A 56,548-nucleotide genomic window follows, 5' to 3' on the forward strand; every position below is an offset into this window, starting at 1 on the left:
CAACGTCGACACCGGCCGCGGTTTCGAGGGCAAGGAGTGGGAGCGCGACCTGGACGTCGGCTACGTGGTGCAGAGCGGTTCGCTCAAGGGCCTGGGGGTGAAGGTGCGCAACGTCACCGCGCGTTCCAACTACCGCAGCGATGTCGACGAGAACCGCCTGATTTTCAATTACACCTGGAGCCTGCTCTGACAGTGAGTGGGCAGCGAGCGGTCGGCTTCGGTGCCGGCGGCTCGACAGAAAATGCCAATCGAACAACCTTTGCCTTGCACGCTGCGCCGCAGAGCGCAGCCGGAGATAACCATGCACAACAATAACAAGATGCCTTGCCCAACCCGTTTCAGCGCTAGCGCCCTGGCGTTGGCCCTCAGCGTTTCGATGAGCAGCCTGGCCCTGGCGGCCGAGCCGGTGAAGATTGGTTTGCTGCTGCCCTACACCGGCACCTACGCCGCCCTCGGCGAGGCCATCACCAATGGCATGAAGCTGGCCATCGAGCAGCGCGGTGGCCTGCTCGGCGGCCGTGCGGTGGAATATGTCAGCGTCGACAGCGAAGCCAACCCCGGCAAGGCCGTGCCGAACATGCAGAAGCTGATCGCCGGCTCCCAGGTTGACGTGGTGGTCGGGCCGGTGCACTCCGGGGTCGGCATGGGCGCGGTCAAGGTCGCCCGCGAGACCGGCGTGCCGCTGATCATCCCCAATGCCGGCTTCAACGCGGCGACCGGACCGCTGTGCGCCGAGAACATCTTCCGCACCTCCTTCACTTCCTGGCAGACCGCCTACCCGATGGGCCAGGTGGCGGCGGACAAGGGTTACAAGAACATCGTCACCGTGGCCTGGCGCTACGGCTTCGGCATCGAATCGGTGGAGGGCTTCAAGGAAGGCTTCGAGAAGGCTGGCGGCACCGTCAGCAAGGAAATCTACGTGCCGTTCCCGGACGTGGAGTTCCAGTCGCAACTGACCGAGATCGCCGCGCTCAAGCCCGATGCGGTGTTCGTCTTTTTCGCCGGCGGCGGCGCGGCCAAGTTCGTCCAGGATTACGCCGCGGCCGGCCTGCAGGGCAAGATCCCGCTGCTCGGCTCGGGCTTTCTCAGCGAAGGCACCCTGGCCGCGCAAGGCTCGGCCGCGACCGGCCTGCTGACCACCCTGCACTATGCCGACAGCCTGGAGACTCCGCAGAACAGCAAGTTCCGCGCGGACTACCGGGCGAAATTCGGCAAGGAGGCCGACATCTATGCGGTGCAGGGCTACGACAGCGGCCTGCTGCTGGCCCAGTCGCTGGCCACGGTCAATGGCAATACCCAGGACCGCGCCGCCTGGAATGCGGCCATGGCCGACGCCAGGATCGACAGCCCACGCGGCGCATGGAGTTTCTCCAAGGCGCATAACCCGGTGCAGAACATCTACCTGCGCGAGGTGCGTGACGGCGCCAATGTGGTGGTCAGCACGGCTGCCGCCGCCCTGGGCGATCCCGCGCCAGGCTGCAAGCTCTAGCTCGCACTGTTATCCCCGCGCCCTGGCCGTCAGCGGCTGGCCGGTGGGGCGGGTTGGCTGCATCGAGTTCGCCTGCCGAAGTCTGGATCCCGCGTTGTTGCACTTGGTCATAGCCGGCTATGACCCGTCGCAACGCCTTGTCCAGTACCTCGCTTGCGTCGCCCGAGGCCGTTGACCCGCCCGACCGTCCAGTCGTGGCCAGGGGGCGGGCCTGCCTGATTTCTGACCTTGGTATGCCCGATGGAACTTTCCACCATTCTCATCCAGACCCTCAATGGTCTGCAGTACGGGTTGCTGCTGTTTCTGATCGCCAGCGGCCTGACCCTGATCTTCGGCATCATGCACATCATCAACCTGGCCCACGGCGCGCTCTATATGGTCGGCGCCTACCTGATGTACTGGGTGAGCGGGCTGGTCGACAACTTCTTCCTCGCCATCCTGCTGGCGGTGCCCTTGGCGGCGCTGCTGGGGGTGCTGATCGAGCGCTTCCTGATCCAGGCGCTGTACCGGCGCGAGCACCTCGACCAGGTGCTGATGACCTTCGGCCTGATCATGGTGATCGACTCGCTGCGCAGCATCGTCTGGGGCAACGACGTGCACAGCGTGGCCATCCCCGAACTGCTCAGCGGCTCGATCCAGCTGACCGAGACCCTCGACTACCCGGTGTACCGCCTGTTCATCTCCGCGGTGTGCGCGGCGATCGCCCTGGCCATGTACCTGATCCTGCAACGCAGCCGCCTGGGCATGATCATTCGCGGCGGCTCGAGCAACCGCGAGATGGTCCAGGGCCTGGGCATCGATATCCGGGTGATCTACACCCTGGTGTTCGCCGCCGGTGCGGCGCTGACCGCCTTCGCCGGGATGATCGCCGCGCCGGTGTCCTCGGTGTATCCGGGCATGGGCAATCAGATTCTGATCATCGCCTTCGTGGTGGTGGTCATCGGCGGCCTGGGCTCGATTCGCGGGGCCTTTCTCGGCGCCTTGCTGGTGGGCCTGACCGCCACCTGGGGCGCGGTGCTGGTGCCGCAATACGCCGGCATGGCCGTGTATGTGCTGATGGCCGTGGTGCTGTTGTTCAAGCCGCGCGGGCTGTTCGCCTAATTACTATTTCGGGGACTTTCTTATGCATGCATTACCTCGCCCGATCCAGCTGCTGCTCGCGCTGCTGTTGCTGCTGATGGCCGCTTACCCCTTGTTCGGCGCAACGCTCGCCGGTGAAAAGCACGACTTCTTCCTCCAGCAACTGACCAGCATCATGATCCTGGCCATTGTCGCCTTGGGCCTCGACCTGCTGGTCGGCGTCAGCGGCATGGTCAGCCTGGCCTCGGCGGCTTTCTTCGGCATGGCCGGTTATGCCCTGGTGCTGTTCGCCCCCGAATACGCGGCGCTGAGCATCTGGGTCGCCTTGCCGTTGTGCCTGGGCGTCAGCGCCCTGGCCGCGCTATTGATGGGGGTACTGATCATCCGCACCTCGGGGATCTTCTTCATCATGGTGACCATCGCCTTTTCGCAGATGCTCTATTACCTGTTCCACGATGCCTCCTTCGCCGGCGGTTCGGACGGCGCCTACCTGTTCATGAAGCCCGAGGTGGCCATCGCCGGGGTGCAACTGCTCGATCTGGACAACCGCACCACCCTGTTCTATGTGGTGCTGGCTTCGCTGGCGCTGTTGTTCGTCCTGCTGCGCACCTTCCTGCGCGCGCCCTTTGGCCGGGTGTTGCTGGGCATCAAGGAGAACGAACAACGGGTCCGCGCCATGGGCTACAACCCGCTGTTCTACAAGCTGGCGGCCTTCGTCATCGCCGGCACCATCGCCGGTTACGCCGGCATGCTCTCGGCTACCCAGTACGGCTTCGTCAGCCCCGGCCAACTGAGCTGGCAGATGTCGGCGCATATCCTGGTGATGGTGATTCTCGGCGGCATGGGCACCCTGTTCGGGCCGATTCTCGGCGCCTTCGCCTTCGAGGGCCTGCATCACTGGTTCGCCAGCCTGACCCCGCACTGGGAGCTGCCGATGGGCGTGGTGGTGATCGCCATGGTGCTGTTGCTGCCGCGCGGGATCGCCGGCCTGTTGCTGCAACTGGCGCAGCGCAAATCGAGCAAGACCACGAAAGCGCCGCTGGCCGGCACGATCAAACAGGAGGCCGAACAATGAGCGCCTTGATTCTGGAAACCCGCGGCCTGAGCAAGCACTTCGGCGGGCTGCGCGCCGTCAGCGATATCAGCCTGCAGGTCGCGCCCCGTGAGATCCACGCCATCATCGGCCCCAACGGCGCGGGCAAGAGCACCATGGTCAATCTGCTCTCCGGCCATCTGCGCCCCAGCAGCGGCCAGGTGATCTTCAATGGTCAGGACATCACCGGCCTGGCGCCGAACAAGGTCTCGCACCTGGGGGTGGGGCGCAGCTTTCAGCGCACCAATATCTTCCCCAGCTTCAGTTGCCTGGAAAACTGCATGCTCGCCGCGCAGTCGCGGATGAAGAACTCCTTCCGCTTCTTCCGTCGCAGCGACAGCTACCCGCTGGTGCGTGAGCGCGCCGAGCAAGCCCTGCAGGCCTGCGGCCTGAGCAGCAAGGGCCACAGCACCGCCAGTTCCATGAGCTATGGCGAGCAGCGCCAACTGGAGATCGGCATGGTGCTGGCCACCGAGCCGAGCTTTCTGTTGCTGGATGAACCCATGGCTGGCATGGGCAAGGAAGAGTCGAGCCGGGTCGTCGAGTTGCTCGCCGAGTTGTCGCGCGACTACTCGCTGGTGCTGGTCGAGCACGACATGGACGCGGTGTTCAGCATCGCCAAGACCCTGACCGTGATGGTCAACGGGCAGATGCTGGCCAGCGGTCCGCTGGAGCAGGTGCGTAACGACCCTGCGGTGCAGGAAGCCTATCTGGGCGACGGCGAGGAGCAATTCTGATGAGCACGACAACGACGGCAACCCCGCTGGTCGAGGTGCGCGGCCTGCACACCTTCTACGGCAACAGCCATGTGCTGCATGGCGTCGACCTGCACATTGCGCCGGGGGAAACCCTGGCCCTGCTCGGGCGCAACGGCGTGGGCAAGAGCACCACCATCCGCTCGCTGCTCGGCCTGACCCCGCCGCGCAGTGGCGAGGTGCGGATCCGGGGCGAGAACCTCACCGGCAGCGCCGCGCACCAGGTGATCCGCCGCGGCATCGGCTATGTACCGGAAGGCCGCGGCATGTTCCCCAACCTGACGGTGCGCGAAAGCCTGGTGATGGCCGCGCGCCCGGGGGTGGATGGTCGCCGCGACTGGGATCTTGAGCGAGTGCTGGCGACCTTCCCGCGCCTGGCCGAGCGCTTCGGCCACCTCACCGGCAACCTTTCCGGCGGCGAGCAGCAGATGGTCGCCATCGGCCGCGCGCTGCTGACCAACCCCGAGCTGATGATCCTCGACGAAGCCACCGAAGGCCTGGCGCCGCTGATCCGCAAGGAAATCTGGGACGTGATCCGCCTGATCAAGGCCAGCGGCATCGCCACCCTGGTGGTCGACAAGAACGTCAATGTGCTGCTCGACCTCACCGACCGCAGCATGATCATGGTCAAGGGCCGGGTGCTGTATGACGGTCCCAGCCAGGAGCTGAAGGGCCAGCCGCAGATCCTGCAGACCCATATCGGTCTGTAGTTTCCGGCCCAGGCGCCCGGCTCGGGCTATGCCGGGCATCACAAGAGTGTCGACGCCTCGTAGGAGCGGCCCATGGCCGCGAAATTGTCATCGCGGGCAGGGCACTAGGCGTTCTCCCGCTCCTGCAGCGCGGCGTCGTAGGCGAGGCAGTATTTCCTGCAAAAGTGCCTTCCCAATGCAACGCATAACGGGGGAGTGGGCTTATTTGGGTTGACGAAAGAAGGGAGCATCCATGAAGCGCGATCAAACAATGGGCCGCAGCACCTGGCAAAACAACCTGGCCAGCGTGCTGCTGGCCGGCAACCTGCTGGGGGCTGTGGCCCTGGTCTTTTGGGCCAGTGGCAGCTGGGAGTCCGGCGTGGCAGCAGGCATGGTCATCACCGGGCTGTTGGCCGGCTTCTTCTACCTGAACCAGCCGCCGCAGATCATCGAACGGCTGGTGCAGGATTGCGACTGGTCGCAGCCACCGGCACGCCTGGAGGCGCCGGTGCAGGCCCCCGTCAGCCTGCCGCCCGAGGCGGTGTTCGATCCTGCGCTGCGCCAGCATCAGGGCGAGCTGCTGCGCGCCATCGAGCAGAGCCAGACCGATATGCACTTCGCCACTCAGCTGGCCCAGCAGTCTGGCGAGAAGGTGTCGTCGAGCGCCGAGAGCATCCAGGCCACCCGTCAGTCGATCAGCGAGCTGGCCGATTACCTGCGCCGTACCGGCGAGGTGTTCAACACCCTGGGCGAGCAGTCGCGGCGCATCGGCGCGATTGTCGGCAGCATTCAGGACATCGCCCGGCAGACCAACCTGCTGGCATTGAACGCGGCCATCGAAGCGGCGCGGGCCGGCGAGCACGGCCGCGGCTTTGCCGTGGTGGCCGACGAGGTGCGCAGCCTGGCGGTGCGTGCCAACGACTCCAGCGAGCAGATCATGCAGATCGCCAAGGGCCTGAAAAGCGCCGCCGATGAAGCCACAAGCGGCCTGAGTCAGGTCGATCAGTCGGCCCACAGCGGTCTGAAGACGTCGGCCGCCGCCCACGAGGCCATGGATGCGCTGCGCGTCGGGGCGCGCGAGCGTATGGAGATCGTCGGCCGGGTCATGCAGGGCCTGCAGCGTCAGCGTGAACTGGCCGAAGGGCTGGGGTGTCTGCTCGACCGAGTCGAATAAAGCTCTGTTCGATTATCGAACAGTAAGTCGATTATCGGATTGTTTGCTCATGCCACTGGGCCTACTGTTGACTCACCCGCCACCCTGACCCGGTGGCACTGTCCAACCAGTGAGAGCAGCACCGATGGCCGAACTCATTTCCCTTGCCGAAGCCGTACAGCGCTTCGTCAACGACGGCGACAGCGTCGCCCTCGAAGGCTTCACCCACCTGATCCCGACCGCGGCGTCCCACGAGATCATCCGCCAGAACAAGCGCGAGCTGACCCTGGTGCGCATGACCCCGGACCTGGTCTATGACCTGCTGATCGGCGCCGGTTGCGCGAAGAAACTGGTGTTCTCCTGGGGCGGCAACCCCGGCGTCGGTTCTCTGCATCGCCTGCGCGATGCGGTGGAGAAGGGCTGGCCCAGGCCGCTGGAGATCGAGGAACACAGCCACGCCGACATGGCCAACGCCTACGTCGCCGGCGCCTCGGGCCTGCCGTTCGCGGTGCTGCGCGCCTACGCCGGTTCCGACCTGCCCAAGGTCAACCCGCTGATCAAGACCGTGACCTGCCCGTTCACCGGCGAAGTGCTGGCGGCGGTGCCGTCGGTGCGTCCGGACGTCACCGTGATCCACGCGCAGAAGGCCGACCGCAAGGGCAACGTGCTGCTCTGGGGCATCCTCGGCGTGCAGAAGGAAGCGGCCCTGGCGGCCAAGCGCTGCATCGTCACCGTGGAAGAGATCGTCGACGACCTGCAGGCGCCGATGAACGCCTGCGTACTGCCGAGCTGGGCCCTGACCGCCGTCTGCCACGTGCCCGGCGGCGCCCATCCGTCCTATGCCCTCGGCTACTCCGAGCGGGATAACCGTTTCTACCAGGCCTGGGACCCGATCGCCCGCGACCGCGAGGCCTTCAGCGCCTGGATCGACACATACATTCGCGGCACCGCCGATTTCGCCGCTTTCCAGGAAAAACTGCGCCAGGACAAACTGGCCGCGCAGCAGGAGGCCAACTGATGAGCGCCTACAGCACCAATGAAATGATGACCGTGGCCGCCGCCCGCCGCCTGCGCAATGGCGCGGTGTGCTTCGTCGGTATCGGCCTGCCGTCCAAGGCCGCCAACCTGGCGCGCCTGACCTCCTCGCCGGACGTGGTGCTGATTTACGAATCCGGCCCGATCGGCGCCAAGCCCAGCGTGCTGCCGCTGTCCATCGGTGACGGCGAACTGGCCGAGACCGCCGACACCGTGGTGCCGACCGGGGAGATCTTCCGCTACTGGCTGCAGGGCGGGCGCATCGACGTCGGCTTCCTCGGCGCCGCCCAGGTCGACAAGTTCGGCAACATCAACACCACCGTGATCGGCGACTACCACCAGCCGAAGGTGCGCCTGCCCGGCGCCGGTGGCGCGCCGGAAATCGCCGGCAGCGCCAAGTCGGTGCTGATCATCCTCAAGCAGTCGCACCGCACCTTCGTCGACAAACTGGCCTTTATCACCTCGGTCGGCTTTGGCGAGGGCGGCGATCACCGCAAGCGCCTGGGCCTGCCGGGTGCCGGTCCGGTCGGCATCATCACCGACCTGTGCATCATGGAGCCGGAAGCCGGCAGCAACGAATTCATCGTCACCACCCTGCATCCGGGCGTGACCCGCGAGCAGGTAATCGAGGCCACCGGCTGGCAGATCCGCTTTGCCGATAACCTCAGCGTCAACGCCGCGCCGACCGAGCGGGAACTGACCGCCCTGCGTGCCCTGGAAGCCCGCACCGCCGCGGCCCATGGCCAGACCGGGGGTGAGGAATGAGCCGCGAAGTCTTTATCTGCGACGCCGTGCGCACCCCGATCGGCCGCTTCGGCGGCGGCCTAGCCCCGGTGCGTGCCGACGACCTGGCCGCCGTGCCGCTCAAGGCGCTGATCGAGCGCAACCCGCAACTCGACCTGAGCCAGGTCGACGAAGTGTTTATGGGCTGCGCCAACCAGGCCGGCGAAGACAACCGCAACGTCGCGCGCATGGCTCTGCTGCTGGCGGGCCTGCCGGACAGCGTGCCGGGGGTGACCCTGAATCGCCTCTGCGCCTCGGGTATGGACGCGGTCGGCAGCGCCTTTCGCGCCATCGCCAGCGGCGAGATGGAGCTGGCCATCGCCGGCGGCGTCGAGTCGATGTCGCGCGCGCCCTATGTGATGGGCAAGGCCGACAGCGCCTACGGGCGCAACCAGAAAATCGAGGACACCACCATCGGCTGGCGCTTTATCAACCCGTTGATGAAGGCCGAATATGGCGTGGATGCCATGCCGCAGACCGCCGACAACGTCGCCGATGATTTCAATATCAGTCGCGCCGATCAGGACGCCTTCGCCCTGCGTAGCCAGCAGCGCGCGGCCGCCGCCCAGCAGGCCGGCTTCTTTGCCGAAGAGATCGTCCCGGTAGTGATCAAGGGCAAGAAGGGCGACAGCGTCATCGACCAGGACGAGCACCTGCGCCCGGACACCACCCTGGAAACCCTGGGCAAACTCAAGCCGGTCAATGGCTACGGCAAGACCGTCACCGCCGGCAACGCCTCGGGGGTCAATGACGGCGCCGCGGCGTTGATCCTGGCCTCCGCCGAGGCGGTGCGCAAACACGGTCTGACGCCACGCGCGCGGGTGCTGGGCATGGCCAGCGCCGGCGTGGCCCCACGGATCATGGGCTATGGCCCGGTGCCGGCGGTGCGCAAGCTGCTGCAGCGTCTGGATCTGCAGATCAGCGACTTCGAGGTGATCGAACTCAACGAAGCCTTCGCCGCGCAGGGCCTGGCGGTGACCCGCGACCTCGGCCTGGCCGACGACGCAGCCCAGGTCAACCCCAACGGCGGCGCCATCGCTCTCGGTCATCCGCTGGGCATGAGCGGCGCGCGCCTGGTCCTGACCGCCTTGCACCAGCTGGAGAAATCCGCCGGCAAGCGCGGCCTGGCGACCATGTGCGTCGGCGTCGGCCAGGGGCTGGCGCTGGCGATCGAGCGGGTCTGAGTCCTGCGGCGCGCCCTGATCCGTAGGGTGCGCCGTGCGCACCGCAGGCTAACCTCGTTGTATCGACCCTAGCTGGCCTTCACTATTGCATGTAGGTGCCCATGGCAGCGGGCTTTGCCGCTGGGGCGCAGGCGTCCTGGCCGCACATCGAGTCCCATTTTTTAAAGGAGTTTTCCGTGCCCGTTGTCCACCTCGCCGCTGGCGACCTGAATTACCAACTCGAAGGCCCGGCCGATGCGCCGGTGCTGCTGCTGAGCAACTCCCTGGGCACCGACCTGGGCATGTGGGACGCGCAGATGCCGGCCTCTACCGAGCATTTCCGGGTGCTGCGCTACGACACCCGCGGCCACGGCCAGTCGCAGGTCAGTGCGGGCTTCTACAGCATCGAGCAACTGGGCCGCGACGTGCTGGCCCTGCTCGATCACCTGGATATTGCCAAGGCGAATTTCTGTGGTCTGTCCATGGGCGGCCTGATCGGCCAGTGGTTGGGCATCAATGCCGGCGAGCGCCTGGACAAGCTGGTGCTGTGCAACACCGCGGCCAAGATTGCCAACGACGAGGTGTGGAACAGCCGCATCGACATGGTGTTGCAAGGCGGCCAGCAGGCCATGAGCGACCTGCGCGATGCGTCCATTGCGCGCTGGTTCACCCCCGCGTTCGCTGCGACCCAGCCTGCGCAGGCCAGTCGCATCACCGCGATGCTGGCGGCCACCTCGGCCCAGGGCTACGCCGGCAATTGCGCAGCCGTGCGCGATGCCGATTTCCGCGAGCAACTGGCTGCCATCGAGCTGCCGACGCTGATCGTCTGCGGCGCTGCCGACCCGGTCACCACCCCGGCCGATGGCCGCTTCCTGCAGCAGCACATCGCTGGCGCGCAGCTGCTCGAGCTGCCTGCCGCGCACCTGTCCAATGTCGAAGCCGGCGCGGCATTCACCCGGGCGGTAGTGGATTTCCTTCGGCAGTGACTGCCTGGGCGCATCCTGCGCTTCGCCTGCGGCCTGCGCTGGGTGTTCGCTGCACATAGCCGGGCAACGCCTGTGGGCGTATTTGCAAAGTCTTTTAAGATCAAACTATTATGAAAATCCTGCGGCTCTAGAGGCCGCAGGATTTTCTTTGTTGCAGCGCGCTTTTCTCCCCGTATACCTGTCCAATCTGCTCTCGCGTAGTCAATCTGGCGGGTATACTCGAACCCCCGTTGATCGACCTGTACAGGGCCTGATGACATGACGCAGATTTCCGAACGCCTCCTGGTCCAGGCTCATCTGGACGCCAAGCAGCCCAAGCCGCTGACGCCCGAGCAGGAGGCCTTCTACCGCGCCGAGATTGCCGCCGAGCTGAAAAAGCAGAACGCGGTGCTGGTTGCCCACTATTACTGCGACCCGGTCTTGCAGGCGCTGGCCGAAGAGACCGGCGGTTGCGTGTCCGACTCACTGGAAATGGCCCGCTTCGGCAATCAGCACTCGGCGCAGACCGTGCTGGTCGCCGGGGTCAAGTTCATGGGCGAGACGGCGAAGATTCTCAATCCGGAAAAACGCGTGCTGATGCCGACCCTGGAAGCGACCTGTTCGCTGGATCTGGGCTGCCCGGTGGAGGAGTTCGCCGCGTTCTGCGACCAGCACCCGCAGCGCACCGTGGTGGTCTATGCCAATACCTCGGCGGCGGTGAAGGCGCGCGCCGACTGGGTGGTGACCTCCAGTTGCGCGGTGGAGATCGTCGAGCACCTGATGGACAACGGCGAAAGCATCATCTGGGCGCCGGACCAGCACCTGGGGCGTTACATCCAGAACAAGACCGGTGCCGACATGCTGCTGTGGGACGGTGCCTGCATCGTCCACGAGGAATTCAAGGCCAAGCAGCTCGAGGACATGAAGGCCCTGTATCCGGACGCCGCGGTGCTGGTGCATCCGGAGTCGCCGACGGCGGTGATCGACCTGGCCGATGCGGTCGGCTCGACCAGCCAGCTGATCGCGGCGGCCCAGCGCCTGCCGAACAAGACCTTTATCGTCGCCACTGACCGCGGCATCTTCTACAAGATGCAGCAGCTGTGCCCGGACAAGGAATTCATCGAGGCGCCGACCGCCGGTAACGGCGCCGCCTGCCGCAGCTGCGCGCACTGCCCGTGGATGGCGATGAACACCCTGCAGCGCACCCTGCAGAGCCTGCGTGAAGGCAGCAACGAGATTTTCGTCGACCCCGCGCTGATCCCCAAGGCAATCAAGCCGCTCAAGCGCATGCTGGATTTCACCCAGGCGGCGCGGCTCAAACTGTCGGGCAACGCCTAAACGGCACCGGCTAAAGCCGCAGGGCAGGGGCCGGCCGCAATGGGGGCGGCTTCAGGCCCCGAGCGGTCGCCCGAACCCGCCATGGAACGCCGGGTGTTCCCTGATGGTGCTGGCGCATATCAGGGCTACGGAAATCGAACATCCTGCAAACTTAGCGCAGCATCTGCTCGATGATGCGCTGGTCTTCCAGCAGCTCGCGCTGCCGCGCGTCGATACGTGAGGCGAGTTGGAAGTTGTTGGTCGAGCGGCGTTTGGCGAAGTCGAGTTGCTCGATGGCCTGATCGTAGTCGCCGACCAGGGCGAAGAACTCCGCGCGCGCCTGGTGCAGGCCGATGGTGTTGCCGTTGAGGCCACGCACTTCGGCGATCTGGTACCAGATATCCGGATCTTTGCTGCGCCTCTTCAGCAACTCCTCGAGGGCGCTCTCGGCATCCTGGGGGCGGCCCTGCTTCATCAGCAGGTTGATGCGGGCCTGGTTCAGCGGGTAATTGTTCGGAAAATTGTGCATGAGCCGTTCGATGCGGCTCTGCGCTTGCGCCAGGCGACTGGCGGCGATGTCCAGTTCGACCTGGGCCAGGTTGTAGGTGATGTCCTCGGGTGCCGCCTGCAGCAGCGGTTGCAGGCTCTCGCGGGCCTGCTGGTGCTGGCCGCGCTTGATCTGCGCCAGGGCCAGGCCGTAGCGGGCGGCTTCCAGCTTGGGCTGCTCGTCGAGCATGGCGCGAAAACGCTTGGCTGCCAGGCCTGGGGTGTCCTCGTAGATCAGTTGCACGCGGGCGCGCATCAGCTGATAGCGCACGCTGTCGGTCACGCCGCCGGCCTTGGCTTGTTCGGCGCGGTTGCGGGTGTCGGCGATGCGCGATTCGGAAACCGGGTGGGTCAGGAGAAATTCCGGCGGCTTGCGGTCGTAGCGATATTGGCGCATCAGGCGCTCGAACATGCTCGGCATGGCGCGGGGGTCGTAGCCGGCTTTCTCCAGATTGATCAGGCCGATGCGATCCGCCTCCTGCTCGTTCTGCCGGGAGAAGCGCCGCTGCTCCTGGATGGCCGCCGCCTGGGTCGAGGCAATGGCGGCAATGCCGACATCGCCGGCACCGGCTGCCGCGGCAACGATCCCGGCGAGCATGGCGGCCATCATCGGCAGTTGCATGCGCTGCTGGGCTTCCAGGCCGCGGGCAAAGTGGCGTTGCGACAGGTGGGCGAGTTCGTGGGTCATTACCGAGGCGTATTCGGCCTCGGTCTGGGCGTGGAGGAACAGACCGCCGTTGACCCCGATGATCCCGCCGGGTGCGGCGAAGGCGTTGATTTGCGGGCTGTCGAGCAGGACGAATTCCAGGCGCCGATCCTGCAACTCGCTGGTTTCGCCCAGGCGATAGACACTGCTCTCGACGAAATCCTTGAGCTGAGGGTCCGACAGTTGGCTGATCTGACCACGCAGCAGGCTCAACCAGGCGCGGCCCAGTTGATGTTCTTGCTGTGGCGAGACAATCGAGGAGCTGGCGTCGCCGAGTGACGGTAGATCGCTGGCCAGGCCGGGCTGGGCGGCCAGGCAGGCAAGCGTCAACAGGATGGGGCGCAGAACATTCATGCACAGAGCTCTTGGCGAACAAAGTCGCTACTGTAGCCGGGCAAGCGTTCACCTGGCCAGGGTTGCTCGGTCTTGGGTATCCTTGGCGCTGTTTAGGAGGGCTCGAATGAACGATGTACAGGAATGGAGCGGTGCCTGCGATGCCGAGCTGGATGCCAGTGGTCTAAATTGCCCGCTGCCGCTGCTCAAGGCCAAGCTGGAGTTGAATCGTCTGACAAGCGGGGCGGTGCTCAAGGTCATCGCGACGGATGCCGGTTCGCAGCGGGATTTTCGTGCCTTCGCCAAGCTCGCAGGCCATCGCTTGTTGCGTGAAGAGGAAGAGGCGGGTGTTTACCGCTATTGGTTGCGTAAAGCCTGATACGCGTCCTGCGTGGGCTGTTTCGATCTAAGGAATGTTGATGATTAAGGTGTTGCGCAACTGGATGCACCGCTATTTTTCCGATGAGCAAGCGGTGGTCCTGGCGGTGCTGTTGGTGCTCGGTTTCGCCACCGTCCTGACGCTCGGCGGCATGCTGGCGCCGGTGCTGACCGGGCTGGTGCTGGCGTTTCTGATGCAGGGGCTGGTCAATGCCCTGGAGCGTTTGCGCCTGCCGCCGATACTGGCGGTGTCGCTGGTGTTCCTGCTGTTCATGAGTGCACTGGCTTTGTTCCTGCTGGTACTGATGCCGCTGCTCTGGCGCCAGTTGAGCACGCTGTTCAACGAGCTGCCACGCATGCTCGGTGAGTGGCAGGCACTGTTCCTGCTGTTGCCGGAGCGTTACCCGAACCTGATCAGCGATGCCCAGGTGTTGCAGTTGACCGAGGCGATCAGCGGCGAGGCCGGCAAGTTCGGCCAGTGGGCGCTATCGTTCTCGCTATCCAGTCTGCCGCTGCTGGTCAGTATCATGATCTACCTGGTGCTGGTGCCGATTCTGGTGTTTTTCTTCCTCAAGGATCGTGAGGTGATCGGTGCCTGGTTTCGCGGCTATCTGCCGAGCGAGCGCACCCTGATCACCCAGGTGGCCCAGGAGATGAACCAGCAGATTGCCAACTACATTCGTGGCAAGTTCATCGAGATCATCATCTGCGGCGTGGTCACTTACATCGCCTTCGCCGCGCTGGGGCTCAACTATGCGGCGCTGCTGGCGTTGCTGGTGGGACTGTCGGTGGTGGTGCCCTATATCGGCGCGGTGGTGGTGACCGTGCCGGTGGCGCTGATCGGCCTGTTCCAGTGGGGCTTCGGCGATCAGTTTCTCTACCTGATGGTGGTCTATGGAGTGATCCAGGCGCTGGACGGTAATGTGCTGGTGCCGCTGCTGTTCTCCGAGGCGGTCAACCTGCACCCGGTGGCGATCATCTGCGCGGTCTTGCTGTTCGGTGGCTTGTGGGGCTTCTGGGGGGTGTTCTTCGCCATCCCCCTGGCTACCCTGTTCAAGGCCGTGCTCAACGCCTGGCCGCGCAGGGAGCTGGCGTTGCAGGGCGAATGAGGACAAGTCGCCTGGTTGCTGGTTTGCAGTCGGGTGATAACAGGGTCAGGCCCAAACGAAAAAGGCCGCTTGCGGGAATTCCCGGCAAGCGGCCTTTTTTGTCGGTACGGCTTCAGGCGTTGTGCAGTGCCTGTGCCGCGGCCAGCACGGTCTCGACATGCCCCGGCACCTTCACCCCGCGCCATTCCTGGCGCAGCACGCCGTGCGTGTCGAGCAGGAAGGTGCTGCGGTCAACACCCAGGTATTCCTTGCCGTAGAGCTTCTTCAGCTTGATCACGTCGAACAGCTGGCAGAGCGCCTCATCCTTGTCCGAGATCAGCTCGAAGGGGAACGCCTGTTTGCACTTGAAGTTCTCGTGGGACTTGAGGCTGTCCCGCGATACGCCGAACACCAGGGTGTTGGCGGCCTGGAAGGCCGGGTAGTGATCGCGAAAGCCCTGGCCTTCGGTGGTGCAGCCCGGGGTGCTGTCTTTCGGATAGAAGTAGATCACCAGCTGCCGGCCCTGCAGGGCCGACAGCTGAACCTGCTGGCCGCTGGTGGCCTGGGCCTGGAAATCGGCAACCGGGGTGTCGAGTGCTACGGCCATGGGACGTTCCTTACGGGTTCTGTGGGCGCCAGGGTTCGATCAGGGCGTCCAGGTTCAAGGCATCGGAGAAGTCGAGGAACTGATCGCGCAGCCAGCTGATCTGCGTGCCCGCCGGCAGCGTCACGGTCAGGGTCGCGTTGAGCATGGTGCCGCCGGTCTGCGGAGCCAGGTAGGTATCGCAGGTCAGGCTTTCCAGTTCGACGTTGTGGTCGATGAAGAACTGGCACAGCTCATTGAGGATGTCCGGACGGTAAGCCGAGCTGACGTATGCCACGTACGGCAGGGCCTGGGGGCGATTTTCCGCCGCCGCGCTGCGCGTCACGTTGACCGTAAAGCTGTGCTTCTTGGCCAGGGCCGGCAGGCTCGACTCCAGACGCGCCAGGGCGTCCCAGCTGCCGGAGACCTGCAGCACCAGGGCACTGAACTCGCCGTGACGGCTCAGGCGGGTACTGATGACGGCGCAGCGATTTTCATTGCTGGTGCGGCACAGCACATTGGTCAGCTCCATGGCGTTGGGGCCGAGTGCGCTGATGACGAGGAATTGTTCGCGAACTGGGGGGGTGGACATGCAGCATTCCTAGAGCGATGAACGCTCGGCCCACAATGAGTACCGAGCAAAGCCGGAAGGGTAGCGAAAAGCGTCGCTCAGGGGAATGCTCGTCTGAAAGGAATGCCGGGGCGCTCGCACAGTCACGGCGCTTGCCGATCGGCCTTTTCCTTCGCTTGTACAAGGTGGGTGGCGCCAGTACCATTACCGCTCTCTTTTTCCGGCAGGAGTGGTTGCATGATTGCGGGCAGTATGGTGGCACTGGTTACGCCCATGGATGCACAAGGTGGTCTCGATTGGGACAGCCTGAGCAAACTGGTGGATTTCCACCTGCAAGAGGGCACCAACGCCATCGTCGCGGTCGGGACCACCGGCGAGTCGGCCACGTTGGAGGTGTCCGAACACATCGAAGTGATCCGACGGGTGGTCGATCAGGTCGCCGGACGTATTCCGGTGATCGCCGGCACGGGGGGCAACTCCACGCGCGAATCGGTTGAGCTGACGCGCGCCGCCAAGGATGTGGGCGCCGATGCCTGTCTGTTGGTCACGCCTTATTACAACAAACCGACCCAGGAAGGCCTGTATCTGCACTTCCGGCATATCGCCGAAGCCGTGGCCATCCCGCAGATTCTCTACAATGTGCCTGGTCGCACCGTCTGCGACATGCTGCCGGAAACGGTCGAGCGTCTGTCGAAGATCGCCAACATCATCGGGATCAAGGAAGCCACCGGCGACCTGCAGCGCGGCCAGGAAGTCCTGGATCGGGTGAGCAAGGATTTCTTGGTGTATTCCGGCGATGACGCCACCGCCGTCGAGCTGATGCTGATGGGCGGCAAGGGCAATATCTCGGTGACCGCCAACGTCGCGCCGCGCGCCATGAGCGAGCTGTGTGCCGCTGCCATGGCCGGCGACGCCGTTACCGCACGGGCGATCAATGATCGTCTGATGCCGCTGCACAAGGCCTTGTTTATTGAATCCAGCCCGATTCCGGTGAAATTCGCCCTGCATGAAATGGGCATGATACCGGACGGTATCCGCTTGCCGCTGACCTGGCTCAGCCCGCGTTGTCATGAACCGCTGCGTCAGGCCCTGCGCCAGACCGGCGTATTGGTTTAATTGAGGAAATACTACGCATGAAGCGACTGGGCGGACTCTCCGCGCTTGCTCTGATCATCTCCAGTACCGGCGGTTGTGGCTGGATCTATGGTGAAGATGGCTATTTTCGCGATCGCGGCAGCGATTACCTCAACGCTCGGCAAACGGCCCCCATGCAGTTGCCGGCGAACGTCGTGGCCAAGCGCCTCGATCCGTTGTTGCCGGTGCCGCAGCAGGTTGCCAGCAGCTCGGTCGAGGGTGAATACGAAGTCCCGCGTCCGCAGGCGCTAGCCGTGCGTGCCGATGCCAGCGAGTTCAGCCTGCAGAAAAGCGGAGAGTCGCGTTGGCTGGTCGCCCAGCGCGTGCCGGCCGAAGTCTGGCCGATTGCCCGTCAATTCTTCGACGACAACGGTTTTCGCATTGTCGACGAACGTCCGCAAACGGGTGAGTTCAGCACTGACTGGCAGCGTTTCGACGCGTTGCCCGCGTCCGTGGCGCGTAGCGTGTCGGGCGTGGCGGCGGACACCGAGACCCGCATGCGGGTGCGTGTCGAGCCAGGCGTGCAACGCAACACCAGCGAGATATTCGTGGTCAGTGCCGAGCGTGCTGCTGGCAGCACAGCCGACGTCGCCTTCACCACGCGTAGCGCCAACTCCAGCCTGGATGCCGCGGTGCTTGACGAAATGCTCGTGAGCATGACGCGCAGTGCCGAGCAGGGCGGTTCCGTATCGCTGCTGGCCGCCCGCGACTTCGATGCGCCGAGGCGGGTCAGCCTGTCGGAAGACGGTAACGGCAACCCGGTATTGAACCTCGGTGCCGATTTCGACCGTGCCTGGTCCGGCGTCGGCCGCTCCCTGGAGATGGCCGATGTGCGCATCGACGACCTCAACCGCAGCCTGGGTGTGTACTACATCAACCTCGCCGAAGGGGCGCAGAAGAAAGACGAAGAGCCGGGCTTCTTTTCTGGCCTGTTCGGTGGCGAGCCGGACAAGGAAGAAATCGATGCGCGTGCCGAGCGTTACCAGGTACGCCTGACACCGGTGGGTGACAGCGTCCAGGTCACCGTGGAAAAAGACCTGAATACTGTGGCTCCGGCCGACGTGGCACGTCGCATTCTCGACCTGATCCAGGAAAACCTCGGCTAATAGGCTGCATGCACAGCTGTGATACCAATAGGCGAAACCCGGTGGGTTTCGCCTGTTTCGTTTGCTAAAGGCGGAAATCCCGATATGACCACTCCTGCGACCCTGAGCCTGAAGAGAATCTACTCGGGCAAAGTCCGCGACCTCTACGAAATCGACGACAAGCGCATGCTGATGGTCGCCACCGACCGTCTCTCGGCCTTCGACGTGATCCTCGCCGAGCCGATTCCAGACAAGGGCAAGATCCTTACCGCGATTTCCAACTTCTGGTTCGCCAAGCTGGCCGGGTTGGTGCCCAACCACTTCACCGGCGACCAGGTCGAAGACGTGGTGCCGGCTGCCGAGTTGCCACTGGTGGAAGGCCGCGCCGTGGTCGCCAAGCGCCTCAAGCCGGTCGCCGTGGAAGCCATCGTGCGCGGCTACATCGCCGGTTCCGGCTGGAAGGAATACCAGAACAGCGGCACCGTCTGCGGCATCCAGCTGCCAGTCGGGTTGCAGGAAGCCTCCAAGCTGCCGCAGCCGATCTTCACCCCCTCGACCAAGGCTGCCGTTGGCGACCACGACGAGAACATCTCCTTCGAGCAGTGCGAAGCCATCATCGGTGCCGAACTGGCCGCCCAGGTGCGTGATACTGCCATCGCCCTGTACAGCGCCGCCGTCGAGTACGCCGCCACCCGTGGCATCATCATCGCCGACACCAAGTTCGAGTTCGGTCTGGACGAAAACGGCACCCTGACCCTGATGGACGAAGTGCTGACCCCGGACTCCAGCCGCTTCTGGCCAGCCGACAGCTATGTCGAAGGCAAGAACCCGCCGAGCTTCGACAAGCAATTTGTGCGCGACTGGCTGGAATCCACCGGCTGGAACAAGGAGCCACCGGCCCCCGCCGTGCCGGCCGAGGTCGCGCAGAAGACCGCCGACAAATACCGCGAAGCGCTGACCCGCCTGATCGACCGCTGAGCGGCACAGCAGAGGCGCTCCGGCGCCTCTTCTTGTTGCTGGGCGCCGCACAACGGCTGAGGTAGGCGTGGGGGCGACGCCTGGTCCCATGCCGGCGAAGCCTTTGCCGTGGCCCCATGCTCGCTCAAGCCGACTCAGCTGGCGCAGTGGGCCCGAACAGCAGCCGGGGTTGGGCGCCGCCTTTTCATCCGGGCAAGCCGTTTCAGCGCAGCCTGCCAGGCCGCGGCAGAACGCACCGACACGGCCCACCAGCGCAAGCATCTGAATGCATGCGAAAAAATCTACCGATTGGGTTTCGCCAAACGCGCTTGTGCTGCTATGATGCGCGCCGCCACGGGAAGATGCCGGAGTGGCCGAACGGGACGGATTCGAAATCCGTTGTGTTAGCGATAGCACCTAGGGTTCAAATCCCTATCTTCCCGCCATACATGTAAACGCTAAGCCCCTGATTTCTATAACGACTTCAGGGGCTTTTGCGTTTCTGGTGTGCTGGTTAGGACAAAATTAGGGCAAAAACTGCGTACTGCAGGCCGCTTCATTCCGGTCTAGGCCTCCCTAAACCCCATTATCTGCGAAACCATTTTTGCCATGCTCTTAGTGTCCGTTGGAATCCAGCGCCCGTAGTGTTTCTTGACCATCGTCGTGTCAGTGTGCCCAAGTTGTCGTGCAACCCATTCGCCCCACTTTCAAAATCAGCGGAGGCTGAAGTCAGCCAGAAATGCATGGCTACTTCAGAGGATCCCTAGTTGTTTTTATCCCGAAAATCTCGAACTGTGTCCAAGAAGGACTTGAGTATCGGTGACTGGTCATCAGCTCGATAAATGCAATTCAAGTCAACGCCAGAGTTCTCTGGAAGATCACTTATAGGCCGATAAACTACGCCGGGGAGAGCAAGCACGGTGGCAGATTCCGGGACCAGGCATACGCCGAAATTACTTGCTACCAGGGCCACACCGGTCACCGTATCGCCAACCTCTTGGGCAATCTGTGGAGTGAAACCCTTCTGATGACACATGTTCATTACCTTGTCGACAAAGCTCGGGCGTGGCCCGGAGGGAAATACGATAAGAGGATGATCAGCCAGCACTCGAAATGGAATTGTCGTCTCGCGTGCTAGTGCGTGATCCTCATTGACCGCAAGCAGAAGTTTTTCTGTGGTTACGATCTCATTGGCAATGTCGTTTAAAGGTGCGATGAACCTGTTGAAGCCCGCATCGATTCGCCGCTGCCGCAAGGCTTCGATTTGGGCCTCTTTGTTCATGTTGTGAAGGACAACTTTCACATCTGGAAAGGCGCTGCGAAAAATCAGTAGAAGTTTGGGAATCGTGTCGAGAATCCCTGAGCCGAAGATTGCAATATCTAGCCTGCCAAGTTTTCCCTGGCCCGCCCTTTGAGTGCGCTCTGTTGCTTGCTCAACCACTGAGCGGATGTTGCGCGCCTCCTCAAGTAGCAGTTCGCCCGCCGGCGTCAGTTCCATCCCGCGGGGCGTGCGGGTGAAAAGCTGCACGCCCAGATCCTCTTCCAGTTGCTGAATCTGCCGTGTCAGGGGCGGCTGGGAAATATGCAGGCGTATAGCGGCGCGGCCGATATTTTTTTCCTCTGCGACGGCGATGAAATAGCGCAAGTGACGTAGTTCCATGGTACTGCCCTGGTCTGAGTGAGGGTTGGGGCGTTTTAAGCGCTCGGCTGGTTGCGCTTCAGGATAATTCCCTTGTTCCCTCGGCGATCCTCCATTGCTTTCTGCGACCTCGCGGGAGTCTTAAAGGCGTGCTAATCATAACCAATGTTCATACCTTAAAGGTATTGATTCGTTGATTTTATGGTATTGGACGGTAATCCTCGACGGTAATAGTCTTGATTTTGACGGCACTACCCCATGGAGCGAGCTGCGCGTTTCTGATGGTTTGTGACCCCAACACAAAAATAACAAGCTGAGGATCTCGACATGGTGCCTAGAGCCAGTCTGCCAAAATTTCGACTAAAGATGATGTTTCTCGCCATTGCAGGGGTCTGTGCTGGAGTAAGCGCCACCAGTCAAGCTCTTGCCTTCCAAATTGATTCCGGCAACCCTGACCTGCGCATGTCGTGGGACAACACCGTCAAGTACAGCGCGGCGTGGCGGGTGGGAGACATCAAAAGTCGTGTGGCGGATAACTCCATTGGGGTACAGGCCAATACCAACGACGGTGATCAGAACTTCGACAAGGGGCTGATCTCCAATCGCCTTGACCTGCTTTCCGAGTTCGGTCTGCGCTACAAGCGCAAGTATGGTCTACGCCTGAGCGGCGCGGCTTGGTACGACGATGTCTATAACAAATCGAACGACAATCCAGGAGCTTTCGGTGGCGCCTTGGTCAACTCGCGTTCGGTGGATTATGACAAATTTACCGATGACACCGAGAAGCTGCACGGGCGCAAGGCCGAGCTGTTGGATGCGTTCGTGTATGGCAGTTTTGCCCCTGGCGACATGGGCCTAAACCTCAAGGCCGGGCGCTTTACTCAGCTGTATGGTGAAAGTCTGTTCTTCGGTAGCAATGGTATTGCGGGCGCACAAACTTCGCTCGATCTGATCAAGGCACTGTCGGTACCGAGCTCCCAGTTCAAGGAAATCTTGCGCCCCATTGGTCAGGTTTCTGGGCAGTTGCAGATCAACTCGAATGTATCGGTCGGGGCTTATTACCAGCTTGAATGGCGCAAGAGCCGTTTGCCGGGTGCCGGCAGCTACTTCAGCTTTGCCGACTTTGTTGATGAGGGTGGTGAGGGGCTGATCACTCCGTTTGGTCTTGCCACGCGTGGCGATGATATCGATGCCAAAGACTCGGGGCAGGGCGGCGTGCAGATGAGGATCACTTCCGGCGACTACGAATTCGGTGTCTATGCCGCGCAGTTCCACGACAAGATGCCGCAGTTCTATCTGTACCCGGATATCGGCGTCTACGAGCAGGTGTATGCCGAAGATATCCGTACTGTAGGTTTCAGTGTCAGTACCCTAGTGGGTGAAACCAACGTGGCTGCCGAGATGTCGTTCCGCGACAACATGCCTCTCGTGGCCTCCGGCAACACCGTGATTCTGCCCGCAAGCCTGGGCGCGGATGGCGATAATAACGCCGCCTTCCCCGTTGGCCGTACCCTGCACCTGAACTTGTCGGCCATTTCCGTATTCAGTGAAAATTCGATCTGGGATGCGGCATCGTTTATCGGTGAGTTTGCCTTCAACCGTCGCCTAAGTGTCACCGATAACCGCGATCAACTGGATCCGCTGGCAACTCGCGATGCCGGCGCGTTGCAATTCATCTTTACCCCCGAGTACTTTCAGGTCATGCCGGGTGTCGATCTCCAGGTTCCGATTGGGCTGGGTTACGGACTATTCGGACGGTCATCAGTTAACGGTGTGCTGTTCCCTTCCGAGAACGGCGGCAACGTCAGTGTCGGTGTCAAGGCTGAATACCAGAAGACCGTACAAGCCAGTCTGAATTTCACCCACTATTACGGTTCAGATGGCTCGGTGATCAACTACGACACTGCTGCTCCAGAACTTTCCTACAAGAACTTCCACGGTGACCGCGATTTCATTTCGCTGTCGATCCAGCGCACGTTCTGATTGGTATCTACCGGGTTTGAGGATAATAACAATGCGTAAGAAAACAGCGATTTATATAGCCCTTACAGCGCTTCTGGTGGGTGCCAATGGCGCGCAGGCAGCAGTCACAGTCGAGCAGGCTGAAGCCCTGAAAAGCACCTTGACCCCGCTGGGTGGTGAGCGAGCAGGTAATGCTGACGGCAGTATCCCGGAGTGGAAGCCTGACCTGACAGTTAATGCCTCAAGTGAGATGGTGGGCGATATTCCGGCCACGGTATTTGCCGGTGAAAAGCCGGTGTTGCAAGTTACCGCAGCAAACATGGCTGAGCATGCTCAGCGCCTGTCTGAGGGCACCCGGGCACTACTCAACAAGTTCCCCAGCTTCCGTATAGATGTGTACCCGACGCACCGTACCGGAATGGCGTCGCAAAAGGTATATGACAACACCCTGCGCAATGCGACCGAGTGTAAAACAACAGAAGGTGGCTTTTCGCTGTCCGGTTGTTACGGCGGCATACCTTTCCCGATGCCGCAGAACGGTACGGAAGCTATCTGGAACCACTTGTTGCGGGTGGAAAATCCGGGAATGGAGGTCGACCGCTTCAAGAACGTCATTCTTACCGCTGATGGTAACCGGGTGATTGCCACTGAAAATGAAATGGCCATGCAGTATCCCTACTATTACGCAGATGGTTCGGCCGACACCTGGAGTGGTGAATACTTCCTGATGCGCTTCGCCACTATCGCTCCGCCATTCAAGGCGGGAGAGTCGCTGGTGTTCCGCGATAGCATCGATGTCAGCCAGTCACGTCAAGCTTGGCAGTATCTGGTTGGCCAGCGTCGTGTGCGCCGCGCACCGACCGTGGCTTATGACACGCCGGACTTTGTAGCCTCGGGTGCCAACTACTTCGACGAAGTAATGGGTCTGATGGGGCATATCGACCGCTTTGACTGGAAACTGGTCGGCAAGCGTGAAATGTACGTGCCTTATAACGACAACGAGATAGTCACCGCGTCGGTGGATGAGGCCTACGGCGAGCATCACTTGAACCCGGATAAGATGCGTTGGGAGCTGCATCGCGTTTGGGAAGTGGAAGCTACCGTGGCAAGTGGAAAACGCCATGCAGTGCCAAAACGTACTTACTACCTGGATGAAGATTCCTGGGTGATCCTGCTGATGGACGGCTACGACAGTGAAGGTAAGCTGTGGCGTACTACCCAAACTACGCCGTTTGTTCTGCCGCAGGTACCTATGCTGTCGGTGAAGCCGGCTCACATCTTCAACCTGCAGGCCAATACCATGAGTACAACCGTGTCGCTCAACGATGCCAAGTACAGAATATTGGTCAAGCCGCACCCCGAGACTTACTTCACAGGTGACGCTGTAGCGGCCGAAGGCGTGCGCTAAGTACCTCTGTTTGTCCAGAGTTTCGGCATCTGACTGCTGTCAGGTTGCCGGATCCCTTTCCATGACTCGCCCGCACCGCAGGCGCCGTGCATGACGGTGTACTGATGCCGCGAGTCGGATTCGAGTAAGCACAATGTACGCGCTAAATCTGCTCCGCTGGCGCACGGCCATTGCCGCTGCCCTGATTTCAATTGCCTGCTTGTCAGGCCCTTCCAATGCCGCAGGCGGTGCGACGGTTCCCGACTTGCTCGATCTACCCGCGCGGGAAAGTGCGCGGGCGCAACACGGTCTGCTACTGGCCGTTGTACGTGCCGGCGAGCGGCTGGTCGCGGTTGGTGAGCGCGGTGCTGTGATGTTGTCCGACGACGACGGGCGTTCCTGGAACCAGGCCAAAAGTGTACCGGTCAGCGTGGCGCTGACCGACGTGCACTTCGTCTCCGCCAGCAATGGCTGGGCGGTGGGCCACAGTGGCGTGGTGCTGCACAGCGCCGATGGCGGTGAAACCTGGCAGCTCCAGCTCGACGGCAACCAGGCCGCCGTGGTGATTCGCGACGACGCCCGGCGTCGCGCCGAGGCCAGCGAGGAGGGCGCTGCCGCGGCGCTGCGTAGCGCCGAATACCTGGTCAGCGACGGCCCGGACAAGCCGTTCCTCGGTGTGCGTTTCCGTGACGAGCTGCGCGGCTACGTAGTCGGCGCGTACGGCATAGCCCTGTACACCGACGATGGCGGCAGGAGCTGGCAGTCGCTGGTCGGGCGGATTCCAAACCCGCGCGGCAAGCATCTCTACCAGGTGCAGATCAAGGACCGCGACCTGCTGATCGCTGGCGAGCAGGGTGCACTGTTCCGTTCCACCGATGGCGGTGCCCGCTTCAGCGAGATTGCCACCCCCTACAGCGGCACCTTCTTCGGCGCCCTCGACTTGCGCGGCGATGCACTGCTGGCCTTCGGCCTGCGCGGCAACGCCTGGCGCAGCGCGGATGCCGGCGCCAGCTGGCAGCGCGTCGAGCTGGGCCAGCCGGTGACCGTCAGCGCCGGCCACCGGCTGCGCGATGGCTCGGTGTTGCTCGCCGACGAAAGCGGCCGCCTGCTGCGCAGCACCGACGGCGGCCAAAACTTCATCGCCCTGGCGGTACAGCCGGGTACAGGCCTGACCGGTATCGCCGAGTCGGCCGACGGCGCCCTGATCATTTCCAGCGCGCACGGGCTGACCCGCGTCGAGCCGGATGCCATTGTTGCGGGAGTCAAATGATGAGCCACGTCCAGTCCTTTGGCCACGAAACGGTGATCCGTGACGTACAGGCGTTCGACCGCCGCTCCGGTTCGCTGCTCGAGCGGCTACTGTTCAATAATCGCCCTTTGGTGTTGCTGCTGTGTCTGATCACCACCCTGATTCTGGGTTACCAGGCGCTCGGACTATCGCTCAATGCGGCGTTCGACAAGATGATTCCCACCAGCCATCCGTACATCACCAACTTCCTCGACAACCGCAATCAACTGGCTGGCGGCGGTAACAGCCTACGCATCGCCGTGGCGGCGAAGGAGGGCAGCATATTCGACGCCGAGTACCTGGACACCGTGCGCCAGCTCAGCGACGAGTTGTTCCTGCTGCCTGGTGTCGACCGGCCATACATGAAGTCACTGTGGGCACCGGCGGTACGCTGGACCGGCGTCACAGAGGAAGGCCTGGACGGCGGCCCGGTGATCCCGGATGACTACGACGGCTCGCCGCAGAGCCTTGAACAGGTACGCATCAACGTCGAGCGTTCCGGCGAGATCGGCCAACTGGTGGCGGAGAATTACCGATCCAGCATCGTGCTGGTGCCGCTGCAGGAGCGCATCGCCGAGACTGGCGAGCGCATCGACTATCACTCGCTCTCCCAGCGCATCGAACAGCTGCGTGCCAAGTACGAGTCGGAGCGGATCACCATCCACGTCACCGGCTTCGCCAAGGTGGTTGGCGACCTGATCGAAGGCCTGCAACAGGTGCTGATGTTCTTCGCTGCCGCCATCGCCATCTGCACCACGCTGCTGTACTGGTACACCCGCTGCCTGCGCAGCACTCTGCTGGTAATGATGTGTTCGCTGATTGCCGTGGTGTGGCTGTTCGGCCTGCTTCCGACATTGGGTTATGAACTCGACCCATACTCTATTCTGGTGCCTTTTGTAGTCTTCGCCATCGGCATGAGCCATGGCGCGCAGAAGATGAACGGCATCATGCAGGCCATCGGTCGCGGCACCCACAAGCTGGTGGCAGCGCGCTACACCTTCCGCCGCCTGTTTCTGACGGGGATGATCGCGCTAATTACTGATGCCATCGGCTTCGCCGTGCTGATGGTAATCGACATCCCGGTGATCCAGGACCTGGCAGTCACCGCCAGCATCGGCGTGGCGATGCTGATATTCACCAATTTGATCGTGTTGCCGATCCTGCTCTCCTATATCGGAGTCAGCGCCACCGCCGCCGAGCGCAGCCAGCGTAACGAGCGCCTGGAAACCAGTGATGCCGAGCACAAGCGCCATCCGTTCTGGTCGCTCCTCGATCTGTTTACCCAGCGCAAGTGGGCCAGCATCGCTCTGCTGGCCGGCGCTGGCCTGGCCGTACTCGGCCTGACCGTGGGTTCCCAGCTGCGTGTCGGCGATACCGACCCGGGAGCGCCGGAACTGCGCGCCGATTCTCGCTACAACCTCGACAATGCCTTCATGGGCGCCAACTACGCGGCCAGCAGCGATGTGTTCATCGTCATGGTCAAAACCCCGCAGTACGCCTGTGCCCACTACAGCACGTTGCGTGCAGTAGATGCCTTGGAGCGAGAGCTGCAGCAGCTGCCGGGCGTGGAGGGCACCAGCTCGCTGGCTGGGCTGGCCAAGGTGGCCAACGCGGGGATGAACGAGGGCAGCCTCAAGTGGTTCGAGATGCCGCGCTCGCAGGAAATGCTCAACGCGATCGTTACCCGCGCGCCGCGGGAAATGTTCAACCAGAACTGCGACCTGCTGACCGTCTACGCCTACCTCAAGGATCACAAGGCCGACACCCTTACCAGCGTGGCTAAGACTGTCGAGGCCTTCGACGCGAAGTACGGCAGCGAGGAGATCCGTTTCCTCAACGCCGCGGGCAATGCCGGTATTGAGGCCGCGACCAACATCGTGGTCGAGAAGGCCAACCAGCAGATGCTGGTGCTGGTCTACGCCGCGGTGATCATCCTCGCGTTCATCACCTTCCGCTCCTGGAAGGCGGTGGTCTGCGCCGTGGTGCCGCTGATGATCACCTCGCTGCTCTGCCAGGCGCTGATGGTCTGGCTGAATATCGGGGTCAAGGTCGCCACCTTGCCGGTTATCGCCCTCGGCGTCGGTATCGGCGTGGACTACGCCCTGTACGTGCTGACCGTGACCCTGGCGCGCATGAAGGATGGGGTGTCACTGTCCGAGGCCTATTACAAGGCCCTGATATCAACCGGAAAGGTGGTAGTGCTGACCGGCATCACTCTAGGGCTGGCCGTGGCCACCTGGGCCTGGTCGCCGATCAAATTTCAAGCCGATATGGGCATTTTGTTGGCCTTCATGTTTGTCTGGAACATGCTCGGTGCACTGATCCTCTTGCCCGCGCTCGCGCACTTTCTGTTTCGCCCGCAACCGGTGGTTGCGCGGGGCTGAGCTAAGCCATCGATAAAGTCAGGTCGCACGCACTGGGCGGCCTGGTGGACGCAAAGCGGGTGAAAAGGACGGAATGACGATGCTCAGTGAATTGAAGCTGCATCCGCGGGATTTGCTCGCGCTACTGTTGCTCGCAGCTGCCGGTATCTTCTGCGGTCTGGATGCCCTCGGTCTGCGCTGGCTCTGGCTGGCCTCAATGGTTGCACTGGCACTGTGGCTACTCTGCGGAGTCAGCCAGCGTGAGCGAGCGGTCGTGGCGGCCGTGGAGCAAACCCGCGCCCTGCTCGATGATCTGGTGCCCGTGGCCGGCGGCGCCATTGGCTCAATCGAGCGCCTGCAGGCGGTGTTGCACGACAAGGTGGTAGCGGTCAAACGCATGAGTTCCCTGGCCTGTAACCTGACAGTGGCTACAGGAACGCTGGTGTCAGGGTTTACCTACGCGGTGGCCACTGCGGATCGCCAGTCGGCGATGGCTCGCAACTCCATGGCTGAAGTCGAGGCCATGGCCGAGCGTGCACGGATTACCTCAAGTGAAGCCCTGGCGTTGGCAGATGCCAGTATCAGCGCGCGCGATCAGGTCAGCGCCGGTGGTGAGCAGGTGCAGCAGGTCGCCAGTGATATGGTGGATCTCTCGGTGGTAGTGGCCTCGGTGGCCGAAGAGTTCGACAGCGTGCGACAGCAAGTGGCACGTATCGGTGAGATCGTTGCGATCATCCGGGGCATTGCCGGGCAGACCAATCTGCTGGCTCTGAATGCTGCCATTGAGGCTGCGCGCGCTGGCGATCAAGGGCGCGGTTTCAGCGTGGTCGCCGATGAGGTGCGCAAGCTGGCCGAAAGCACCGGCAGCGCCACCCTCAGTGTTGGAGACATTATTTCCCTGATCGGTCAGGGCATTGATCGCCTTGATCAGCGCTTGGCACACACCCGCCAAGGTGCGGCGGATGGTGTGGCGCGCGCGACCCAGGCCTCGGCGGTGTTGAACGGCATTGCCACGACGTCGCACAGCACGCTGCATTCAGTGCAGGAGATTGCCGCGCGGGCCAGTAGCGAGACGCAAAATGCCAGCAAAGTGCTAGAGGACTCCAGCGTGGTGGCCCATCTTGCCGGGGAGCTGGATAGCAAGGTCAACGACTGCAATGCCGGTTTGCGCGCCTTGATGCTGGGGCTGGTAGACCTGAAAAGTCTGGCCAGCCAGATCGATGTCAGTCGCGATGGGGTGGCTTCCATGCTGGAAGTTATTGAAGAAACTCGGGCCCACAACATCATGGTGTTAAACGCCCGTGCCACGGAGCAGATGCTGCCGCACATTCAGCGCATCCATGCCCTTGACCGTGAGATCGATCGGCTGCTGGGGCATGCCCAGAGCGATGCCGATGCGCTGGACGAGGTGCGTAAAGCCCATTTGTCCCGTCTGCGTCATGCGCTGGACGCATATAGGAACATTCGTGACGATTTGCTCAGTGCAGCCCAGGGCGGTAGGCTTGAGCAGGTGCGTGAGCGCGCGGCGCCGCTGGTTCGCGAGGCCTACCATCATGTCAAGGAAGCATGTGTCGCGCTGACTGCATAGACTAAAGCTCATGTAGCAAAGGCTTCAAATTGCTCATACAACAATAAATGCTAGCGACTCGGCTGGGCCCGATGAGCCCGCCGTTCGACGGGCTCATATTTAGCCAGGCTTTAGGAATCTCAATGGCAGAGCAACCCTTGGTCGAACGCTTCAATTTGCGTTCAAGACTGCGCTTCAATATCGAGAGCGGGCAAATCTGGCTCGACGAGAACCGCATGCTGCTGATGCACGCCAAGGCTTTCGGCGCTTTGCGCCAAGAACTGTTTGAGTCTCTTGGGCCCAAGCGTGCCAAGGGGCTGCTGTTTCGCATGGGTTTTGCGGCCGGCCAGCATGATGCTGATCTCGCGCAGAAACTCTACGGCGAGGGTGACATCTACGACGTGTTCAAGATCGGACCAGAGCTGCACGCGTTCGAGGGCTTGGTGCGTTCTACTATTATCGAAGCAAAAATAGACTGGGAAAAAGGCAGTTTTTTTGGCACCGTAAACTGCGACAATTCTTGGGAAGCGGAGTCCCATCTGCAGTTGTTCGGCGTCAGCGATGAGACGGCCTGTTGGAACTTGGCAGGTTATGCCTCGGGTTATGTCACCCGCTTCTTCAAGCGCGTCATCATCTTTCGTGAAACCCAGTGCGTGTGTTGTGGTGCGTCCAGTTGCATGCTGGAAGGGCGGCCACTCGAGGCCTGGGACGATAAAGCCTTCCTTGAGTATTGTCTGCCGCCCGAAGATAAGGAAACCTCTTTCGAGCAGTTGCAAGATGAGTTATGGCAGTTGCGCGGGCGTCAACGTGAACAGCGTCCGCCGGGCAAGCTGGTGGGCAGCTCGCCGGCTTTCAGCGCCGCCTTCAGTCTGCTCAGTAAGGCCGCCAACAGCCCTATAACAGTGTTGCTGCTCGGCGAAACCGGTGTCGGCAAGGAAGTGTTTGCCCAGTGGCTGCACGAAAATAGCGATCGTGCCGACAAGCCTTTCGTCGCCGTCAATTGCGCAGCGATTCCCAACGATCTGATCGAGTCAGAACTGTTCGGCGTGCAAAAGGGTGCCTACACCGGGGCGCAGACTTCACGCCCCGGCAGGTTCGAGCGTGCCGATGGGGGCACGCTGTTTCTGGATGAGCTGGGCGAGCTATCATCTGCGGCCCAGGTCAAGCTGTTGCGCGTCTTGCAAACTGGCGAAGTCGAGCGTCTGGGCGATGACAAGTTGCGTAAGGTCAATGTGCGCCTGGTGGCGGCGACTAACGTCAATTTGCAGCAGGCGATTGCCGAAGGTCGTTTTCGCGCCGACCTCTACTACCGCCTGGCCACCTACCCATTGGAAATTCCGCCGTTGCGCAAGCGCAAGTCGGATATTCCGGTGCTGGCCTCGGTATTGACCGAAAAATACGCACCGCTGTACCACAAGACTATCCAAGGCATCAGCGATTTGGCCATGCAGGGCCTGATGGCCTATGACTGGCCGGGTAACGTCCGCGAACTGGAAAACCTGGTGGAACGCGCAGTGTTGCTGGTGCCGTCCGGCGGGCAAATTGAAGTGGAACACTTGTTCCCCGGGGTGGCCCCGGTAACTGCTCTCGGGGCAGTGATCGACCGCGAGGGCAGAGTGGGCAACGCCGATGAGGCGAAGAAAGATCGGCTTTACGAAACCTTGCTGGAAGACGGTTTCGACCTGCAGGTCCACGAGGCGCGCCTGTTGCAGCTCGCCGTGGCGCGGGCGCATGGCAATCTTACCCATGCTGCGCGCCTGCTCGGCATCACTCGCCGGCAGTTGGCGTACCGCGTCAAGCAGACCCAGGGGGCGGACGAAGCGCCGCCGCATGACGCGTGACAAAAACGTAGAGTACCGATCCTTTGGGCTCGCAGCCAATGCGCCATTCTGATTCGATCCGTGTATAGGCTTGTGGAATGGTTGATTGCTGCACCGCTTAATTCAAAGTGCATCGCTCGACGCATTTTTTCTACCCATTTAACCCGTATTTCTCGCCATTGGTTTGCGCGCAGGCGCTCTGTGCTGCTCGTTATGACGTTTTGTCGATGGCCAGCCTTACGTTTTTGTAAGGCTGGCAGGGGCGATGGACAGAAGCGTCATGCGAGCGGTCGGGTTCTGAGGGCTATTAATTTATATAAAATCAACTAATTCAATGGTTTATCGCTGTTGGCATCATCTCTGCATTGTTAGGTTGAGGCTACAAACCCGGCTTGTCGCCAGCCCACTAGGGCCTGCGTAGAGCCAACCTCATCCAGCCAATAATGGAGACAACAAATGGCGATGACAGGTGTATTGCGTCCAGGGCATGCCCAGGTACGCGTGTTGAACCTTGAAGAAGGCATCCATTTTTACCGCAACGTTCTGGGTCTGGTGGAAACCGGGCGCGACGACCAGGGCCGGGTGTATTTCAAATGCTGGGACGAGCGCGATCACAACTGCTATGTGATCCGTGAGGCGGATACCGCCGGCATCGACTTCTTTGGTTTCAAGGTGCTGGACAAGGCTACCCTGGAAAAACTCGACGCCGACCTGCAGGCCTACGGTCTGGTCACTACCCGTATTCCTGCCGGCGAGATGCTGGAAACCGGCGAGCGGGTGCGCTTCGAGTTACCGTCAGGCCATCTGATCGAGCTGTATGCAGAGAAAACTTGCATCGGTAACGGTATTCCCACGGTCAACCCGGCACCGTGGAATGCCCAGCGCGAGCATGGCATCGCCCCTGTACAGCTGGACCACTGCCTGCTGTACGGCCCGAATATCGCCGAAGTACAGAAAATCTTCACCGAAGTCCTGGGCTTCTACCTGGTCGAGCGTGTGCTCAGCCCGGAGGGTGACAGTGACGTCGGCATCTGGTTGTCGTGCTCGCACAAGGTTCACGACATCGCCTTCGTCGAATACCCGGAGAAGGGCAAGTTTCACCACTGCTCGTTCCTGCTCGAGTCCTGGGAGCAGGTGTTGCGCGCCGGCGACATCATGTCGATGAACGAAGTGAACGTGGATATCGGCCCTACCCGCCACGGCGTGACCCGCGGCTGCACCATCTACGCATGGGATCCATCTGGTAACCGTTTTGAAACCTTCATGGGCGGCTACCACCCTTATCCGGACTACGAACCGCTGACTTGGACTTATGACAACTTTGCCCAGGGCCTCGACTACCCGCAGCGCAAGCTGCACGAAACCTTCCTGACTGTAGTGACCTGAGGGGGCTCCCATGAGTTTGCCTGATGAGTCACTGGACATGCAGCCGGCCGATCTGGATACGGATAAGCGTTTTGTGCGGGTCACCGGCAGCCGTGGCAGCAACTTTGTCGAGTTCGACTTCGCCATCGGCGAACCCGAGTTGTTTGTCGAGATGATCCTGACACACGAAGCCTTCTCCGAGTTCTGTAGCGCCAACCAGGCTGAGCTGATGCCCGCACTGCCTGAGGTAGGCGACGAGGATGAGGCGGCGCAATGGAACTGGCGCCTGGCGGATGCCACACAGGTTCGTTTCAAAAACTAATCGAATTGGGCGCTTCATCCTAGGTGAGGCGCCGGTGGGAGATATACATGCACATCGATCTTCGTACGGTCAGCATCCAGCCCTTGCGGCAGACGTTTGACCATTTGGCTCGTCGTTTTGGTGACAAACCGTCCTCGCGCTATCAGGAAGGCAGCTATGACATCCAACCGGTGGAAAACTTGCACTACCGACCGACCTGGGACCCGGATCAGGCGCTCTACGACGCCAGCATTACCAAGATCGTGATGAATGACTGGTATGCCCTGAAAGATCCGCGCCAGTTCTACTACAGCACCTACACCCTGGCCCGTGCCCGTCAGCAGGAAAACACGGAAGCCAACTTCAGCTTCGTCGAAACCCGTGGCTTGGCCGACATGCTGCCGGATGACCTGCGCCGCCGCGCGCTCGATCTGCTGGTGCCGCTGCGCCATGCCGCCTGGGGCGCCAACCTGAACAATACCTTTATCTGTAGCTATGGCTACGGCACGGTGTTTACCCAGCCGTGCATGTACCACGCAATGGATAACCTGGGCACCGCCCAATACCTGTCGCGCATCGGTCTGCTGCTCGGCGGCACCGAAGCACTGGAGGACGGCAAGGCCGCCTGGATGGACGGTGATGCCTGGCAGGGACTGCGTCGCTACACCGAGGATTGCCTGGTGGTACGCGATCCGTTCGAGCTGTTTGTAGCGCAGAACGTGGCCTTGGACGGCCTGCTGTATCCACTGGTGTATGAGCGCATTGTCGATGACCAGTTCGCGGCCAATGGTGGCTCGGTGGTAGCCATGCTGTCGCAGTTCATGAGCGACTGGTTCGATGAAACCCGCAAGTGGGTCGATGCAGTGATGAAGGTCGCTGCTGCCGAGTCCGAGCAAAATCGCGAGCAATTGCAGGTCTGGACCACCGCTTGGCGTGATCGCGCCGCAGCCGCTTTGCTGCCAGTGATCGAACAGGTATTTGCCGGGCAGGCGGATGACGTGATGGGCGAACAATTGGCAGCCTTCAAGGCCCGCCTCGATAAAACCGGCGTCGTGGTCTGAGAGGTTTCTATGTCAACTGTATTTATTGCGCTGCAAACCAATGAAGAAACTCGCCCGATTATTGAGGCGATTGAAATGGATAACCCCGAGGCGGTAGTCAATCGTGAACCGGCAATGGTCAAGATCAATGCGCCTGGCCGTCTGGTCATTCGCCGAGAAACCATTGAAGAACAACTGGGCCGCAGTTTCGACATGCAAGAGCTGAATATCAATCTGATTACGCTCTCCGGCAATGTCGTTGAAGACGAAGACTCCTTGACCCTGACCTGGGGCAACTAAGCGAGGCTATTTGGCATGGACATGAAAACCGCTAACAAAAAGATGAACGCGAAAGACAAGTACCGCCTGCTGACGCGTGACCTGTCTTGGGAACCGTCGTATCGCACCGAAGAAGAAATCTTTCCCTACGTCGCCTACGAAGGGCTGAAGATCCATGACTGGAATAAGTGGGAAGATCCTTTCCGCTTGACCATGGATGTCTACTGGAAATATCAGGCAGAAAAGGAGCGCAAGTTCTACGCCATCATCGATGCCCACGCGCAGAACAACGGCCACCTGAATATCACCGATGCGCGCTATCTGTCGGCGCTGAAGATCTTCCTGCAGGCCATCAGCCCCGCTGAGTATGCCGCGCACAAAGGCTTTGCCCGTGCCGGCCGCGAGTTCCGTGGGGTCGGTACGCAAGTGGCCTGCCAGATGCAGGCGATCGATGAGCTTCGCCATGCGCAGACGCAGATCCATGCGCTGTCCAACTACAACAAGTTCTACAACGGCTTCCATGCCTTTGCCGATCAGCGCGACCGCATCTGGTACACCTCGGTAGCCCGTTCGTTCTTTGACGATGCGATGTCTGCCGGCCCGTTCGAGTTCATGATCGCCATCGGTTTTTCGTTCGAGTACGTGCTGACCAACCTGCTGTTTGTGCCGTTCATGTCCGGCGCGGCTTACAACGGCGACATGGCCACCGTTACCTTTGGCTTCTCGGCGCAGTCGGATGAAGCACGGCACATGACGCTCGGTCTGGAATGCATCAAGTTCATGCTTGAGCAGGATCCGGACAACCTGCCGATTGTTCAGGGCTGGGTCGACAAGTGGTTCTGGCGTGGCTTCCGGGTGCTGGGTCTGGTCAGCACCATGATGGATTACATGCTGCCCAAGCGCGTCATGTCATGGCGCGAGGCGTGGGAAATCTATGGTGCCGAGAACGGTGGTGCGCTGTTCAAGGATCTGGCGCGCTACGGTATTCGTCCGCCGAAGGGCTGGGAGGACGCCGAAGCAGGCATCGACCATATGTCGCATCAGTTCATGCTGGGTCTTTACCAATGGAGCTTTGGTACCTCGTTCCATGCATGGATTCCCTCGGATGAGGACTTGCAATGGCTGTCAGCCAAGTACCCCACGACATTCGACAAGTACTACCGCCCGCGTTGGGAGCACATCAAGAAGCTTGAAGCGGCGGGTACGCCGTTCAAGAACTACGGCCTGGCCAAGTTGTGCCAGTGCTGTCAGTTGCCGACGGTATTTACCGAGCCGGACGACCCGACCCTGATTTGCCATCGTGAAGTGGAATACAAAGGCGACAAGTATCACTTCTGCTCTGATCACTGCATGAGCATCTTCGATAACGAGCCTGAGAAATATATCCAGGCTTGGCTACCAATGCCGGCGCTGTTCCAGGAACCGACCAATGGCGACCTGGGCGCCTGGATGGATTGGGTGTCGCTGAAAGATGGCCAGGACAACGGGGACTTTTCCGACTCCCAGGACCGCCGCAATTTCGAGATGTGGCGCGGGATGGCAACGTCCAACCAGTAAGACTCTGACGGGCGAGGTCGTTGGTAGCAGCGGCCAAGCCCCGACACAATAACAAGGAGAACACCATGCCTGTAGTCGCCCTTAAAGAGTATGTAGGCGTTGCCCGTGATCGCGTTGAGAACTTCAACGGCAAGCAACTGGTTTACGCCAGTTGGGATCACCACCTGCTGTTTGCTGCGCCGTTCCTGCTGTGCCTGGCGCCGCTGGCCACCTTTGCCGAGTTGCTTGAAACGGCCCTCAAACCGCTGCTGCAAGCAGATCCGGATGCCGCCGCGATCGACTGGCAGGAAGTTCAGTGGCTCAAGGGCAACCAGCCCTGGGTACCGAACTTCGAAGCCAGTCTGGTAGCCAATGGCATCAGCCATAAAGACCAGTTGCGCTTCAAAACGCCTGGCCTCAACACCATATGTGCGGTTAGCTGAGGGGCGGGCCATGAGTTACGAACTGACGATTGAACCGCTGGGTCAGACCATCGAGATTGAAGAAGGCCAGACAATTCTCGACGCTGCCCTGCGGGCTGGCATCTATTTGCCCCACGCCTGCTGCCACGGCCTGTGCGCGACCTGCAAGATTCAGGTTGTGGATGGCGAGATCGAACAGGGCGAGGCCTCCAGCTTTGCCCTGATGGATTTTGAGCGGGAAGAGAAGAAGTGCCTGGCCTGCTGCGCCACTGCCGAGAGCGATCTGGTGATCGAGGCGGAAATCGACGAAGACCCGGATGCCGAGAACCTGCCGGTACGTGATTTCGCCGGTACCGTCAGTCGCATTGACACGCTGACGCCGACGATCAAGGGCGTCTGGATCAAACTCGACGATGCAGCAGGTATGCGCTTCCAGGCCGGCCAGTACATCAACCTGCAGTTGCCTGACGGCATTGGCAGTCGCGCCTTTTCGATTGCCAGCGCCCCTGCGTCGAGCGGCGAAATCGAGTTGAACATTCGCGTCGTGCCCGGCGGACGCGGTACCGGTTATGTACACGAACAGCTGCAGGTCGGTGAGCGCCTCGACATTACCGGGCCCTATGGCCGCTTCTTCGTGAAGAAATCGGCGCATGTGCCGGTGATTTTTATGGGGGGGGGCTCGGGGCTATCCAGTCCACGATCGATGATTCTGGATCTGCTGGCGGAAGGCTTTGAACTGCCTATCACGCTGATCTATGGTCAGCGTAACCGTGATGAGCTGTATTACCACGACGATTTCCTCGCCATGGCCCGGCAGCATCCGAACTTCAATTACGTGCCTGCGCTCTCCCATGAGCCGGAAGGCTCGGACTGGCAAGGCTTGCGCGGCTTTGTGCATGACGCGGCCAAGGTGCACTTCGATAACGACTTTAGGGGACATAAGGCCTATCTGTGCGGACCGCCGCTGATGATCGATTCCTGTATCAGCACTCTGATGCAGGGGCGCTTGTTTGAACGCGACATTTATACCGAGAAGTTCATCTCGGCAGCCGATGCCCAGCAGGTTCGCAGTCCATTGTTCAAAGCAATCTGAACGCACCTGTCAGCGCCCCTGTGAATAAGCGGGGCGCTGCTTTCGCCTGACTTCGTTGCGTCATTATTAATACCTTAAAGGTATCTTGTTCGGCCAAATAAAGTATTAGCCGGTATTGATTGGCTTTTCTAGACTTGTTGTCAGGGGCTAATACCGGCTGGCCTGGGCAGGCGCAGCGGGTAGTCACATAGAACAACAACCCGGAGTTCCCATGCGCCAGATTGAAAATTTCATCGCCGGTGAGTTTGTCGCTGCCGCCAGTGGCAAGCGTTTCGACAAGCGTTCGCCGGTGGATAACAGCATCATCTGCTCGGTGAGCGAGGCCGGTCGCAGCGAGGTCGATGCCGCCGTCAGTGCCGCGCGTAATGCGCTGCAGGGCGAGTGGGGCGGCCTCACCACCGATCAGCGCATCGAGCTGCTCTACGGCGTGGCCAACGAAATCACCCGTCGCTTCGACGACTTTGTCGAGGCCGAAATGTCAGACACCGGCCAGCCTGAGCATGTAATGAAGCATGTGTTCATCCCGCGCGGCGCGGCCAACTTCAAAGTGTTTGCCGACGTGATCAAGAACGTCGCCAGCGAATCCTTCCAGATGGACACCCCTGATGGCCGTGGTGCCCTCAATTACTCGATTCGTCGTCCCAAGGGGGTGGTCGGTGTGATCTGCCCGTGGAATGCGCCTTTCATGCTGATGACGTGGAAGGTCGGACCGGCCCTGGCCTGCGGCAATACCGTGGTGGTCAAGCCGTCCGAGGAGTCGCCGCAAACGGCGGCTCTGCTGGGCGAAGTGATGAACGCGGTGGGCATCCCCAAGGGCGTGTACAACGTGGTGCACGGCTTTGGTCCCAACTCCGCTGGCGAGTTCGTCACCCAGCATCCGCGGGTCGATGCGATCACCTTTACCGGCGAGACCCGCACCGGCGCAGCCATCATGAAAGCCGCGTCCGAAGGCATGCGTGACGTGTCGTTCGAGCTGGGCGGCAAGAACGCCGGAATCGTATTTGCCGATGCCGACTTCGATGCGGCGGTGGAGAGTTTCTCGCGCTCGGTCTTCCTCAACTCCGGCCAGGTGTGCCTGGGCACTGAGCGAGTGTATGTCGAACGACCGATTTTCGAACGTTTCGTGCAGGCGCTGAAGGTCAAGGCGGAGGCGGTCAAATACGGTCGTCCCGATGATCATCACGCCAACTACGGCCCGCTGATCAGCCAGGAGCACAAGCAGAAAGTACTGTCCTACTACCGCAAGGCAGTGGAAGAGGGCGCCACCCTGGTGACCGGTGGCGGTGTGCCGGACATGCCCGCGGATCTGGCCGAGGGCGCCTGGGTACAGCCGACCATCTGGACCGGCCTGTCGGAAACGGCCGCCGTGGTGCAAGAAGAAATCTTCGGTCCGTGCTGCCACATCTCGCCATTCGATAGCGAAGACGAAGTGGTGCACAAGGCCAACGCCACCGATTACGGCCTGTCGACCACCATCTGGACGACTGATCTGGCCCGCGCCCATCGCATGGCGTCGCGCATCGACGTCGGCATCACCTGGATCAACAGCTGGTTCCTGCGTGATCTGCGCACCCCGTTTGGCGGCTCCAAGCAGTCCGGCATCGGTCGCGAAGGCGGCGTGCATTCGCTGGAGTTCTACACCGAAACCCGAAATATCTGCGTGAAACTCTGAGGCCATTATGGACAAGCAAAAAATTGAGCAGTACGGCGACGAGCTTTACCAGGCTTTCGTTTCGTGCCGCGCCGTGGCGCCACTGCTCACCCGTGAGCCGGATATCACCATCGAGGATGCCTACCGCATCCAGGAATGCTTTGTCGCGCGTCGCTTGGCGGCTGGAGAAACCATCGTCGGCAAGAAGATCGGTGCCACCAGCAAGCCGGTGCAGGACTTTCTCGGCGTCTATCAGCCTGACTTCGGCATGCTCACCTCGGCCATGGTGTTTCAGGAGGGCGACACCATCGACCTTGGCCAGTTGATTCAGCCGAAAGCCGAAGCCGAGCTGGCCTTTGTCTTGAAGCACGACCTCAAGGGCCCCGGCATTACTGCCATGGACGTGATCCGGGCAACCGATTACGTGATGCCGTGCTTCGAGATTGTCGACTCACGCATTACCGACTGGCAGATCAAGATCCAGGACACCGTGGCGGACAACGCCTCCTGCGGTGTGTTCGTGCTGGGCAAGACCAAGGGCGACCCACGCAAGCTGGATATCACCCTGGCGGGCATGGTGCTGGAGAAGAACGGCGAGTTGTTCTCCACCGGGGTGGGCGCCGCCGTGCAGGGTTCCCCGGCGAATGCCGTGGCCTGGCTGGCCAATACGTTGGGTGTCCTGGGCATTCCGTTCAAGGCTGGAGAAGTGATTCTCTCCGGTTCGCAGTCTTCACTGGTTCCGGTGCAGGGCGGCGATGAGTTGGTCTGTACCGTCGGCGGTCTTGGTAGCTGCCGCGTCAAGTTTTCCGGGAGGAGCGCAGCATGAGCAGCAACCTGACACTGTCACGCGAGGACATCGTGCGCTTGTGCGAGCGCGTTGAAGGGGCGCAGACCCGCGCCTGCGCCATCCCCAAACTGACCAATGAATATCCGCAGATGACCATCGCCGATGGCTACGCAGTGCAGAACGAACTGCGCCGGCGCTTCGTCGCCCAGGGCCACAAACAGGTCGGCTGGAAAGCCGGACTGACCTCCAAGGCCAAGATGCAGCAGATGGGCGTCAGCGTACCCTCGATTGGTTTTCTCACCGATCGCATGGCCCGTCCGGAAAACTCGGCCATATCCACCTCCGACCTGGTGCACCCGCGGGTTGAGTGCGAAGTGGCTTTCGTCATGAAGAGTGATCTGCAGGGGCCGGGCTGCACCGCCGCTGACGTCCTGGTGGCGACCGACTACGTGCTGCCGGCGGTGGAAATCATCGACTCGCGGTTTTCCGGCTTCAAATTCGATCTGGCCAGCGTGATTGCCGACAACGGCTCTTCCGCGAGGTTCGTCGGCGGTGGCCGGGCCCGTTATGCCGAGGATCTGGATCTCAAAACCCTCGGTGTGGTGATGGAGAAAAATGGCGAGATCGTCGCCATGGGGGCCTCGGCGGCCGTCATGGGCCATCCGGCCGAAGCCATTGCCATGTTGGTGAATATCCTGGCCGAGATGGGCGAGATATTGCCGGCCGGCAGCTTCGTGATGAGCGGCGGTATCACCGAGGCCATTGCGGTGAAACCAGGTGACAGCATTGTGGCGCGCTTCCAGGAACTGGGCAGCGTATCGATGCGCTTCGTTGAATAACAACAAGAGCCGAGGAGGCAGTAATGCCAATCATTGAAATGCACATGGCCGAAGGCCGTACTTCCGAGCAGAAGAGCCGCGTGGCGGCAGCGGTCACCGAGGCTGTTTGTAACAGTCTGGAATGCCCTGCAGAAACAGTACGCATCCTCATCACCGAACACGGTCACGATGAGTTTTACGTCGCCGGCATAAACATGGCACAGCGCGCCGCGAAGCAGAAGGCACAAGTCCAATGAAAAAGATCAGATGCGCACTCATCGGCTCCGGCAACATCGGCACCGACCTGATCTACAAGATCCTCCGCAGCCCGGTGCTTGAGCCGGTGTGGATGGTCGGTATCGACCCCGAGTCCGAAGGGCTGCTGCGGGCCCGCGAAATGGGCTTGAAAACCACCCATGAGGGCGTCGACGGCCTGTTGCCGCACGTCCTCGACGACGGCATCCAGATCGCGTTCGATGCCACCAGCGCCTATGTGCATGCTGAGAACAGCCGCAAGCTCAACGCCCTGGGCGTGTTGATGATCGACCTGACCCCGGCGGCCATCGGTCCGCTGTGCGTGCCTCCGGTTAACCTGCGTGAACACGCAGAGAAGCTGGAGATGAACGTCAACATGATCTCCTGTGCCGGCCAGGCCACCATCCCGGTGGTCAATGCCGTCTCGCGCATTCAGAGTGTCGCCTACGCCGAGATCGTCGCCAGCCTGGCATCCAAGTCGATCGGCCCTGGCACCCGCGCCAACCTGGATGAGTTCACCAACACCACCTCGCGCGCCATCGAGAAAATCGGCGGGGCACGCAAAGGCAAGGCGCTGGCCATCATCAACCCGGCCGAGCCGCCGATGATGATGCGTAACACCATCTATTGCCTGACCGATGACGAGCCGGATCGGGTGCGTATCACCGAGTCGATTCTGCAGATGATCACTGAGGTGCAGAAATACGTGCCGGGCTATCGCCTGGTTAACGGGCCGGTTTTCGATGGCAAGAAAGTTTCGGTGTTTATGGAAGTGGCAGGCCTGGGTGACTACCTGCCGACCTATGCCGGCAACCTGGACATCATGACCGCGGCCGCCACCCGCACCGCAGAAATGTTTGCCGAGGAAATTCTCGCCGGCACGATTCAGCTTAAAGCCCCGGAGGTCGCGTAATGAGCCAGTCCACCAGTTCAAGCCTCAAGGGCCGCAAAGTAATCCTGCATGACATGTGCCTGCGTGACGGCATGCACGCCAAGCGTGAGCAGATCAGTGTCGAGCAGATGGTCAAGGTCGCCACCGCTCTGGATGACGCCGGTGTGCCTTACATTCAGGTTACCCATGGTGGTGGTCTGGGTGGCAACTCGTTGCAGCACGGTTTTGCCCCGCATAGCAACGAGGAATACATCAGCGCCGTAGCACCGAAGATGAGGCAGGCCAAGGTTTCGGTACTGCTGATTCCGGGGCTCGGCACCATGCAGGAGCTGCACTCGGCATTCGACTGCGGCGCCCGCAGCGTGCACGTAGCCACTCACTGTACCGAGGCGGACACCTCACCCCAGCATATTGCCTATGCTCGCAAGCTAGGCATGGATACCTCCGGTTTCCTGATGATGGCGCACCTCAACGATGCCGCCGGTATCGCCAAACAAGGAAAGCTGATGGAGTCCTACGGCGCGCAGACGGTGTATGTCACCGACTCGGCCGGCTACATGCTGCCTGAGGATGTAAAAGCCCGTATTGGTGCCTTGCGTGATGTACTCAATCCCGAGACCGAGATCGGCTTCCACGGCCACCACAACCTGGGCATGGGCGTGGCCAACTCGATTGCCGCGATCGAGGCGGGCGCCAGTCGCATCGATGGTTCGGTCGCGGGACTGGGCGCCGGTGCCGGCAATACCCCACTGGAAGTCTTCGCTGCCGTGTGTGAACGCATGGGCATCGAAACCGGCACCGACCTGTTCAAACTGATGGACGTGGCCGAAGACATCATCGTGCCAATGATGGAGCACATGGTGCGGGTTGACCGTGAGTCGCTGACACTTGGATATGCCGGCGTTTACTCCACTTTCCTGCTGCATGCCAAGCGCGCGAGCCTGCAATTTGGTGTTCCCGCTCGCGATATCCTGGTCGAACTGGGGCGCAAGAAAATGATCGGTGGCCAGGAAGACATGATTCAAGACACCGCCCTGACTATGGCCAAGGAACGCGGAATCCTGCTGCCCGGCTGAACGTCCCTGGGGGCATGTGCTGCATGCCCATCACTCGAAGCGGAGGGTGGTTGATGAGCACGCACAATGAGTTGGCCGTGGTTGTTGGTGCAACTGGCGCCTTTGGCCGACAGATTGTTGCCCGTCTGTGTGCCAGTGGCGTGGATGTCGTAGCCGTCGCGCGCAGCATGACGGCACTCAGTGAGCTGGCCAGTTTGCATCCCGGTCTGATTCCCTGCGTCGCCGACATCGCCAGTGATGACTCGGTTGCGCAGATTCGGAATGCACTGGATAGGCCGGTACGGATGATTGTCCATGGCCCCGGCGTGGCGGTAGTCGGCGGCATTCTCGATGCGCCCACTGCAGCTCTGGTGGATGCAGTGAATATCAAGGTCGGCGGCTTGTTGCGACTGACCCGGGCGGTGGATGAGCTTCTGGTGAAAGGCTCGCGGCTGGTCGCGATCGGCGGCCACTACGGCTTTGAGCCAACGGCCTATGCCGCATCTGCAGGAATTGCCAATGCGGCGCTGGTCAATGCCGTACGTCAGCTCAGTTTGGCCTATGGCGCGCGCGGGGTGACCGCACACCTGATTGCTCCGGGGCCGGCGGACACCGAACGCTTGCACCGCGTGGCTACCGACCGTGGTCGGCAGCGTGGCGTCAGTGCAGTGACGGTGTTGCAGGAGATGTGTGCGGAGTCCTCAATCGGTGCATTCACCACACCTGCGCAAGTGGCCTGGGCGGTGAGCCTGTTGCTGGCGCCAGAGGCCGATGCAATGACGGGCTCTACCTTGATGCTGGACTCCGGTCGGCGTCGTGGTTTGCCGTGAGTGTATCCAAGTCGAGCTGTCAGGTAATAAAACCAAGAAATTTTGCGAGATCGCCAATATGCCAGTCGTGAACTTCCACCTTATGGAAGGCCATTGCTCTGCCGAGCAAAAAGTTCGGTTGCTCAAGGCCGCTTCGCAGCTTTACAGCAAGGTGTTGCGCTCCCCCATGGAGCGAGTACGGGCATTTATCACGCTGCATGCGGCGGATGAGTTCGCCGTGGCCGGCGACACTGCCAACGCCAACGGTCTGCATGCGCCGTACTTTGACTTCATCGTGCTGGAAGGGCGTCCGCTGGACGAACGTCAGCAGCTGATGGCCGGGTTCACCACGTTGCTGGTCGACATCCTGGCGGTTGATCGCAGTTTCGTGCGCGGCCGATGCATCCGCGTAGAACCGCAGGACTGGTCCATCGGAGGGCTTGGTGCCGATGTACTACGCGAGCAGGAGATCAGTGCTCGTGCCGCCAGGCTTGGAGCCGCCGGATGAAAACCAAGGAACTGTATTGCGATGAAATAGCCACCCTGAACTGGGTGGGTGCTTCGCTTGCTGTTGAGTCGGCACTAAGCCGCGCCGAGCGACTGGGGGCCAAGGTCAATGCGGCGGTCGTCGATCGCCACGGTAATACCTTGGCCTATTTGCGCATGAGCGGAGCCTTTCTACATTCCGAGGGGCTGGCAATCGACAAGGCCTATACCGCCGCCAGTTTTGGCTTTGCAACCAAGGAGTGGATGGACAAGATCGGTGACGATGAGCGATTGCGCATTGGTATCACCAGCCGTCCGCGTCTGGTGGTGCTTGGTGGAGGTGTTCCCATCATGGTTGACGGCATCTGTATCGGCGGTATTGGCGTCTCGGGTGGTACCGAAGCACAAGATGAGATTTGTGCCAATGCCGCTTTAGAAGCCTTGGGACTTTCGCCAACAGTCACTTCCACTAAGTGAGAGCGAGCCATGAAACATCAGGTCTTAATCGAAGATACCGGGGAGTACTATTCCTGCGATGAGCGGGAGTCTGTTCTGGATGGCATGGCTCGTCTTGGCCGTCGTGGCATTCCAGTAGGCTGCCGTGGAGGCGGGTGTGGAGTTTGTAAGGTGCAAGTTATTGAGGGCTTTTTTGAGGCAAAGGCGATGAGCCGGGCGCATGTCAGTGTGGAAGAGCTGGCTGCCGGCACGGTGTTAGCTTGTCGTGTAATGCCGCACAGCGACTTATGCGTACAGGTTATTGGCAAGATGAAAAAGGCAGTTTGTAAGAGCCACGAAGGGCTGCTGGGGACTCACGATTCTTCAAATAAAAGCTGTGACGATTGAGCTTTTTTGGCGTGGTCGCCAGAACGAGGGATTTAAGAAGTTAGGCGGCGGCAAAAACTGAGTGCAACACCTGACCTTTCCGGTACGGTGCTGCCCCTATGTCTTATTCCGAACTCAGCGTTGAAGAGCGCGCCACCATTCAACTCGGTCATGCCCAAGCCTTCAGCCTGCGTAGGATTGCCTGCTTGATCAACCGATCCCCTTCGACCATCAGCCGGGAGCTGCGCCGCAATCGAGACGCCTGCGGCGGCTACTCGGCCCGTGTGGCCCAGCAGCAGATGCAGGCCCGCCGCCAGGTTTGTCGACCAATGCGAAAGCTGTTGCCGGGTAGCGAGCGCTTCGAGTTGGTGGCCCATATGCTGCGTGAGCGTTTGTCTCCCGAGCAGATTGCCGGCAAGCTGCGCAGCATGAACATTCCCAGCCTCCGAGATGCCTACGTCTGCCGCGAGACGATCTATAACGCGATCTATGCCTTGCCGGTCGGCGAACTGCGTAAGGAGCTGATCATCTGCCTGCGGCAAAGCAAGACGACGCGCAGACCGCGCTCTGGCGGCGTGGATCGGCGCGGCCAGATCCCTGAGATGGTTAGCATTCATGTGCGCCCGCCGGAGATCGAAGACCGGCTGATGCCGGGGCATTGGGAAGGCGACCTGATCAAGGGTAAGGCCAACGCCTCGTCTGTAGGCACGTTGGTGGAGCGCACCAGTGGCTACCTGATGCTGGTGAAGATGAATGATGCGACGGCAACCATCAGCGATGGAGGGCTTCAGTTCGGCGCTCAATGGCATGCCGCTGTCGATGCGCAAGAGCGTGACCTACGACTAGGGCCGAGAGATGGCGCGGCATGCTGAAATCACCCAGCAGACCGGCGTGGCAATTTACTTCTGCGACCCGCACAGCCCCTGGCAGCGCGGCAGCAACGAAAACATCAACGGTCTGATCCGTCAGTACCTGCCCAAGGGCACGGACTTGTCGGGACACAGCCAAGAACAGTTAAATGCCATTGTCTTGCAACTGAATATGCGCCCCCGTAAGCGCTTCGATTTCAAATGTCCGATCGAAATGATGGGTGACGTGATGCAAAAGGCCATGGCTATGCGGCACGATGCACCCACTTCAATTCAATAACCGTGTTGCACTCAGCTCCTGCAACCGCCCTTGGTTTACTTCAAATCCCTATCTTCCCGCCATACTTGTAAACGCTAAGCCCCTGATTTCTATAACGACTTCAGGGGCTTTTGTGTTTCTGGTGTGCTGGTTAGGACAAAATCAGGGCAAAAACTGCGTACTGCAGGCCGCTTCATTCCGGTCTAGGCCTCCCTAAACCCCATCATCTGCGAAACCATTTTTGCCATGCTCTTAGTGTCCGTTGGAATCCAGCGCCCGTAGTGTTTCTTGACCATCGTCGTGTCAGTGTGCCCAAGTTGTCGTGCCACCCATTCGATTTGAACGTAGCTTGAGAGCGCCTGGCTGGCGAATGTATGCCGGCACTGATTGGCTCCACGATGCCTTACTCCTGCCTTCTTCAAGTGTGCAGTGAACCACTTGCTGACGGTTTTCCCGTTCCAGACTGCGCCTCCGACGGAGTTTCGAAAAAGCAGATGTAGCACTTCTTTCTTCTTGGTTATGTTGTCGCGTTGGGTTATGAGCAGTTCTTCAGGTTCCGTCTTGGTCTGCGCGTTGACTATCATCTTTAGCAGTTCAAGCGCGGGATCAATCAACTCCACAATTCGTGTTCGCGAACGCTCCTTCGGTACCTTGTATTCCCCAACAACCAGCGCTCTGCGAACATGGATCACGCCCGCTTCTAGGTTCAGATCCTCAGCGGCGAGCGCGACTAGCTCTGACAGCGATAATCCAACCCAGCAATTGAACAGGATCATCCGAACATCCGTAATTCGCTTAGGATCGGCACTCTCTATAAGTGCCATCTCATCACGGGTAAAGGGATCGGCGTGTTCGCTTTCGTCGTCAGCTTCGATGTTGGAGATACGATCAAGTGGATTAGATTTCAGGAGCCCATCACTAAAGGCGTGTGCCCACACGCCACGCACAACCGTGAAAATATCATTCACTGTTTTCGGTGATAGGCCGCTCTTCAGTAGGTGGGCCTGGAATAGCTCTAGATCACTTTTGTTAATGTCCACGATCCGGCGTTTACCAAACCTGGCATCAACGTGTTTCGACTTGCTGGCATAGTTGATGACGGTGCTGGGGGCTTTCCTTGCGCGCATTATCTCCATCCAGCGAACGATGCCTTGAGCCACCGTTCTTTTAATGTCAGGTCCGCCTACACCACTGAATATTGCTGCGCGCGGTGACATTGGGAAATGCATTGCATAGTCAAAACGACCCTCTTTTATTTCAATAATAATCGTACGACGCTTATTCTCGGCGTAGGCAATGCTGGCTTTGTTGATCTTGGCGATGCCGCTTATGGGTTCGCGGCAGCGTTGGCCGTTGAGCATGAACGATATCCGCAACTGGTTACCGTTCAGCTCAATTCCCTTCGGAAGTTTTTCCGTCACCGCGGGCCTTCCTGCATCCACTCCTCAATGGCTTTGCGGCTGAATACGATGCGGCGAGCTGGATCCCAGCGCCACTGGTTGCCCTCGAGCCAAATTCCATTAGCACGATATTTCCGTGCCGCCTCGGTTGTGATTCCGAATACAGGTTGCAGAAGGTCTTGGCGAAACCACTAACCGGTAACAATTTGTACAAGCGGTTTCTCGATTTTATCCATGATGGCATCCTGAGTTCATTAGCGGGTGGTGCCTATATGCTGAATATTTTTTTGCGTGGTGTATGGCCTATCTATACCCAAAATGGGGTCAGATACAAAACTGCCGTTAGCTCGCCAGCGAGGTATGGGCGGGGGGGTTATTAAGCTCAAAGGCCCGCTGGCCGCCCCCGGCATGTTCGCTGACTATTTTTTCTTTTCCGATAGCTGTGTTGGTCGTGATGGCTACCGGCGGAGCGCACTACCTGCGCAAATCCAGAGACACTGGTCATCTATCGTTCCAATTTTTTTGCGGCGAATATTTCACCTGCGCTGGTTAGCGATAGGTCCGATAGAGATTTGCATTGCAATGGTTGCAGGCATGTACCCGGCGCTGATCATTACGCGCCTCTAAACCGAACTGGCGGATGCTGCGAGAGCCGCAGTAACAGCAAGCGCTGCCATTTCGGCTGTTGCGACTGAGTGGGTTCCGTTGATTGTATTTGTCGACAACAGGTAGCCCTAGCCAGCCGCGATGAATGCGGTCGCGCTTCTGCTGTTTAAGCTTCACAGACCAATACATCAAGCCAAGGCCTAGAATGATGAGCGCAGCGATCAGTTTCATATCGTTCTCCCCTATGGTTTTATGAGTGGTCGCGAGCTTGGAGGGCGGATTGCTCTGCGCGTACAGCGTTGTCCTGATCCTGCCACTGCTTCTGGATGCGCTGACTGGCTGTTGCTTGTGCCGGGAGCAGGGGGCGATAGCCATTGGCAATAGCAGTGAGTGCAGTTTCCTGTCCGGCCTGAGCCAAGTAGTGCGTTGGGGCCGTCAGGAATTTTGAGAGCAAAATAGCGAGCAGTTCCGCGATGTGTGCTTTGAAGTAAACATCTGCCCAAGCATCGAGATGTGCTGGTTGGATGGCGTCGAGTTGAAGTGAATTTTGATATTTCATTGACTGGCTCCGTCTGGGTTACGGATTCCAGTTTCCTTTGCTTTCGAAAAGTGCAAGCCCAGTTGCTGGAGCACTTCCGAGGCGCTCTGCATATTGTCTATCTGGCCTTATAGAAATAAGGCTTGAGCGGTGGCGAGAGGCCACCGCTGCGAGTGCAAGCCAGAGGTAAATTGTCCGGCGAGCGCTTATGGTTCGATAAACAGGTATTGCTTACCTTGGTTCATGATCGACCGCGGTGCGACACCTGCCAGGCCAGGGCTGTAGATATAGAGCCACGCAGGAAGTTGCTCGGACATTTTCAGCGTCATTTGCACATCCTCTGCCTTGGCATGCCCACCCCAGGCACCGATGAAGATCGGTCCATATACCTTGCGCTTGGTTTTCATGAAGGGTGGTGCATCGACCAGGTTTGGGGTGTGATCCGCTACCAAGTCGAATAATTGCACGTAGGCGTGCACTGGGCTGCCTTCTCCATAGGGCTGGCCCAGTATGTAGCGCACTTTGTTCCCAAGTAGCTTCTGCCGTTCTTCCTCATTTCGTGCGTGCACGTTGGCACTGGCTTCAATAAATGCCTTTGAGCTGATGTTGACGGCCTCATCCGCAGTGGCAGCTACGTCTTCTGGAACCCAGGCCACAAACTGGATGTTTGCCGAGATGCTGCGTGGCGTGAAGCCGCTCAGCAGGAGCATCGTAGGGTCGCCAGAGGCCATCAGCTGGGCAGCACCCGCCACGGTATTGTCGAGATTTCTGCCATCGCCTGCGCCATTCCGGCGAGCCATCATTTCGGTGTATTTGGCTTTCGGTATGTCTGCTGCGGGAACACTCATGGCATCAGCAATCATCAGCGCCTCTGAAGGTATGCCTGTTCGGGGCATAAGGCCGCATCCGGACATAAGCAGGGCAAGGGTGGTCAAAACGGCTATTCGCAGCATTTGTTTTTCCTTACGGCTGGTATTTCGTTGGATTCTTCCGAATGATTCAGTGAGGTCTGGGCGCCTAGACATGGAGTACCGGCCAAAAAACAGCCGCCGTCAGCAAGCAGCCAGCTGCCCAGATTGCCAGCGGCATTCGTAGCAGTGCTGTGGTTTGGTATAGCGGAATACAGATGAGATTTTGCTTGTAGCCCTTGTAGATGAAGCGAGCCCATAGCAGTGGAGCCGATTGAAAAACCAACAGCAGACCGACTCGCCAGCATGCCATTTCGATCAACTGGCTGGAGTTATCGTTGGGTCTGATTTCCAGGTAGGCCACCCTTACCGTCACTATTAAAGCTGCAGCCAGAACTAACAGGCTACAAGAGAGCAGGTGCCTCCAGATCGCCGTGCCTATTCTTTCGGGTGTCATGATGCTCATTGAGTATCTCCGTTGAAGGGGATATTCAGGTGAACATGACTTTACGTTTATGCAACACCCCAAGGGCCAAGCCCTTGGGTATCTGAAGGCACCGGTCATGAGTCAGTGAAATGAGCGGTCTGGTCACCGAAACCTGCACCACATTGCGAAACTGCCGCTCAGAAGAACATTCCCGCAGAAGGTCGCGAAACTGCCACTCAGAAGAAATACTGACGCGGCGGTCTTTGAGAAGTGCATGACTGGGCGCATCGAGCATTGCTCGAGCACTTTCCAGGTGTCGGAGGTGGACACCCTGCGTGAAAAAAACACCTGCTGTTCAAGGCGGACGCTGGTGTGTTGGCTGGTGTTTCAGTGGCGGTTGAGGCGGGCGACGAACTTTATATTGGCGCATACACCGGTGACCATTTATTGCGGTTGCAAGATTAGCTGGCGGTTCGGTAAAGCCTCAATGGCGGCGCAGGTATCCTGCGCCTAGCGATTGATGGCGTATTTGGCCACCCGATTCTCAACAGTGATGCCCATGCAGTAGCAGTTGCAGACGTCCTACAGGCCGCCGCTGATCACGCTGTGGCCAGTTTGGCGTGGCCTATGAGTAGACCGGTACGGGCGCCTGGCATGACGTAGGGCGCAAGACTCATGTTCTCCATGCCGCCGGCAATGATCACCTCGGCATCGCCGCAGCGAATCGCCTGGGCACCCAGGTGCAGGGCCTTGAGGCCCGAGCGGCAGACCTTGTTCAGGGGCAGCGCCGGTACCGCATGGGGGCGGCCCGCGAGGATCGCCGCCTGGCGTGCCGGGTTCTGCCCGCTGCCTGCGGTCAGCACTTGGCCGAGGATCACTTCGTCGACCTCGGCGCCGTTCAGACCGGTTTGCTCCAGCAGGCGGCGGATCACCGCAGCGCCCAATTCGGGGGCCGGAATACTTGCCAGCGCACCCTGGAAGTTGCCGACGGCGGTGCGGGTGGCGGCGACGATGACGACTTCTTGCATGAGAACTCCTCGCGTGTGGGCATTTCCTGAGGTTCAGGAAGTCAGTCGAATAAGATTCGCAGTGGGGTGGATGCGGCAACCCACCATGCGCAATGCCAGTTGCGAATACTTGATTACGATATCGTCGGCACTCAGGGGGCCGTCGGCCTTGTACCAGGAACAGGCGTGGGTCAGGGTGTTGAACAGGATGTGGGCGAGTAGCTTTGGCTCGTCGCAATCGAACAGTCCTTCACCGATACCCTGTTCGAGGATGACCTGTATCTCGCGAAGATAAGCGCGGCGTGCTTGTCTGACGATCTGCAGATCTTCGCTGTCCAGACTGCGCAGTTCCATGTTGCCAAGCACACCTTGTTCTTTCCTGAGCAGGTGGTAGCGCACGTGGAAATCTACGAAGGCCTGTAGTGTCATGTCGGCCCTGGAATGCATGGGTTTGGATTGTCGCCATGCGTGCAAGAGTTCTTCGAGGTAGCCGAGTACCAGGCTGGCCAACAACTCCTTTTTGCCTTGGTAGTAGAGATACAGGGTGCCCGGATTCACTCCGGCCTGGGTAGCCAGCTGGCGCAGGCTCATCGATTCGTAGCCGATCTTCGAGATCAGTTGAACCGCCGCTTCGCGGATGGCCTGTTCAGTCTGCGGGGTATCTCTGATGGTGCTCTTTGGCATGCTGCTCAAGCCAGTGTTGACGGGCTTGCTTCCCGCTCATGGAAGCCGTGAAAGGAGGCGAAGTTGGCGACCTGTTCGCGTGGCGTTTCCATCCTGTTTTCCGGGGCCTCGCGGTCTTCGTGACCGAGGGCGATGCCGCATACCAGGATGTCGTGGTCGGCGAGCGGTACGTGCCGCCGAACGATCTGGTGGTACCAGGCGAATGCCGCCTGAGCGCAGGTATGCAGGCCTTGGCCGCGGGCGGCTAGCATAATGTTCTGGATGAACATGCCAAGATCCATGAAGCTGCCGGTGTTGAGCCTGCGATCGAGACTGATCAGCACGCCAACCGGGGCGTCGAAGAATTGGTAGTTGCGCAGCATCTGCTGATTGCGAGCGGGCAGGTCGTCGCGTTCGATGCCAAGCGCTTCATACAGATCGAAACCGACTGCTCGGCGTCGTCCCTGGTAGGGCTCGAACCAGTTGTCCGGGTAGTAGTGGTACTCGGCGCTATGCTGTTCGGCCTGGGTTGTCGCGGCGGTGTGGAGGTCGGCGCACAACGCCTGCTTGGCTTGGCCGCTCACTACATGAACATGCCAGGGCTGGACGTTGTTGCCGCTGGGGGCCCGCGCGGCCACTTGCAAAATGTGCTCGACCACGTGGCGGGGAATGCTCAGGGGCAGGAAACGGCGAACCGATTTGCGTGAGCGGATGGCGGCATCTACATGCATGGGCAGAATTCTCTATGTCATGCGGGGGAGCGGGTCGCAGGACCCGCTCCCGGTGGTTTATCGGCGGATTACCAAAATTTGAAGGTATAGCCGACTATCAGGCGATTCTCGTCGATGTCGGTGGTGTGGCTGCCGCGGTAGGCGACGTTGCGCCAGCGCAGGCTGACGTCCTTCAGCGGGCCGCTCTGGATGACATAGCCCAGGTCGAGGTCGCGTTCCCATTCTTTGGCGTTGGCCCCGCCGATCGTGAAGTTGTCGCCGCGGACATAGCGGGTCATCAGGGTCAGGCCGGGAATGCCGGCCGCGGCGAAGTTGTAGTCGTAGCGCAGTTGCCAGGAGTCTTCCTTGGCGCGGAGGAAGTGGTGGTAAGTCACGGTGTTCAGTGCCCAGGGATCGGTGCCGCCGCCGATGAAGGGTTGGCCGGTCTTGCCACTCTGGTCCTGATAGGCGAAGCCCAGCGCATGGCCCTGATAGGCGAGGGTGAGCATGGCACCGAGGTTGCGGTTGTCGACCGTGGTGTTGCCTTCCTTGTCGCTGTCAAAGTAGCGGATATCCGATTTCAGGGTCAGGCCTTCGGTCAGCGGCAGGCTTTGGATCAGGTTGCCGTAGTGCTGGTTGTAGTTGTCTTCCAATTCAGCATAGAAATAAGTGCCGGTCAGGTTGGGCAGCGGGGTGTAGCTGGCGCCAGCGTAGTTGAAGCGGTCGCTGGCCGCGCCACCGCCAGCCAGTCCGCCACCCTCGGCGAAGGCAACCATTTTCATGTCTTCGTAGTTTGTCGAGTCGCGCAGGCGGGTGCCGCTGAATTGGCCTGCGGTCAAGGTCAGCTTGTCAACATCCTTGGACACCAGTTGCGCACCCTCGAAGGTTTGTGGCAGCAGGCGGGTGTCGTTACGAAAGGCGATCGGCAAGGTCGGCGCATGGGTGCCGACGGTCAGCAGGCTGTCTGCGAACCTTGCCTTGGCGGTCAGACCGAGGAAACTGAACTCGTCGGAGACTTCGCCATCCTTCTGCACTTGCAGGGCTCCTGTGCCGCTGGTGCCTTGGCCCGAGTCCAGTTTGACGCCGAGCAGGCCGAGCGCGTCGACGCCAAAGCCGAGCGTGCCTTCGGTAAAGCCCGAGTTGTAACGCAGCATGAAGCCCTGTCCCCAGTCTTCGGCCTTGTGCTTGCCGCCGACGTTATCGCGGAAGTCACGGTTCATATAGAAATTGCGAGTTTCCAGGGTGAGTTGGCTGTCCTCGACGAATTCGCCGTGGGCGATCACTGGCAATAGGCAGCCGCTCAGGAGTAGCAGGCGTGGGGTCGTGCGGTTGTGGTGGTGAGGAAGAAGCATGTTGTTTACCTGTAGTTGTTTTTGTTGAGAGGTTCACAAAGGGTTCTGGTACCGCGAATGGCCGTGGCTTGTGGGGCGCGTGACGGCAGTTGCAAGGCACGTTGAAAGCCTAATTTTTTCGACCATAAATATCAATATGATGACATAAAATTGTTGTTGCTCGGCGCGAAAGCAAGGCACCTAATTTTCTCAACATGATGAATTTAAACAATAAAAAACTTTTCATATTTTTTGTGAGTTATATTTTTAGGTAAATAGCTTTTCTTATTTTTGGCGGGCACGAAAATCCGGCTCCCCGTCGCCGGGGAACCGAAAGGGGCCGCTCAGTTGCTGGGAGTTGCCGAGGTGGATGTGATCAACGCAGGTTGCGTTGCACGAATTTCTGCAGATAGCCGACGATGCCGGCGCGAAACAGCAGCACGCAAAGCACGAAGATGCTACCGAGGATCACGCTCATCCAACTGCCCAGCACGCTGCCGCCGAGGGCGTGGTGCAGCCAGACCACCAGGCTGGAACCGAGTACTGGGCCGAGCAGAGTGCCGACACCGCCGAGCAGGGTCATCAGGATCACCTCGCCGGACATGTGCCAGTGTGCGTCGGTGAGGCTGGCGAACTGGAACACCACGGTCTTGGTCGAGCCGGCCAATCCCGCCAGCCCGGCGGAGATGACGAAGGCCAGCAGCTTGTAGGCGTTGACGTTGTAGCCGAGCGACAGCGCGCGCGCTTCGTTCTCGCGGATGGCGCGCAGGATCTGGCCGAACGGCGAGTTGACCGTGCGCTGGATCAGCAGGTAGCCGAACAGGAACACCGCCAGCACGAAGTAGTACATGACCAGATCGCTTTTCAGGTCGAACAGTCCCAGCAACTGGCCGCGAGGGACGCCGTGCAGGCCATTTTCGCCACCGGTGAAGGGCGCTTGCAGGTAGATGAAGAAGGTCATCTGCGCCAGCGCCAGGGTGATCATGGCGAAATAGATGCCCTGACGGCGAATCGCCAGCACGCCGAACAGCAAGCCGAGCAGGGTGGCGGCGAAGGTGCCGCCGAGGATGCCCAGCTCTGGCGTCAGGCCGCTGTAACGGGTCAGCAGCCAGCCGGTGATATAGCCGCCGGTGCCGAGAAACGCGGCATGCCCGAACGACAGCAGGCCGACATAGCCCAGCAGCAGGTTGAAGGCGCAGGCGAACAGGGCGAAGCACAGCAGTTTCATCAGGAAGATCGGGTAGGCAACGAAGGGCGCGACCAGGGCGATGGTCAGCAGTGCCAGGCCCAGGTACAGCTGCTTGCGTTGCCGCGAGCGTTGCAGGGCATCTTGGAAGTGGGTCGTGGTCATGGTCATGCCTCTTTGCCGAACAGGCCGTTGGGTTTGATCAGCAATACCAGCACCATCACCAGGAAGATCACCGTGGTCGCCGCTTGCGGGTAGAACACCTTGGTCAGTCCTTCGATCAGGCCCATGGCCAGTCCGGTGACTACCGCGCCGACGATCGAGCCCATGCCGCCGATCACCACCACGGCGAACACCACGATCAGCAGATTGGCACCCATGCCTGGCGAGACGCTGTACAGCGGCGCGGCCAGTACCCCGGCGAAGGCCGCCAAGGCCACGCCGAAGCCGTAGGTCACGGTGATCAGGAAGGGAATGTTGATGCCGAACGCCTGCATCAGTTGCGGGTTCTCGGTGCCAGCGCGCAGGTAGGCGCCGAGGCGGGTCTTCTCGATGATCAGCCAGGCGGCGAGGCAGACGCTCAGGGCCGCGACTATGACCCAGGCGCGGTAGGTCGGCAGGTACATAAAGCCGAGGTTCAGTGCGCCGCGCAGCGCCTCCGGGGTCGGGTAGGCGTTGCCCGAGCTGCCGTACAGGTTGGTGAACAGGCCCTGGATGATCAGGGCCAGGCCGAAGGTCAGCAACAGGCTGTAGAGGTGGCTTTCGCCGGCGATGGGACGCAGCAGGAAGCGTTCCAGGGCGCAGCCGAAAAGCCCCACTAGGATCGGCACCAGTAGCAGCGCGGTCCAGTAGTCGATGCCGAAGTGACGCAACAGCAACAGGGCTAGGAAGGCGCCGAGCATGTACTGCGCGCCATGGGCGAAGTTGATCACCTTGAGCAGGCCGAAGATGATCGCCAGGCCCAGGCTGAGCAGGGCGTAGAAGGCGCCGTTGATCAGGCCGAGCATCAGCTGGCCGAGCAGCGCGGCCGCCGGAATATCGAAGAATGTCAGGTTCATACTGTGCTCCATCCCGTGGCTAGCCGGGATGCCCAGTGGCATCCGAGCTCGCTCAAGCGGTTGTCAGGACTTATTGACCAGCTTGCATTTGCTTTCCGAGAGCGGTCGGAAGGCTTCTTCACCGGGGATAGTGCGAACGATCTTGTACAGGTCCCACTCGCCGGTGGATTCAGCGGGCGTCTTCACCTGGGCCAGGTACATGTCGTAGACCATGCGACCGTCCTCGCGGATGTAGCCGTTCTTGGTGAACATGTCGTTCACCGGGGTCGCGATCATCTGCTTGCGCACCGCCTGCGCCTCGTCGCTGCCGACCGCCTTGACCGCTTCTAGGTAGTGGCGGGTGCTGGAGTAGATGCCGGCCTGGACCATGGTCGGCATGCGCTGGGTGCGTTGGTGGAAGCGCTGCGCCCAGGTGCGGCTCTCCTCGTTCTGGTCCCAGTACCAGCCGGTGGTCAGTTGCAGGCCTTGGGTGGCTTCCAGGCCGAGGGCGTGCACGTCGTTAATGAACACCATCAGGCCGGCCAGGTTTTGCCCCGAGTCGGTCAGGCCGAACTGCTTGGCGGTGGTGATGGCGTTGACCGTGTCGGACGCCGCGTTAGCTAGGCCGATGGTGTTGGCCCCGGAGCTTTGAGCCTGCAGGATGTACGACGAGAAGTCGCTGGATGCCAGCGGGTGACGGGTCTTGCCGACCACTTTGCCGCCGGCCTCGGTGACGGTGCGCTCGACGTCGGCTTCCATGGCATGACCGAAGGCATAGTCGGCGGCGAGGATAAACCACTTGTCGCCGCCCTCTTTAACGATGGCCTTGGCGGTACCGTTGGCCATGGCGTAAGTGTCGTACACCCAATGAATATGGTTGGCGGTGCAGTATTCATTGGTGATTGCAGAAGACGCGGAAATCGATACCAGGCCGAGCTTGTTGTTTTCTTCCAGGATGCGCGTGACGGCGATGGTCACCGCCGAGGACACCAGGCCCGCAACCATGTCGACGTTGCGCCGGTCAATCCACTCGCGGGTGGTGTTGGCGCCGACATCCGGGCTGTTGC

At 60.6% G+C, this 56,548-nt stretch carries 53 protein-coding genes, 1 tRNA gene and 6 pseudogenes (1 of these 60 cut by a window edge); 42 read left to right on the top strand and 18 right to left on the bottom strand.

Annotated features, from left to right (window positions below; genetic code table 11):
* The 12 genes and pseudogenes from R3355_RS20580 to nadA form a co-directional block, all read left to right on the top strand.
* On the top strand, positions 1 to 190 hold a 190-nt coding region (locus tag R3355_RS20580; protein ID WP_318962891.1), incomplete at its 5' end, for an OprD family outer membrane porin.
* Positions 191 to 301: 111 nt separating this feature from the next.
* Positions 302 to 1,489 (top strand): ABC transporter substrate-binding protein, encoded by a 1,188-nt coding sequence (locus R3355_RS20585; protein WP_318962892.1) that lies wholly within the window; start codon positions 302 to 304, stop codon positions 1,487 to 1,489.
* A gap of 240 nt (positions 1,490 to 1,729) precedes the next feature.
* Positions 1,730 to 2,590, top strand: coding sequence for a branched-chain amino acid ABC transporter permease (locus R3355_RS20590; RefSeq protein ID WP_318962893.1), 861 nt, complete (start codon positions 1,730 to 1,732; stop codon positions 2,588 to 2,590).
* A gap of 22 nt (positions 2,591 to 2,612) precedes the next feature.
* Positions 2,613 to 3,644, top strand: coding sequence for a branched-chain amino acid ABC transporter permease (locus R3355_RS20595; protein WP_318962895.1), 1,032 nt, complete (start codon positions 2,613 to 2,615; stop codon positions 3,642 to 3,644).
* Positions 3,641 to 4,399 carry an ABC transporter ATP-binding protein gene (locus R3355_RS20600; RefSeq protein ID WP_318962896.1) on the top strand — a complete coding sequence of 253 codons (759 nt, stop codon included), beginning with the start codon at positions 3,641 to 3,643 and terminating at the stop codon, positions 4,397 to 4,399. The genes R3355_RS20595 and R3355_RS20600 overlap by 4 nt, the downstream gene beginning before the upstream one ends.
* Positions 4,399 to 5,127: an ABC transporter ATP-binding protein gene (locus tag R3355_RS20605; protein ID WP_318962898.1), complete on the top strand. Its 729-nt coding sequence runs from the start codon at positions 4,399 to 4,401 to the stop codon at positions 5,125 to 5,127. Before R3355_RS20600 ends, R3355_RS20605 begins: the two co-directional genes overlap by 1 nt.
* 766 nt (positions 5,128 to 5,893) lie before the next feature.
* Positions 5,894 to 6,280 (top strand): annotated as a pseudogene (locus R3355_RS24445) (methyl-accepting chemotaxis protein); the annotation flags it as partial.
* Positions 6,281 to 6,404: 124 nt separating this feature from the next.
* A complete protein-coding gene (locus R3355_RS20615; RefSeq protein ID WP_318962900.1) occupies positions 6,405 to 7,277 on the top strand; it encodes a CoA transferase subunit A in 873 nt (290 codons plus the stop codon).
* Positions 7,277 to 8,059: a CoA-transferase subunit beta gene (locus R3355_RS20620; protein ID WP_318962901.1), complete on the top strand. Its 783-nt coding sequence runs from the start codon at positions 7,277 to 7,279 to the stop codon at positions 8,057 to 8,059. Before R3355_RS20615 ends, R3355_RS20620 begins: the two co-directional genes overlap by 1 nt.
* A complete protein-coding gene (gene pcaF, locus R3355_RS20625; protein ID WP_318962902.1) occupies positions 8,056 to 9,261 on the top strand; it encodes a 3-oxoadipyl-CoA thiolase in 1,206 nt (401 codons plus the stop codon). Before R3355_RS20620 ends, pcaF begins: the two co-directional genes overlap by 4 nt.
* Positions 9,262 to 9,437: 176 nt before the next feature.
* Complete coding sequence (pcaD, locus tag R3355_RS20630; protein WP_318962903.1) at positions 9,438 to 10,226, top strand: 3-oxoadipate enol-lactonase; 789 nt, start codon at positions 9,438 to 9,440, stop codon at positions 10,224 to 10,226.
* Positions 10,227 to 10,484: 258 nt separating this feature from the next.
* The gene (gene nadA / locus R3355_RS20635; RefSeq protein WP_079201349.1) at positions 10,485 to 11,543 is read left to right on the top strand and encodes a quinolinate synthase NadA; all 1,059 of its coding nucleotides are present in this window, start codon (positions 10,485 to 10,487) and stop codon (positions 11,541 to 11,543) included.
* A gap of 151 nt (positions 11,544 to 11,694) precedes the next feature.
* Here the strand turns inward: nadA and R3355_RS20640 are convergent, their stop codons facing one another.
* Positions 11,695 to 13,128, bottom strand: coding sequence for a M48 family metalloprotease (locus tag R3355_RS20640; RefSeq protein WP_318962905.1), 1,434 nt, complete (start codon positions 13,126 to 13,128; stop codon positions 11,695 to 11,697).
* 106 nt (positions 13,129 to 13,234) lie between these two features.
* Between R3355_RS20640 and R3355_RS20645 the strand changes: the two genes are divergently transcribed.
* Complete coding sequence (locus R3355_RS20645) at positions 13,235 to 13,486, top strand: sulfurtransferase TusA family protein (protein ID WP_318962906.1); 252 nt, start codon at positions 13,235 to 13,237, stop codon at positions 13,484 to 13,486.
* A gap of 40 nt (positions 13,487 to 13,526) precedes the next feature.
* A complete protein-coding gene (locus tag R3355_RS20650) occupies positions 13,527 to 14,594 on the top strand; it encodes an AI-2E family transporter (RefSeq protein WP_318962907.1) in 1,068 nt (355 codons plus the stop codon).
* Positions 14,595 to 14,706: 112 nt separating this feature from the next.
* Here R3355_RS20650 and R3355_RS20655 read toward each other — a convergent pair whose 3' ends face one another.
* Positions 14,707 to 15,180: a peroxiredoxin gene (locus R3355_RS20655; protein ID WP_318962908.1), complete on the bottom strand. Its 474-nt coding sequence runs from the start codon at positions 15,178 to 15,180 to the stop codon at positions 14,707 to 14,709.
* Between the two features lie 10 nt (positions 15,181 to 15,190).
* On the bottom strand, positions 15,191 to 15,748 hold the full coding sequence (locus tag R3355_RS20660; protein ID WP_318962909.1) for a glycine cleavage system protein R: 558 nt from the start codon (positions 15,746 to 15,748) through the stop codon (positions 15,191 to 15,193).
* Positions 15,749 to 15,964: 216 nt separating this feature from the next.
* Here R3355_RS20660 and dapA point away from each other — a divergent pair, with 216 nt between their 5' ends.
* From dapA to R3355_RS20680, 4 genes are all read left to right on the top strand, one after another.
* Positions 15,965 to 16,843, top strand: coding sequence for a 4-hydroxy-tetrahydrodipicolinate synthase (dapA, locus tag R3355_RS20665; RefSeq protein WP_318962910.1), 879 nt, complete (start codon positions 15,965 to 15,967; stop codon positions 16,841 to 16,843).
* A gap of 17 nt (positions 16,844 to 16,860) precedes the next feature.
* Positions 16,861 to 17,967, top strand: a complete 1,107-nt coding sequence (bamC, locus tag R3355_RS20670; protein WP_318962912.1) for an outer membrane protein assembly factor BamC — start codon at positions 16,861 to 16,863, stop codon at positions 17,965 to 17,967.
* Positions 17,968 to 18,051: 84 nt separating this feature from the next.
* Positions 18,052 to 18,924, top strand: coding sequence for a phosphoribosylaminoimidazolesuccinocarboxamide synthase (locus R3355_RS20675; protein ID WP_318962913.1), 873 nt, complete (start codon positions 18,052 to 18,054; stop codon positions 18,922 to 18,924).
* Between the two features lie 335 nt (positions 18,925 to 19,259).
* A tRNA-Ser gene (locus R3355_RS20680) sits at positions 19,260 to 19,349 on the top strand.
* 120 nt (positions 19,350 to 19,469) lie between these two features.
* On the opposite strand, the pseudogene R3355_RS20685 reads toward R3355_RS20680, so the two are convergent.
* Together R3355_RS20685 and R3355_RS20690 are read right to left on the bottom strand one after the other, a co-directional pair.
* A pseudogene (locus tag R3355_RS20685) lies at positions 19,470 to 19,601 on the bottom strand (site-specific integrase); the annotation flags it as partial.
* A 65-nt stretch (positions 19,602 to 19,666) separates the two neighbouring features.
* Positions 19,667 to 20,563, bottom strand: coding sequence for a LysR substrate-binding domain-containing protein (locus tag R3355_RS20690; protein ID WP_318962914.1), 897 nt, complete (start codon positions 20,561 to 20,563; stop codon positions 19,667 to 19,669).
* Positions 20,564 to 20,869: 306 nt separating this feature from the next.
* Between R3355_RS20690 and R3355_RS20695 the strand changes: the two genes are divergently transcribed.
* The 24 genes and pseudogenes from R3355_RS20695 (at position 20,870) to R3355_RS20810 (ending at position 45,689) form a co-directional block, all read left to right on the top strand.
* Complete coding sequence (locus R3355_RS20695) at positions 20,870 to 22,525, top strand: DUF1302 domain-containing protein (RefSeq protein ID WP_413243551.1); 1,656 nt, start codon at positions 20,870 to 20,872, stop codon at positions 22,523 to 22,525.
* 31 nt (positions 22,526 to 22,556) lie between these two features.
* Positions 22,557 to 23,912, top strand: a complete 1,356-nt coding sequence (locus tag R3355_RS20700; RefSeq protein ID WP_318962917.1) for a DUF1329 domain-containing protein — start codon at positions 22,557 to 22,559, stop codon at positions 23,910 to 23,912.
* 244 nt (positions 23,913 to 24,156) lie between these two features.
* The gene (locus R3355_RS20705) at positions 24,157 to 25,161 is read left to right on the top strand and encodes a WD40/YVTN/BNR-like repeat-containing protein (RefSeq protein WP_318962919.1); all 1,005 of its coding nucleotides are present in this window, start codon (positions 24,157 to 24,159) and stop codon (positions 25,159 to 25,161) included.
* Positions 25,161 to 27,563, top strand: a complete 2,403-nt coding sequence (locus R3355_RS20710) for an efflux RND transporter permease subunit (RefSeq protein ID WP_318962920.1) — start codon at positions 25,161 to 25,163, stop codon at positions 27,561 to 27,563. Before R3355_RS20705 ends, R3355_RS20710 begins: the two co-directional genes overlap by 1 nt.
* A 691-nt stretch (positions 27,564 to 28,254) precedes the next feature.
* Positions 28,255 to 29,130: pseudogene (locus R3355_RS24450) on the top strand (methyl-accepting chemotaxis protein); the annotation flags it as partial.
* Positions 29,131 to 29,252: 122 nt separating this feature from the next.
* On the top strand, positions 29,253 to 30,950 hold the full coding sequence (locus R3355_RS20720; RefSeq protein ID WP_318962981.1) for a sigma 54-interacting transcriptional regulator: 1,698 nt from the start codon (positions 29,253 to 29,255) through the stop codon (positions 30,948 to 30,950).
* A 435-nt stretch (positions 30,951 to 31,385) separates the two neighbouring features.
* On the top strand, positions 31,386 to 32,315 hold the full coding sequence (locus R3355_RS20725) for a catechol 2,3-dioxygenase (RefSeq protein ID WP_318962923.1): 930 nt from the start codon (positions 31,386 to 31,388) through the stop codon (positions 32,313 to 32,315).
* 10 nt (positions 32,316 to 32,325) lie between these two features.
* Positions 32,326 to 32,616 carry a phenol hydroxylase subunit gene (locus tag R3355_RS20730; RefSeq protein ID WP_318962925.1) on the top strand — a complete coding sequence of 97 codons (291 nt, stop codon included), beginning with the start codon at positions 32,326 to 32,328 and terminating at the stop codon, positions 32,614 to 32,616.
* A 47-nt stretch (positions 32,617 to 32,663) separates the two neighbouring features.
* The gene (locus tag R3355_RS20735) at positions 32,664 to 33,656 is read left to right on the top strand and encodes an aromatic/alkene monooxygenase hydroxylase subunit beta (protein WP_318962928.1); all 993 of its coding nucleotides are present in this window, start codon (positions 32,664 to 32,666) and stop codon (positions 33,654 to 33,656) included.
* 9 nt (positions 33,657 to 33,665) lie between these two features.
* Positions 33,666 to 33,935 carry an MmoB/DmpM family protein gene (locus tag R3355_RS20740; protein ID WP_172149318.1) on the top strand — a complete coding sequence of 90 codons (270 nt, stop codon included), beginning with the start codon at positions 33,666 to 33,668 and terminating at the stop codon, positions 33,933 to 33,935.
* Positions 33,936 to 33,950: 15 nt separating this feature from the next.
* Positions 33,951 to 35,471, top strand: a complete 1,521-nt coding sequence (locus tag R3355_RS20745; protein ID WP_318962931.1) for a YHS domain-containing protein — start codon at positions 33,951 to 33,953, stop codon at positions 35,469 to 35,471.
* 65 nt (positions 35,472 to 35,536) lie between these two features.
* Entirely contained in the window at positions 35,537 to 35,893 is a 357-nt protein-coding gene (locus tag R3355_RS20750; protein ID WP_318962933.1) for a phenol hydroxylase subunit P4, read from the top strand.
* A 10-nt stretch (positions 35,894 to 35,903) separates the two neighbouring features.
* Positions 35,904 to 36,965 (top strand): phenol 2-monooxygenase domain-containing protein, encoded by a 1,062-nt coding sequence (locus tag R3355_RS20755; protein WP_318962934.1) that lies wholly within the window; start codon positions 35,904 to 35,906, stop codon positions 36,963 to 36,965.
* Positions 36,966 to 37,176: 211 nt separating this feature from the next.
* Positions 37,177 to 38,637: a 2-hydroxymuconic semialdehyde dehydrogenase gene (locus R3355_RS20760; RefSeq protein ID WP_318962936.1), complete on the top strand. Its 1,461-nt coding sequence runs from the start codon at positions 37,177 to 37,179 to the stop codon at positions 38,635 to 38,637.
* Between the two features lie 7 nt (positions 38,638 to 38,644).
* Positions 38,645 to 39,442 (top strand): 2-oxopent-4-enoate hydratase, encoded by a 798-nt coding sequence (dmpE, locus tag R3355_RS20765; protein WP_318962937.1) that lies wholly within the window; start codon positions 38,645 to 38,647, stop codon positions 39,440 to 39,442.
* Entirely contained in the window at positions 39,439 to 40,242 is an 804-nt protein-coding gene (gene dmpH / locus R3355_RS20770) for a 2-oxo-3-hexenedioate decarboxylase (RefSeq protein ID WP_318962939.1), read from the top strand. The genes dmpE and dmpH overlap by 4 nt, the downstream gene beginning before the upstream one ends.
* A gap of 23 nt (positions 40,243 to 40,265) precedes the next feature.
* A complete protein-coding gene (locus R3355_RS20775) occupies positions 40,266 to 40,478 on the top strand; it encodes a tautomerase family protein (protein WP_172149331.1) in 213 nt (70 codons plus the stop codon).
* Positions 40,475 to 41,389, top strand: a complete 915-nt coding sequence (locus R3355_RS20780) for an acetaldehyde dehydrogenase (acetylating) (protein WP_318962940.1) — start codon at positions 40,475 to 40,477, stop codon at positions 41,387 to 41,389. The genes R3355_RS20775 and R3355_RS20780 overlap by 4 nt, the downstream gene beginning before the upstream one ends.
* Positions 41,389 to 42,444, top strand: a complete 1,056-nt coding sequence (gene dmpG, locus R3355_RS20785; protein ID WP_318962942.1) for a 4-hydroxy-2-oxovalerate aldolase — start codon at positions 41,389 to 41,391, stop codon at positions 42,442 to 42,444. Before R3355_RS20780 ends, dmpG begins: the two co-directional genes overlap by 1 nt.
* A 53-nt stretch (positions 42,445 to 42,497) precedes the next feature.
* Complete coding sequence (locus R3355_RS20790) at positions 42,498 to 43,253, top strand: SDR family oxidoreductase (protein WP_318962943.1); 756 nt, start codon at positions 42,498 to 42,500, stop codon at positions 43,251 to 43,253.
* 58 nt (positions 43,254 to 43,311) lie between these two features.
* Positions 43,312 to 43,740: a tautomerase family protein gene (locus R3355_RS20795; RefSeq protein WP_318962944.1), complete on the top strand. Its 429-nt coding sequence runs from the start codon at positions 43,312 to 43,314 to the stop codon at positions 43,738 to 43,740.
* Positions 43,737 to 44,195, top strand: coding sequence for a heme-binding protein (locus R3355_RS20800; protein WP_318962945.1), 459 nt, complete (start codon positions 43,737 to 43,739; stop codon positions 44,193 to 44,195). Before R3355_RS20795 ends, R3355_RS20800 begins: the two co-directional genes overlap by 4 nt.
* A 9-nt stretch (positions 44,196 to 44,204) precedes the next feature.
* Positions 44,205 to 44,561 (top strand): 2Fe-2S iron-sulfur cluster-binding protein, encoded by a 357-nt coding sequence (locus tag R3355_RS20805; RefSeq protein WP_318962947.1) that lies wholly within the window; start codon positions 44,205 to 44,207, stop codon positions 44,559 to 44,561.
* Positions 44,562 to 44,659: 98 nt separating this feature from the next.
* Positions 44,660 to 45,689: pseudogene (locus R3355_RS20810) on the top strand (IS30 family transposase).
* Between the two features lie 182 nt (positions 45,690 to 45,871).
* On the opposite strand, the gene R3355_RS20815 reads toward R3355_RS20810, so the two are convergent.
* The 13 genes and pseudogenes from R3355_RS20815 to R3355_RS20875 form a co-directional block, all read right to left on the bottom strand.
* Positions 45,872 to 47,089 carry an Arm DNA-binding domain-containing protein gene (locus tag R3355_RS20815; protein WP_318962948.1) on the bottom strand — a complete coding sequence of 406 codons (1,218 nt, stop codon included), beginning with the start codon at positions 47,087 to 47,089 and terminating at the stop codon, positions 45,872 to 45,874.
* Positions 47,086 to 47,259: pseudogene (locus tag R3355_RS20820) on the bottom strand (DNA-binding protein); the annotation flags it as partial. The gene R3355_RS20815 and the pseudogene R3355_RS20820, both read right to left, overlap by 4 nt.
* A 358-nt stretch (positions 47,260 to 47,617) precedes the next feature.
* Entirely contained in the window at positions 47,618 to 47,905 is a 288-nt protein-coding gene (locus tag R3355_RS20825; RefSeq protein ID WP_318962949.1) for a hypothetical protein, read from the bottom strand.
* A gap of 19 nt (positions 47,906 to 47,924) precedes the next feature.
* Positions 47,925 to 48,233 carry a hypothetical protein gene (locus tag R3355_RS20830; protein ID WP_318962951.1) on the bottom strand — a complete coding sequence of 103 codons (309 nt, stop codon included), beginning with the start codon at positions 48,231 to 48,233 and terminating at the stop codon, positions 47,925 to 47,927.
* 185 nt (positions 48,234 to 48,418) lie between these two features.
* On the bottom strand, positions 48,419 to 49,165 hold the full coding sequence (locus tag R3355_RS20835) for a hypothetical protein (protein ID WP_318962953.1): 747 nt from the start codon (positions 49,163 to 49,165) through the stop codon (positions 48,419 to 48,421).
* 64 nt (positions 49,166 to 49,229) lie between these two features.
* Positions 49,230 to 49,586, bottom strand: coding sequence for a hypothetical protein (locus tag R3355_RS20840; RefSeq protein ID WP_318962955.1), 357 nt, complete (start codon positions 49,584 to 49,586; stop codon positions 49,230 to 49,232).
* A gap of 474 nt (positions 49,587 to 50,060) precedes the next feature.
* A pseudogene (locus R3355_RS20845) lies at positions 50,061 to 50,575 on the bottom strand (beta-ketoacyl synthase N-terminal-like domain-containing protein); the annotation flags it as partial.
* Between the two features lie 33 nt (positions 50,576 to 50,608).
* The gene (locus tag R3355_RS20850) at positions 50,609 to 51,238 is read right to left on the bottom strand and encodes a TetR/AcrR family transcriptional regulator (protein ID WP_318962956.1); all 630 of its coding nucleotides are present in this window, start codon (positions 51,236 to 51,238) and stop codon (positions 50,609 to 50,611) included.
* Positions 51,239 to 51,243: 5 nt separating this feature from the next.
* Entirely contained in the window at positions 51,244 to 51,948 is a 705-nt protein-coding gene (locus tag R3355_RS20855; RefSeq protein ID WP_318962957.1) for a nitroreductase, read from the bottom strand.
* 68 nt (positions 51,949 to 52,016) lie between these two features.
* Positions 52,017 to 53,279 (bottom strand): OprD family porin, encoded by a 1,263-nt coding sequence (locus R3355_RS20860; protein ID WP_318962959.1) that lies wholly within the window; start codon positions 53,277 to 53,279, stop codon positions 52,017 to 52,019.
* 355 nt (positions 53,280 to 53,634) lie between these two features.
* Positions 53,635 to 54,609, bottom strand: a complete 975-nt coding sequence (locus tag R3355_RS20865; RefSeq protein WP_413243552.1) for a branched-chain amino acid ABC transporter permease — start codon at positions 54,607 to 54,609, stop codon at positions 53,635 to 53,637.
* A gap of 2 nt (positions 54,610 to 54,611) precedes the next feature.
* The gene (locus tag R3355_RS20870) at positions 54,612 to 55,502 is read right to left on the bottom strand and encodes a branched-chain amino acid ABC transporter permease (protein ID WP_318962962.1); all 891 of its coding nucleotides are present in this window, start codon (positions 55,500 to 55,502) and stop codon (positions 54,612 to 54,614) included.
* A 63-nt stretch (positions 55,503 to 55,565) separates the two neighbouring features.
* Positions 55,566 to 56,548, bottom strand: partial view of an ABC transporter substrate-binding protein gene (locus R3355_RS20875; RefSeq protein ID WP_318962964.1) — the 3' portion only. 232 nt of this gene lie beyond the right edge of the window; 983 of the gene's 1,215 nt are visible here — the last part of the coding sequence; its start codon lies off the right edge, out of view; the stop codon is at positions 55,566 to 55,568.

This window comes from Pseudomonas sp. (assembly GCF_033723075.1).
In the GTDB taxonomy this organism is placed as follows: domain Bacteria; phylum Pseudomonadota; class Gammaproteobacteria; order Pseudomonadales; family Pseudomonadaceae; genus Aquipseudomonas.

Bases quoted from the DNA above. Each gene is read 5' to 3' on its own strand.
- R3355_RS20600 (WP_318962896.1), top strand. From the start codon at position 3,641: ATGAGCGCCTTGATTCTGGAAACCCGCGGCCTGAGCAAGCACTTCGGC.
- dmpE (WP_318962937.1), top strand. From the start codon at position 38,645: ATGGACAAGCAAAAAATTGAGCAGTACGGCGACGAGCTTTACCAGGCT.
- R3355_RS20620 (WP_318962901.1), top strand. From the start codon at position 7,277: ATGAGCGCCTACAGCACCAATGAAATGATGACCGTGGCCGCCGCCCGC.
- R3355_RS20865 (WP_413243552.1), bottom strand. From the start codon at position 54,609: ATGACCACGACCCACTTCCAAGATGCCCTGCAACGCTCGCGGCAACGC.
- R3355_RS20650 (WP_318962907.1), top strand. From the start codon at position 13,527: ATGATTAAGGTGTTGCGCAACTGGATGCACCGCTATTTTTCCGATGAG.
- dapA (WP_318962910.1), top strand. From the start codon at position 15,965: ATGATTGCGGGCAGTATGGTGGCACTGGTTACGCCCATGGATGCACAA.
- R3355_RS20585 (WP_318962892.1), top strand. From the start codon at position 302: ATGCACAACAATAACAAGATGCCTTGCCCAACCCGTTTCAGCGCTAGC.
- R3355_RS20805 (WP_318962947.1), top strand. From the start codon at position 44,205: ATGAAACATCAGGTCTTAATCGAAGATACCGGGGAGTACTATTCCTGC.
- R3355_RS20675 (WP_318962913.1), top strand. From the start codon at position 18,052: ATGACCACTCCTGCGACCCTGAGCCTGAAGAGAATCTACTCGGGCAAA.
- R3355_RS20690 (WP_318962914.1), bottom strand. From the start codon at position 20,563: ATGGAACTACGTCACTTGCGCTATTTCATCGCCGTCGCAGAGGAAAAA.
- R3355_RS20640 (WP_318962905.1), bottom strand. From the start codon at position 13,128: ATGAATGTTCTGCGCCCCATCCTGTTGACGCTTGCCTGCCTGGCCGCC.
- R3355_RS20695 (WP_413243551.1), top strand. From the start codon at position 20,870: ATGGTGCCTAGAGCCAGTCTGCCAAAATTTCGACTAAAGATGATGTTT.
- R3355_RS20700 (WP_318962917.1), top strand. From the start codon at position 22,557: ATGCGTAAGAAAACAGCGATTTATATAGCCCTTACAGCGCTTCTGGTG.
- nadA (WP_079201349.1), top strand. From the start codon at position 10,485: ATGACGCAGATTTCCGAACGCCTCCTGGTCCAGGCTCATCTGGACGCC.
- R3355_RS20860 (WP_318962959.1), bottom strand. From the start codon at position 53,279: ATGCTTCTTCCTCACCACCACAACCGCACGACCCCACGCCTGCTACTC.
- R3355_RS20590 (WP_318962893.1), top strand. From the start codon at position 1,730: ATGGAACTTTCCACCATTCTCATCCAGACCCTCAATGGTCTGCAGTAC.
- dmpH (WP_318962939.1), top strand. From the start codon at position 39,439: ATGAGCAGCAACCTGACACTGTCACGCGAGGACATCGTGCGCTTGTGC.
- bamC (WP_318962912.1), top strand. From the start codon at position 16,861: ATGAAGCGACTGGGCGGACTCTCCGCGCTTGCTCTGATCATCTCCAGT.
- R3355_RS20775 (WP_172149331.1), top strand. From the start codon at position 40,266: ATGCCAATCATTGAAATGCACATGGCCGAAGGCCGTACTTCCGAGCAG.
- R3355_RS20760 (WP_318962936.1), top strand. From the start codon at position 37,177: ATGCGCCAGATTGAAAATTTCATCGCCGGTGAGTTTGTCGCTGCCGCC.
- R3355_RS20660 (WP_318962909.1), bottom strand. From the start codon at position 15,748: ATGTCCACCCCCCCAGTTCGCGAACAATTCCTCGTCATCAGCGCACTC.
- R3355_RS20735 (WP_318962928.1), top strand. From the start codon at position 32,664: ATGCACATCGATCTTCGTACGGTCAGCATCCAGCCCTTGCGGCAGACG.
- R3355_RS20710 (WP_318962920.1), top strand. From the start codon at position 25,161: ATGAGCCACGTCCAGTCCTTTGGCCACGAAACGGTGATCCGTGACGTA.
- R3355_RS20740 (WP_172149318.1), top strand. From the start codon at position 33,666: ATGTCAACTGTATTTATTGCGCTGCAAACCAATGAAGAAACTCGCCCG.
- R3355_RS20800 (WP_318962945.1), top strand. From the start codon at position 43,737: ATGAAAACCAAGGAACTGTATTGCGATGAAATAGCCACCCTGAACTGG.
- R3355_RS20840 (WP_318962955.1), bottom strand. From the start codon at position 49,586: ATGAGCATCATGACACCCGAAAGAATAGGCACGGCGATCTGGAGGCAC.
- R3355_RS20855 (WP_318962957.1), bottom strand. From the start codon at position 51,948: ATGCATGTAGATGCCGCCATCCGCTCACGCAAATCGGTTCGCCGTTTC.
- pcaF (WP_318962902.1), top strand. From the start codon at position 8,056: ATGAGCCGCGAAGTCTTTATCTGCGACGCCGTGCGCACCCCGATCGGC.
- R3355_RS20605 (WP_318962898.1), top strand. From the start codon at position 4,399: ATGAGCACGACAACGACGGCAACCCCGCTGGTCGAGGTGCGCGGCCTG.
- R3355_RS20850 (WP_318962956.1), bottom strand. From the start codon at position 51,238: ATGCCAAAGAGCACCATCAGAGATACCCCGCAGACTGAACAGGCCATC.
- R3355_RS20745 (WP_318962931.1), top strand. From the start codon at position 33,951: ATGGACATGAAAACCGCTAACAAAAAGATGAACGCGAAAGACAAGTAC.
- R3355_RS20795 (WP_318962944.1), top strand. From the start codon at position 43,312: ATGCCAGTCGTGAACTTCCACCTTATGGAAGGCCATTGCTCTGCCGAG.
- R3355_RS20835 (WP_318962953.1), bottom strand. From the start codon at position 49,165: ATGCTGCGAATAGCCGTTTTGACCACCCTTGCCCTGCTTATGTCCGGA.
- R3355_RS20645 (WP_318962906.1), top strand. From the start codon at position 13,235: ATGAACGATGTACAGGAATGGAGCGGTGCCTGCGATGCCGAGCTGGAT.
- R3355_RS20750 (WP_318962933.1), top strand. From the start codon at position 35,537: ATGCCTGTAGTCGCCCTTAAAGAGTATGTAGGCGTTGCCCGTGATCGC.
- dmpG (WP_318962942.1), top strand. From the start codon at position 41,389: ATGAGCCAGTCCACCAGTTCAAGCCTCAAGGGCCGCAAAGTAATCCTG.
- R3355_RS20830 (WP_318962951.1), bottom strand. From the start codon at position 48,233: ATGAAATATCAAAATTCACTTCAACTCGACGCCATCCAACCAGCACAT.
- R3355_RS20730 (WP_318962925.1), top strand. From the start codon at position 32,326: ATGAGTTTGCCTGATGAGTCACTGGACATGCAGCCGGCCGATCTGGAT.
- R3355_RS20595 (WP_318962895.1), top strand. From the start codon at position 2,613: ATGCATGCATTACCTCGCCCGATCCAGCTGCTGCTCGCGCTGCTGTTG.
- R3355_RS20615 (WP_318962900.1), top strand. From the start codon at position 6,405: ATGGCCGAACTCATTTCCCTTGCCGAAGCCGTACAGCGCTTCGTCAAC.
- R3355_RS20870 (WP_318962962.1), bottom strand. From the start codon at position 55,502: ATGAACCTGACATTCTTCGATATTCCGGCGGCCGCGCTGCTCGGCCAG.
- R3355_RS20755 (WP_318962934.1), top strand. From the start codon at position 35,904: ATGAGTTACGAACTGACGATTGAACCGCTGGGTCAGACCATCGAGATT.
- R3355_RS20725 (WP_318962923.1), top strand. From the start codon at position 31,386: ATGGCGATGACAGGTGTATTGCGTCCAGGGCATGCCCAGGTACGCGTG.
- R3355_RS20780 (WP_318962940.1), top strand. From the start codon at position 40,475: ATGAAAAAGATCAGATGCGCACTCATCGGCTCCGGCAACATCGGCACC.
- R3355_RS20720 (WP_318962981.1), top strand. From the start codon at position 29,253: ATGGCAGAGCAACCCTTGGTCGAACGCTTCAATTTGCGTTCAAGACTG.
- R3355_RS20790 (WP_318962943.1), top strand. From the start codon at position 42,498: ATGAGCACGCACAATGAGTTGGCCGTGGTTGTTGGTGCAACTGGCGCC.
- R3355_RS20825 (WP_318962949.1), bottom strand. From the start codon at position 47,905: ATGAAACTGATCGCTGCGCTCATCATTCTAGGCCTTGGCTTGATGTAT.
- R3355_RS20655 (WP_318962908.1), bottom strand. From the start codon at position 15,180: ATGGCCGTAGCACTCGACACCCCGGTTGCCGATTTCCAGGCCCAGGCC.